Source organism: Mycobacterium sp. NS-7484, assembly GCF_001953975.1.
In the GTDB taxonomy this organism is placed as follows: domain Bacteria; phylum Actinomycetota; class Actinomycetes; order Mycobacteriales; family Mycobacteriaceae; genus Mycobacterium.
In genome coordinates, this window is the sequence record NZ_MBEJ01000099.1 from 111,832 (window position 1) to 167,068 (window position 55,237).

Consider the following 55,237-nt stretch of genomic DNA (forward strand, 5'->3'; position numbering starts at 1 on the left):
TCAAGGGCAGCCAGATCGGCCTGCCCGAGGTCACCCTGGGCCTGCTGCCCGGTGGTGGCGGCGTGGCCCGCACCGTGCGCATGTTCGGCATCCAGAAGGCCTTCATGGAGGTCCTGAGCCAGGGCACCCGGTTCAACCCGGCCAAGGCCAAGGAGACGGGCCTGGTTGACGAATTGGTAAGCAGCGTGGAGGAATTGGTCCCCGCGGCCAAGGCGTGGATCAAGGCCAACCCCGAGGCGCACACCCAGCCGTGGGACGTCAAGGGCTACAAGATCCCCGGCGGCACCCCGTCCACCCCGGCCCTGGCCGCGATCCTGCCGTCCTTCCCGGCACTGCTCAAGAAGCAGCTCAAGGGCGCCCCGATGCCGGCACCGCGGGCCATCCTGGACGCCGCTGTCGAGGGTGCGCAGGTCGACTTCGACACCGCCAGCCGCATCGAGAGCCGTTACTTCGTCTCGCTGGTAACCGGCCAGACCGCCAAGAACATGATTCAGGCGTTCTTCCTGGACCTGCAGGCCATCAACGGTGGCGCCTCGCGTCCGGAGGGCATCGCCAAGCAGGAGATCAAGAAGATCGGTGTGCTGGGCGCGGGCATGATGGGCGCCGGTATCGCCTACGTGTCGGCCAAGGCCGGCTACGACGTCGTCCTCAAGGACGTCAGCATCGAAGCCGCCCAGAAGGGCAAGGCGTACTCGGAGGGTCTGGAGGCCAAGGCGCTCAAGCGTGGCAAGACCACCGAGGAGAAGAGCGCGGCGCTGCTGGCCCGGATCACCCCGACGGCCGATCCGCAGGATCTCAAGGGCGTCGACTTCGTTATCGAGGCCGTGTTCGAGAACCAGGAACTCAAGCACAAGGTGTTCCAGGAGATCGAGGACATCGTCGAGCCCAACGCGCTGCTCGGCTCGAACACCTCCACGCTGCCGATCACCGGTCTGGCGACCGGCGTCAAGCGCCAGGAGGACTTCATCGGCATCCACTTCTTCTCGCCGGTCGACAAGATGCCGCTGGTGGAGATCATCAAGGGCGAGAAGACCTCTGACGAGGCGCTGGCCCGGGTGTTCGACTACACGCTGGCCATCAAGAAGACCCCGATCGTGGTCAACGACAGCCGCGGCTTCTTCACCAGCCGCGTGATCGGCACCTTCGTCAACGAGGCGCTGGCCATGCTGGGCGAGGGCGTGGAGCCCGCGTCGATCGAGCAGGCCGGTTCGCAGGCCGGTTACCCGGCGGCGCCGCTGCAGCTGAGCGACGAGCTCAACCTGGAGCTGATGCACAAGATCGCCGTCGCCACCAAGGAAGGCATCGAGGCCGCGGGTGGCACGCACGTGCCGCACCCGGCCGAGGCCGTCGTGGAGAAGATGATCGAGATCGGTCGCCCGTCGCGCCTGAAGGGCGCCGGGTTCTACGAGTACGTCGACGGCAAGCGGACCCAGCTGTGGCCCGGCCTGCGGGAGACCTTCAACTCGGGTACCTCGCAGATCCCGCTGCAGGACATGATCGACCGCATGCTGTTCGCCGAGGCGCTGGAGACCCAGAAGTGCATCGACGAGGGCGTGCTCACCTCGACCGCTGACGCGAACATCGGCTCGATCATGGGTATCGGCTTCCCGCCGTACACCGGTGGCTCGGCCCAGTTCATCGTTGGCTACCAGGGTGAGCTCGGTGTCGGCAAGGAGGCCTTCGTGGCCCGGGCCAAGGAACTGGCCGCCCGCTACGGCGACCGCTTCCTGCCGCCGGCTTCGCTGGAGAGCTAAGCCGCAGTACGTCAAAAGCCCCCGACGCGAGTCGGGGGCTTTTGCGTGCGCCCACGACTACGGATTTCCAAGGGCGCGGACGCGTCCGGCAGCCATCAGGCTGGATACGACAGGTCGTATCGGGTCCACTCAGAAAGGTGGGTGATTGTGGACGTTTATGAGGCGGTGACGACCCGGCGTGCGGTGCGTGGGTTCACCGACGAGCCCGTTTCGAGGGAGGTGTTGCAGCGCGTGCTGTCGGCAGCAGCCTGGGCTCCGTCGGCATCGAACATCCAGCCCTGGCGCATATTCGTGGTGACCGGCGAACCACTTGCGCGGCTCAAAAAGCTTGCCGTCGAGCGCGTTGCCGCCGGTGACTCGTGGGACGAGCCGCAGTACGTGATGTATCCCGCTGAACTCAAATCGCCCTACGGTGAGCGCCGATCCCGGTTCGGCAAGGAGCGTTACAGCGCGCTCGGTATCGAACGTGCGGATTGGGAGGCCCGGCAGCGGGCCGCCATCGCAAACTGGGACGCCTTCGGAGCGCCCGCCGCGTTGTTCTGCTACGTCGACCGCGACCTCGGCCGTCCCCAGTGGTCGGACCTAGGAATGTATCTCCAGACCGTCATGCTGCTGTTGCGCGCTGAGGGCCTGCACAGTTGCCCGCAGATGTCGTGGGCGAAGGTCTACAAGACCGTCGCGGCGTTCGTGTCGCCCCCGGAGGAACTCATGCTGTTCTGCGGTATGTCGATCGGCTACGAGGACACCTCGGTCAACTACATCCGTACCGGCCGAGCCCCTCTCGACGAGACAGTCACTTTCATCGACGATTAGCGCGACCCTTCTGGGCCTGTCCTCAGCCGGCAGGCCAGTTCGGCAGGGGCATGGTGTCGTAGAGCCGTACCCCTCTGCTGTTGAGCCGGGCCAACGCTTGGGTGACGCCCAGCGGCAGCAACGAGATCACCTGGCCCGCGCCGACGAGTGCGCGGATGCCCCAACCACTCGTGGGCACAATGGCTTTCGCGTTCACGCGGGCCAGCTTTCGGCTGCCTTCGACCGGTCCGCGCATGGTGCGTTCGTACGCGGCGAACGCCGCGGCGTGATCGTCACCGGCACGCACCATTTCGGCGGCCAACACGTATGCGCCGTACACCGCGAGGCTGGTGCTTCCGCCGACCGCGGGACCGGGGCAGTAGCCCGCATCTCCGACGAGGGTGACTCGACCACGGGACCACGACGTCATCTCCAATTGGGTGATCGCATCGAAGTAGAACGTCGGTGTCCGTGGCACCTCGTCGAGCCAGCGATCCACTTCCGTGCTCGTCCCCGCGAAAGCCGCACGGAGGGCCGCCTTGTGGCGTTCGACGTCGCGGTAGTCAAAGTCCAACGGTCGATCCGGGCGGAAGATGAACACCGCGCGGGCGTCGTCGAGGTGGTCGGCGGTGTAGATCCCGGCCATGTGACCGGGTTTGAAGTAGCCGCTCATCTCGCCGTCGCGAGCCATGTTCTTCGGCACGGACACCACCGACAGGTATCCGCCGAGGAAGTTCTCGGAGATGTTGTCGCCGAACGTCAGTCTCCGCACGCCCGAGTGCAGGCCGTCGGCCCCGACCACGACGTCGAAGCGTCGGGACCCGTTGTGCTCGAAGGTGACATCACCGTCGGGGGAGATGGTGGTGATCGTGTCGCCGAAGAGATATTCGACATCGTCGCGGCCGGCTCGGTAGTAGATCTCGCTGAGGTCGTCGCGCATGATCTCGACGTGCCGGTCGGACATGGCGCCGATGAGCTTGAGGTAATCGAGTTCGGCCGGTCGTGAGGCACCCGGCCGGTGGACGACGAGTCGGGTGGTGCCGGTGGCGTGCGACATGATCTCGGGCAGTACGCCCATGCGCTCGGAGATCTCCATGGCGGGGCGGAACAGGTCGACGGCGTGCCCGCCGGTCTTACGCAGTGCGGGTGAGCGTTCGACCACGGTGACGTCGAAACCGTGTCGCGACAGCCAGTACGCGAGTACCGGCCCGGAGATGCTGGCGCCAGAGATGAGTACCTTCACGATGCCCCTTACTTAACGGTCGGTAAGTAATCCTGTCGTGAGCTTACCGATCGTTAAGTAAGTTAGGGTGACTACGTGGCCAAGCCCGCTGTGGATACCCGCCAACGCATCTTGGACGTGGCGCGCGAACTCTTTGCCGAGAAGGGTGTGCTGCGTACCAGCCTGCAGGACATCGCCGATCGTCTCGGCATCACGAAACCGGCGCTCTACTACCACTTCCGGTCACGGGAGGATCTGGTTCGCAACATCGTGCAACCCCTGATCGACGAAGGCGAGGCCTTCATCGACGAGCAGGAGCGCAAGCGCCGCGCGGCCCGGGCCACGGCACGCGAGCTTCTCGAGGGCTACTTCGACTTTCACTACCGGCATCGCGCCGACCTCGTACTGATCGTCTCCGAGCTGACCACGTTGGCCGACCTGGGGCTGATCGACCAACTGCTGGCCTGGCGCGCTCGGCTCGGCGTGCTGGTGTTCGGCCGCCGGCCCACCCTCGAACAGTCCACCCGCGCCGTCATCGCTTTCGGTGGTCTACAGGATTGCTGCCTGCAGTTCCCCGACGTGCCCTATGAGCAGTTGCGCAGGACCACCGTGGACGGCGCGATGGCTGCGTTGGGGTTGTGACTGCGCTTCTTACCCGTCACGGCTGAACAGATAAAACCGCGCCGGATTCTTCCCGTTGTGGTCCATCGCGGGCTCGTCACCGCTCGATACCAGGGACCAACCGTCGCTGAAGCGCCGCTGCACCTCGTCGAAACCGATCCCCGGCACACCCGTCGATGTACCGGGGATGAAGGCCACGATCAACAACCGCGCGCCGGGCGCGGCCACCGCACTGACCTCCCGGACGTAGGCGTCACGATCCGCGCCGCTCATGCCGTGCAGGCAGCCGCTGTCGATGATGAGCTCGAATCCCGCTCCGAGGCCGGATGAACTCAATTGCGTCACATCAGCTTTCGCGAACCTGATGGGCAGCGTTCCGGCTTTGTCCCGCGCCTTCTTCAGCGGCTTGTCCACATAGTCCACCCCGGTGACGTGCCAGCCGTTCCTGGCCAGGTACACCGCGGTGTCCCCGGTGCCGCAGCCCAGGTCGAGCGCGGCACTCGGGGGCAACGAGCCACCTTCGATCAGGCCGGTCAGGCTGTGCGCCAGTGGATGGCCGTCCCAGGGCGTGAAGCCCAGCCGGTAGAGCCAGCGGAACAGGCGTTGCCGCGAACTCATGGCCTCACAGCGACCCCAGATCGGCGGACAGCCAGTGCTCGGGCTTGAGGTAGATGGTGACGCCCTCGCCGTGCTCGCGCCGGGCGAACTCCAGGTAGGGCTCCACCTTCTCCGGCGGCAGGTACCGCCGGACCATCTCGACGAGCTGCTCATCGGTGGACGGTTCGATCCGGCTGACCGCACCGTCGACGGCCACATACCGCACCGACGGCTCCAGGCGCTCGGCCATCAACGAGAAGTGCCCGGCCGCTTCGATCAACCGGTGCTTGCGGGAACCCAACCCCGTCTGCACCCACGGTTCACCGCCGGGGGTGTACTGGTACCAGATGGGGACGGTCAGCGGACCGCGCTTGTCGCCGGCGTACACCGACAACGCGGCGATGTGCGGCTCGGCCAGAAACTGTTCGCGTTCTTCCTTGGAAAGGGCCATGAAAACCAGGCTAGCCCCGTTCCCCGACACGGATCGGCGTCGTAGAGTCGAGATCCATGCGCTTTGGACTCTTCATCCCGCAGGGCTGGCGTCTCGACCTCGTTGACATTCCCGCTGAAGACCACTGGCAGGTGATGAGCGATCTGGCGTCATACGCCGACGCCGGCGCCTGGGATTCGCTGTGGGTCTACGACCACTTCCACACCGTGCCGGTGCCCACCGACGAGGCCACCCACGAGGCCTGGACGCTGATGGCCGCGTATGCGGCGACGACGTCACGGATCAAGCTGGGCCAGATGTGCACCGCGATGAGCTATCGCAATCCGGTGTATCTGGCCAAGGTCGCCGCCACCACCGACATCATCTCCGGTGGCCGGGTGCAGATGGGTATCGGCGGTGGCTGGTACGAGCACGAATGGCGTGCCTACGGCTACGGCTTCCCTTCGGCCGGTGAGCGGTTGGGCCGGCTCGACGAGGGTGTGCAGATCATGCGTGACGCCTGGCGGGACGGGCGGGTCAGCTTCGACGGAAAGCATTATCAGGTGGACGGCGCCATCGTGGCGCCCAAGCCGTTGCAGGACAACGGAATTCCGTTGTGGATCGCCGGCGGCGGGGAGAAGGTGACGCTGCGCATCGCGGCCAAGTACGCGCAGTACACCAACTTCACCTCCGAGCCCGAGGGCTTCGCGCACAAATCCCAGGTGCTCGCCGCGCACTGCAAAGACGTCGGCACCGACTACGACGCCATCGTGCGCTCGGCGAACTTCAACGCCGTCATCGGCGATTCGGAGTCCGACGTCGCCGATCGCGTCGCGCGGTTGCGAGACCGGCAGGTGCCGGTTGCCGGTGAGGGTGCGGTCGACGCAATGCTGGCCAACGCCACCGCGCCGGAATCCGCAAGCGGCACACCGGAACAGGTCGTCGAGAAGCTGCAGCGGATGCGTGATCTCGGTTGCGAATATGCGATCCTGTACTTCCCGGAAGCCGCCTATGACCGGTCGGGAATCGAACTGTTCGAGCAGAAGGTCATTCCGGCACTGAGCTGACCTGATAGTGAGCGATGCGCCACCCTTCGTCAGTGCCCGGCACTTTGGCCACCGTCCACCCGCAGGATCTCGCCGGTGACAAAGCCGGCACGCTCCAGGTACAGCACCGCATCCACGGCGTCGTCGATCTCACCGAGTTGGCCCATCGGGTTCAGCCCGGCCATGAAGTCGTGCGTGGAGGGATCGTGCATCGGGGTGTTGATCGAGCCCAAGGCCACCGCGTTCACCCGGATGCCGCGGCCACCAGGCCGGCGCCGATGCCCTGGGACCCGCCGGTGATGACGGCGACGCGGGTGGCGGTGTTGTCGGTGTCGGTGCTCATGTCAGTCCCTTTCGGTTGTCCGGTCTGCCCGGTTGCACTGCTCAACGCGGCGAGGCGCTGGCTCATGTCCGGCCGGCGGGATCTGTCGGCTCCCTGCTGAGAGGCGCAGCCTATTACGCTGCAACGGTGGAGTTGCGCCAGCTGCGCTATTTCGTCACCGTCGCCGAAGAACTGAACTTCGGCCGGGCGGCCGAGCGTCTGCGGATCGCGGGGCCGTCGCTGTCCCAGCAGATCAAGGCCCTCGAACGTGATCTCAAGGTCACGCTGTTCGACCGGGACCGGCGTTCGGTGGCGCTCACTCAGGCCGGTGGTGCGCTGCTGCCCGAGGCCCGTGCGCTGATCCGGCGGGCCGACGAATTGCGCAGGCGGGCACACGGTTTGGCGGTGTCGGACCCGGTGCGGATCGGCTACGTGAACTGGTGCCCGACCGACTGGGCCGAACGTGCCGCAGGGGTGGCCCAACTACGGGTGGACACCTGGGTGATGCCCTCACACACCCAGGCCGCCCGGGTGGCCGACGGCAGCCTGGATTTGGCCATCTGCTGGGTGCAGAACGCTGATCTGGCGGCCCTGGCGCTGCAGGCTCGGCTGATCGGGGTGGACCGGCTGTACGCGTTGTGTCCCGGCACCGACGAATCACCGGTGACCGCCGGCGACACCACGGTGCTCATCGATTCGGATGCGGCCAGCTGGTCGTCGTGGAATCGCTACGGCGAACAGTTCGCCGCCGCCGTCGGCGCACCGGTGATGCGCACCGATGACGGCGGTGTCACCGGGCCCACCTTCTTCGAACACGTCCGCCGGCTGCGTCGTCCGGTGCTCAACAATCCCAAGGGGCAGACCACCGCACTGCCCACCGGGCTGGTACGCCGCCCGGTGGTGGCTCCCTCACCGTTGTGGACCTGGTCGCTGGTGTGGCGCCGGGACGAGTCCAGCCCGGCCGTACTGGCCGTGGTCGACGAGTTCACCCGCGGCGTCGGCGATTTCGGGCTCGACGACGCGGATGTGTGGCTGCCACCCGATGATCCGCATCACCCCGGCCACCAAAGCGGCGATTGACACCACCAGTGCGCCCACCACCAGGGCCGGACGGAAACCGTGGTGCAGCAGTGGTGTCACCACGATCGGTCCGAGGATCTGCCCGGCCGAATACCCGGCGGTGAGCAGCGCGACGGCCCGCGGATAGCGCAGCAGCCGTCCGGCGGCCAGGGCCAGCGTGCTCACCCCGATGAAGGTCCCGCCGAACAGCACGGCGCCGGTGAGCGCCGCACTCACCCCGCCGGCCAGTCCCGCGACGGCGATCCCGGCGGCCTGCACGCCGAGCGCCGCCATCAGCAGCGCCGGATGCGACCACCGGGTGCTCAGCGCGGCCCACAGCGCCGCGGACGGGACGGTGGCCAACCCCACCACCAGCCAGGCTCCGCCACCCAGCCAGCTCGGCGTGCCGTGCGCTACGGCGGCCACCAGGAAGGTGCCGGCGATGATGTAACCGATGCCTTCCAAGGTGTAGCTGACCAGCAGCAGTGCGAAGGCGCCGTGCGGCGGACGGTTTCGAGCTTCGGTACCGGTTGTCGCGGTATCCGGCGCCGGGTGCATCGACCAGGCGGCGAGGCTGAGCACCGCGGCCACCGCCGCGGCCGCCCACCAGGCCACCTGCCAATCTCCGGCGGCCAGCACCAGCACCGCCGAGAGCGCGATGCCCGCGCCGACCCCGCCGAACCCCCACCCGGCCAGGTGCGCCGGGTGGGCGTGCAGGTGCTCCATCATGGTGTTGACCGCGATGACGAACACCAGCGCGCTGGTGATTCCGGCCAGCGTGCGCAGCGTGATCCAGCCAATGGCGTTGGTGGTCAACGGCATTGCCACCAGGCTGACGATCAGCGCGACCAGGCACAGCCGACACGCGAACATCGATCGGGCCAGGCGCGGCCAGACCGTTCCGGCCAGCGCACCGACCAGATAGCCGACGTAGTTCGCGGTGGCGAGGTCGGCGGCGGTGTGAGCGCTCACCCCGGCCTGCGCGGTCATCAACGGCAGGATGGGGGTGTAGACGAACCGGCCGATCCCCATGGCGGCGGCCAGCACGGCGGCGGTGCGGGCGACGTGTGCATGATGGCGCATCGGTTCATCGTGCGGGGCAATTCGTTCGAAGAGCCATGACCGAATACCTCGCAGCTTCGAGGTATTGCCTTCCACCGGAAGGGATGTTCGCCGTCGGCACAGGTGTTGTCAGTGCCATGACGAACAACATCGCGTGGGCGTTGACCGACGCCCTGCGAACCGAACTGGCGCCCCGCGGGATTCACGTGGCGGCCCTGTACGTCGGCTATATGGACACCGACATGGTCTCCTACATCCCGGACGACCAGAAAACCGACCCAGCGGTGGTCGCGGCCCGGGCCGTCACCGGCCTGCTCGATGGTCAGGCCGAGATCCTCGCCGATGACCTGTCCCGCCGGGTCAAGGCGCAACTCGCTTCGGCCTAGCGTTACCGGTACTGCTCACCATCGCCGGACGAGGGATGGCACGATCGTTGACTATGGAGAAGATCTCGCTCACCGCAGTTGCCCGCCAGCAGTTGGAGACGGCCCGCTCCGCAAGCAACGGGCGCAGTGCCCACACCGTCTACGGCGGTCACGAACACTCGCTGCGTCAGACGCTGATCGCGCTCACCGCGGGCACCGGGCTGGACGAGCATGAGAGCCCCGGAGAGGCCACCCTGCAGGTGATCGAGGGCCGGGTGAAGCTGGCCAATGCCGAGGCCAGCTGGGAAGGGTCGAAGGGCGATCACATCGTGATCCCGCGCACCCGGCACAGCCTGCAGGCGCTGGAAGATTCCGTGGTGCTGTTGACGGTGGTCAAGTCGGTCCGCTGAGCGCTTGCGCTGAAGATTGCGGTCACCTGCTAGCCGCGATCTTCAGCGTTGACCGGCCCTGGTCAGATCGCCGGGCCGAGCAGGTCGTCGGCGTCTTTGATGATGTAGCCGTAGCCCTGCTCGGCCAGGAACCGTTGCCGGTGGGCGGCGTACTCCGCGTCCAGCGAGTCCCGCGAGACCACTGAGTAGAACACCGCGCCGCCACCGTTGGCCTTGGGCCGCAGCAACCGGCCCAGGCGTTGTGCCTCTTCCTGCCGAGACCCGAAGGTGCCCGAAACCTGAACGGCCACAGAGGCTTCCGGTAGGTCGATGGAGAAGTTCGCCACCTTCGAGACCACCAGGGTGGAGATCTCCCCGCGGCGGAACGCGTCGAACAGCGCCTCGCGTTCGGCGTTCTTCGTCGACCCCTGGATCACCGGGGCGCCCAGTTCCTCGCCGAGTTCCTCAAGCTGATCCAGGTAGGCGCCGATCACCAGGGTCGGCTCGCCGGGGTGACGTTCCAGGATCGATCGCACGACGGCGATCTTGGTGTGCACCGTCGAGCACAGCTTGTAGCGCTCCTCGGGTTCGGCGGTGGCGTAGAGCATGCGCTCGTTGTCGGTCATCGTCACCCGCACCTCGATGCATTCCGCCGGTGCGATCCAGCCCTGGGCCTCGATGTCCTTCCACGGGGCGTCGTAGCGCTTCGGCCCGATCAACGAGAACACGTCGCCTTCGCGGCCGTCCTCGCGGATCAGCGTCGCGGTCAGGCCCAGCCGCCGGCGCGACTGCAGGTCGGCCGTCATCCGGAACACCGGTGCGGGCAATAGGTGCACCTCGTCGTAGATGATCAGCCCCCAGTCGCGGGTGTCGAAGATCTCGAGGTTCTTGTACTCACCTTTGCTGCGCCGGGTGATCACCTGGTAGGTCGCAATGGTGACCGGGCGGATCTCCTTCTTCTCGCCCGAGTACTCGCCGATCTCGTCCTCAGTCAGCGAGGTGCGGGCCACCAGTTCACGTTTCCACTGGCGGCCGGCCACGGTGTTGGTGACCAGGATCAGCGTCGTCGCGCCCGCCTTGGCCATCGCGGCCGCGCCCACCAGCGTCTTACCGGCACCGCAGGGCAGCACCACCACACCGGAGCCGCCCGCCCAGAAGGAGTCGGCCGCCATCTCCTGGTAGTCGCGCAGGGCCCAGCCGTCCTGGGCCAGCTCGATGGGGTGGGCCTCGCCGTCGACATAGCCCGCCAGGTCCTCGGCCGGCCAGCCGATCTTGAGCAGCATCTGCTTGACCCGGCCGCGTTCGCTGTTGTGCACGATCACGGTGTCGTCGTCGATGCGCGCGCCCAGCATCGGGGCGATCTTCTTGTTGCGCAGCACCTCTTCCAGCACCGCGCGGTCCAGGCTGACCAGCGTCAATCCGTGTGCCGGATGCTTGATCAGCTGCAGCCGCCCGTAGCGGGCCATGGTGTCGACGATGTCGACGAGCAGCGGTTGCGGCACGGGATACCGCGAGAAGGACACCAGCGCGTCGACCACCTGCTCGGCGTCATGGCCGGCTGCCCGGGCGTTCCACAAGGCCAGCGGCGTGATGCGGTAGGTGTGCACATGCTCGGGCGCGCGCTCGAGCTCGGCGAACGGCGCGATCGCCGCGCGCGCCGCACCAGCCTGCTCGTGGTCGACTTCGAGCAGCACCGTCTTGTCGGACTGCACGATCAGTGGGCCGTCAGTCATCCCGGGCTCCTCGTAGGAAAGTCATCGGCGTCCATTATTCCGAATCGGTGCGACTAGCCGGGGGTCAGCGGTGCGCAGCGCTGCGCCGAGCACAAGGTTGAAGATCGCAGCCACCTGGTGACCGTGATCTTCAGCGTAAGCGCCGCGGAGTCCGGCACCCTCAGTCGTCGGCGGAGACCACCGAGGTCACCCGGTGGATCGCGAACTCGCGTACCCGCCCGGCCGCCGGGTCGAACGCGGTCAGCTGGCCACCGCGCACGTTGATCGGGGAGACCACGCGTTGGGTGGCCACTCCCGCCGGGTCGACGTAGCCGATCACCACGGAGGTCTGGTTGATCGCGGCGTCTTGTAACTGGGTGATGGCCATGGCCGGGTCCAGTCGCACGCTGGAGAACGGGCCGGCGGCCACCTTGCGCAGCACCGCGACGATCGCGCCGAGCGTCTGGGCCGTCGGCGGGGTGGGCGGACGGTAGACGCGACGCCGGGTCGGGGCGACGACGCGCGCCCCGCGCGCCCTGATGTCGACGACGGTGCCGGTGGAGTCTTCGGCCGCGGGGGCGAAACCGGCCTCGCGCAGCACCGTGAGTACATCGGCGATCGGCGCCTGCGACACCGCCACGGTGGGGGCGAGCAATCGCAGTTCGAGGCGGTCGGCTCCCGGCGAGGCGACGGCCTGGGCCAGCAGGGCGGGGTCCTCGCACCGCAGGAACGACGCGGCGACGCCGACGCGCAGCTGGCCGTGGCGGCGTGCGACGTCGTCGATCAGGTAGGTCAAGCCTTGCGGCACCGGGGTTTTCGAATGTTTGTCGAACAGCGCGTGCAGTTCACCGGCCGTCCGCCCGGCGTCGAGCGCGCGTCGGATGGAGGTCTCGCTGATCCGGTAGACCATGGCCGCGCCCGCCGATTCCACGGTGGCGACCTCGGCAAGATGTTCGGCCAGATCCCGTTCCAGCGGGCCGGGCACGATCACGGTGAGATCGGCCTGAAGCAGGAAGTGGTCGAGCGGTTTCGGCAGTGCCTTGGCCATCGCGGCCAGCACGTCCTCGTCGGCGTCGCCGGCCAGCATGCCGCGCGCCGGTGTGCTGATCGCCCCGCGGCCGACCATGCCCAGCGCGTGGGCCTCGGTCAGCAACCCGCCGATCGTGCCGGGCTGCAGCCGCACCGCCCAGCGCGGGCGGCGCCAGATCATCGCGCGGGAGGCCTCGGCAGCGTCGATCCCGGTGCCCGGCGGCAGGTCGGCCAGCACGCTCAACAGTAGGCGGCGGTCCAGGGGAGCGGCCGTCGAGTACAGCGAATCCGACAGTGCGGCAAAGGGTTTGTTGTCCGGCCCGCGGCTGCCGATCAGGGCCGGCCGGGCCGGCAGGTCCAGCCAGGTCGAGGCCAGCAGTTGCCAGCGCGCCGCAGTCGTGGCTTCGACGAAGCGATCGGCGGCCACGGTCGGCGCCCAGTAGGGGCCGGCGCCGTCACCCGGGTCGGGATCCGGCATCCCGGCCGCGATCAGCCCGGCACCGGCCGTGAGCTCCAGGAGCAGTCCCAACCGCGGCTCGTCGATGCCGGTGATCTTGGCCAGCCGTTTGACGTCACGCACGCCCAGTCCGCCGGCGCGTAGCTCGGGAACCGGTGCACTGCCCAGGGTTTCGATGATCAGCTCGATCTCGCGCAGCAGGTCGATGGCGGCGCCGGCGGCCACCGCGTCCACGTCGGCCGGCGGGGTGGTCGACGTCTGCAACACCGGTGCGGTCAACTCCGTCGGGCCGAGCGCCTCCCCGCGCATCGCCTGCCCGACCAACCGGGGCAGGATCACGGTCTCGTCGTCGATCCGGCGCAGCAGCCCGGCCTCCACCAACCGCGGCACCGGCCGGTCGGGCGGCGTGCCCGGTGCCGCGTCGCGGGTACGGCCGACGGGTGAACCCTCAAGAAGGCGGGCCAGCAGATCGTTCTGCGGATCGTCGAGCCCACCGAGCCGCGCGGCGATCTCGTCGGCACTGAGTTCGGACCCCTCAACGGTGGCCTGGCCGACATGCCAGGGCAGCCCCGAGGCCACCTCGGCGGCCACCCGGACCTCGGACTGGCCCCATAGGAGGGCCCGCTCGCGCAGATCGTCCAACGCCGCGGTCAGTTCGTCCGCGCCGACCCGCCCGCCCAGCAGCTCGGTCAGCTGCTTCACTGCGACCGCGTGGGCGTCGGCATGCAGGACCAGCAGCGCATCGAGGACAGCCAGCCGCAGGAAGTCCAACGAGTCGGTGGCAGCCTTGACCGATTGCCGTGAGGTGGCACGTGCGGCCAGGGCGGCGATCGTTCCTGGTGGCGGCTGGCTCAGATCGGGCCGCAGCTCCAGCAGGCGGATGAGACCCGAATCATCGAGGTCGGACAGCCAGGCACCCAACGGGATTCCGGGGGTCTTTGCGGCGGTCATATCCTGACCAGCGTAAAGCTACTTCGGGCGGTGCACCGCGCCGGTATCGCCACCAGATCGGCGGCCTGCCACAATGTGGGGCGTGGCTGACAAGAAGAAGAACCATTACGTCGACAATGGCTGGCCCGTGCTCTCCGACGGTGACGATCATGCCGTCAGCGAGCTCGCCACCGACCGCACCGGCGCGCTGTCCCCGTTCGGTGATGTGACCTTTCCGCTGCCGGCCGAAGAACTGCCCTTCATCCAGTCGGCAACCGTCGTCAACCGGTAACGGTGGAGCTGTCGCATCTCGACTCCTCCGGCGCGGCGCACATGGTCGACGTCACGGCCAAGGACGTCACGAAGCGCACCGCGGTGGCTACCGGGACGCTGCACACCCGGCCGGATGTGGTGGCCCTCATCGCCTCGGGCGGATTGCCCAAAGGTGATGCCCTGGCCACGGCGCGCGTGGCCGGGATCCTGGCCGCCAAGCGGACTCCCGACCTGATCCCGCTGTGCCACCAGTTGGCGCTGACCGGCGTGGACGTGGATTTCGAACCCGGCGAGGGGGCGGTGGCCATCACCGCCACCGTGCGCAGCACTGACCGCACCGGCGTCGAGATGGAAGCGCTGACCGCGGTGAGCGTGGCGGCGCTGACGCTCTACGACATGATCAAGGCAGTCGACCCCGCCGCACGCATCGACGACATCAAAGTGGTGCGCAAAGAAGGCGGTAAAACGGGACTGTGGGAAAGAACGTAGGAAAACACGAAGCAGTGACGCGTTCGGCCCGCGTCATCATCGCCTCCACCCGAGCCGCAGCCGGGATATACGACGACCGGACCGGACCGCTGATCGTCGGTTGGCTGTCCGACCGTGGCTATGACGTCACCGAGCAGATGGTGGTGCCCGACGGGCATGCCGTCGGTGATGCGTTGCGCGCCGCGCTGTCCGAACGCGTCGACGTGATCATCACCTCGGGCGGTACCGGCATCTCACCCACCGACGCCACCCCTGAGGCGACGGTCTCGGTGCTCGACTATCAGATCCCCGGCCTGGCCGATGCCATCCGCCGCGCCGGTGTGCACAAGGTTCCGACCGCGGTGCTCTCCCGAGGTGTCTGCGGTGTCGCCGGACAAACCCTGATCGTCAACCTGCCCGGATCAGCCGGTGGGGTCAAGGACGGCCTTGGCGTGCTCGCCGGCGTGCTGGAGCATGCGTTGGACCAGCTCGGTGGGAAGGACCATGCCAGATGAGCGCGACAGTCGTGCGGGTCGAGCTGACCGAGACACCGATTTCGCTGACCGAATACGAGGCGCTGGTGGCCCATGAGGCGGCCGGGGCGGTGGTCGGTTTCTCCGGGGTGGTGCGTGATCACGACGGCGGCCGTTCGGTCACGCGGCTGGATTACTCCGCGCATCCGAATGCCCTGCAGACCCTGCAGGAGGTGGCCGCGGAGGTCGCCGCGCAGGCCGAGGGGGTGCGGGCGATCGCGGTCAGTCACCGCATCGGAACCCTGCAGATCGGCGACGCCGCCCTGGTGGCCGCTGTGGCAGCAGACCATCGCAGGGCGGCGTTCGAAACCTGCGCCCTACTCGTCGACACCGTCAAAGAGCGGCTACCCGTGTGGAAACACCAGTACTTCTCCGACGGCACCGACGAATGGGTCGGTTCGGCCTGAAACTCAGGCCTGAAACAGCCCTAAAACTCAGCCGCTGATGACGATGTTGCCGTCGAGGCCCTGATTCTCGATGGCCTGCTGGATCTGATCGACGTAGCTGACCGGCTGTGCGGGCGCAGGCGCCGCTTCGGGAGCCGGGGCCTCAGGGGCCGGAGCGGGCGCTTCAGGGGCCGGAGCGGGGGCCTCGGGAGCCGGCGCCTGCAGTGCGGCATCGGTGATCGGGGCGGCCTCGGGTGCCGGAGCCTCGGGAGCCGGCGGCAAGGCTTCAGGAGCCGGCGGCAGGTTCTCGGGTGCCGGCGGCAACGCTTCGGGGGCAGGCGGCAGCGGCGCGTCCATCGGGGCGGCCTCGGGTGCCGGGGGCGGCGCGTCGGGCGGCGGCGGTAGTTCACCGTTCACCTCGGGCGCATCCAGCGGGGCTGCCTCGGGCTCGGCCACGACGTTGCGCGGGGTGGCGCTGGAAAGGCCGCGCCCGCAGGTGGGCCATGCGCCCTTGCCCTGGCTGGCGAGCACGCGCTCGGCCACGGCGATCTGTTCTTCCTTGGTGGCCAGGTAGGCGGTGGGTGCGTATTCGCCGCCGCCGTGGGAGGACCACGTGCTGGGGGAGAACTGCAGACCACCGTGGTAGCCGTTACCGGTGTTGATGGCCCAGTTGCCGCCGGACTCGCAGCGGGCTACCTGGTCCCATTCGCCGTCGGTCGCGGCCATCGCGTGGCCGGCCATCGCCAGGCCGCCGCCACCGAGCACAGCCCCGGTGAAGGCGATTTTGGCGACGCTTTTTGCTGACGACGATGAAGTGGGCTTGCGGTGCCGTCCACTCATAAGCGTGAGGATTCCTCTCGTATGCGCCCACGAGGTCAGCTGTCGGGTTCGGGTGGGAGAGGTCACCCGGCCGGCGTCGTCGAAACGACGGCGGCTTCACCCCAAGGAACCGCACGCGATTCCTGGTCCTGATAAATCGGTGGACCGGTTGGGTCCCCCGCCTCCATCCTGGTGTTCGTCGTAACCCCCGCCCGGTGGATGGAGCTCGGCGCTACCGGGATGGGGTGGGTCAACTGATTAGGGTCGGTTGACTTGGAAATGAACGGTAACTGTTCCCGGCTACCGCGTCACCTTTGACGGCCTCGGGCGTTTTCCCCGCGAGCAAACATTAAAAGTTGTTTAAAGGTCCTGGTTACCGCCGCGTTCTCGCAGGTGAGAGCGGAGCTCCACCCCGCCGTAGCCAGCTCGTGACCATTTCGTTATGTGACGGGAATCACGTTAGCCGCCGGCGAAGGGGGGTAACACATCCAGCGTTTGAAGCGTTGACACTGGCTTGCCCATATCGCGTACGGCGACCCCGTCCGACAGGTATGAGCAGCGCTTTAATACTCGTGCGAGTTCCGCGTCGCGCTCGCTGAGGTGCTCAACGAGCGTGGCGATCGTCGCGTCGCTCGCCAAATCTAACGTTTCCGTATCAACTCCGGCTGCGGCCGCGGCAGCGGCGAAATAACGGATCGTCACGGCAGTTGTCTGGGGTGTCATCTAGCCGCCGATCGCGCTCATCGGCCGGACAGGTTGGACGAAATCGGGGTCGTTGATGCCGTGCCCGGCCGGCTTGGCCCACATTGCCGTCCGCCAGGCGGCCTCGAGCGCGTCGTCGGAGGCTCCGCCCCGCAACAACGCCCGCAGATCGCTCTCCTCGGTCGAGAACAGGCAACTGCGGATCTGGCCATCGGCGGTCAGTCTCGTGCGGTCACAGGCCGAGCAGAAGGCATGCGACACCGAGGCGATCACCCCGACGGTGCCGGCGGGATGGGCCGCAGACGCGGCCACCTGCCACAGCTCGGCGGGGGCCGATCCGCGCGGCGACTCCGAGGGCCGAAGATCGAAGTGGCGGCCCAAGGTCGCCAAGATCGTGTCGGCGTCGATCACCGTGCCGCGCTGCCAGGTGTGTCCGGCGTCCAGCGGCATCTGCTCGATGATCCGCAGCTGGTATCCGTGATCCAGGCAGTAGCCCAGCAGTTTCACCGCGTCGTCCAGGCCGGAGACCGGATCGAGTACGGCGTTGACCTTCACCGGATCCAGCCCGGCCGCCTTGGCCGCGGCCAGCCCGTCGAGCACATCGCTCAGTCGGTCCCGGCGGGTGATCCGGGCGAAGTGGGCGGCGTCGACGCTGTCCAGGGACACGTTGATCCGGTTCAGCCCGGCGTCTTTGAGGCCTGCCGCCCGTCGGGCCAAGCCGATGCCGTTGGTGGTCAGGGTGATCTCGGGTCGGGGTGACAAGGCGGCCGCGGCGGCCACCACGTCCTCGAGATGACGGGTGACCAGTGGCTCACCGCCGGTGAACCGCACGCTGGTGATGCCCAGCCGGGTCACCGCGATGCGCAGTAGCCGGCTCAGCTCGTCGGCGCTGAGCAGCGCTTCGCCGGGCAGCCAGTCGAGGCCCTCGGCGGGCATGCAATAGGTACAGCGCAGATTGCACTTGTCGGTCAGCGAGACCCGCAGGTCGGTGGCCGCCCGGCCGTAGGTGTCGACCAGCGGGCCGCTGGTCGGGGCCGGCTCGAGCGGCTGGCGGGTCACGGTCGGCAGTCCGAGTGAGGTCAGCGTCATGCCGGCACCTTCACCGAGTCGACGGGAACGATCTCCTTGCCCAGCGGCACCAGTGACACGGGGATCATCTTCAGGTCGGCCAGCGCCAGCGGAATCCCGACGATGGTGACGGCCATGGCGGCCGCGCTGACCAGGTGGCCGATGGCGAGCCAGATGCCGAACAGCAGTACCCAGATGATGTTGCCGATCAGGGCGCCGGGCCGGGTCCCCGGTTTGTCGACGATGGTGCGGCCGAACGGCCACAGGGCGTAGGAAGCGATGCGCAGGGACGCGAACCCGAACGGAATCGTGATGATCAGGACAAAACAGATCAACGCGGCCAGCAGATAGCCCAGCGCCAACCACAGGCCGCCGAAGATCAACCAGATGATGTTCAGTATCACTCGCATATGCGGCGTATCTCTCCTTTAGAGGTGCTGCAAGCCTACCGAGTAATCGAGGTGAACCGCCTGGCCGACTCCGAGTAAGATCGCTGCATCGCGTCCCGGCGCCGTCGGGACGCGGTCTTTATGTGTGTAGGTAGTTCTGACAAACGACGAGCGGGTGAGAGCAGTGCCGACCGGCAAGGTTAAGTGGTACGACGCTGAAAAGGGCTTCGGCTTTTTGTCCCAGGAAGAGGGCGAGGACGTCTATGTGCGGTCCTCGGCGTTGCCCGCGGGCGTCGAGACCCTCAAGGCCGGTCAGCGCGTGGAGTTCGGTGTGGCCGCCGGACGGCGCGGCCCGCAGGCGTTGAGCCTCAAGCTCATCGACCCGCCGCCGAGCCTGAGCCGCAGCCGGCGTGAAGCCGAGCGTCCCGAGCACAAGCACACACCCGATGAACTGCACGGCATGGTCTCGGACATGATCACGCTGCTCGAGGACATCGTTCAGCCTGAGCTGCGCAAGGGGCGCTACCCCGACCGCAAGGTGGCCCGGCGAGTGTCCGAGGTGGTCAAGGCCGTCGCGCAGGAGCTCGACGCCTAGCAGCTCGGCGGGAACACTGGGGGCATGGCTCAGGGTTCCTACGTCGCGAGCGGCAGCGGCGAATTCAACCGCGACACCAACTACATCACCACGCGCATCACGCGCAATGGTGCTGACGGCTACCCCGTCGAGGCCGGCCGTTATCGGTTGATCGTGGCGCGAGCCTGTCCGTGGGCCAATCGAACGATCATCGTGCGCCGGTTGTTGGGCTTGGAAGATGCGCTGTCCATCGGCTTTTGCGGCCCGACGCACGACGCGCGCAGCTGGACGTTCGACCTCGACCCCGGTGGGGTCGACCCGGTGCTGAAGATCCCGCGGTTGCGCGACGCGTACCTCAAGCGGTTTGGCGACTACGAGAAGGGCATCACCGTGCCCGCGATCGTCGAGGTGGCCACGGGTGAGGTGGTGACCAACGACTACGCCCAGATGACGCTGGACTTCTCCACCGAGTGGACGGAGTTTCACCGCGACGGTGCCCCGCAGCTGTATCCCGAGCCGTTGCGTGCCGAGATCGACGAGGTGGCCCAACGGATCTACACCGAGGTCAACAACGGTGTGTACCGCTGCGGTTTCGCGGGTTCACAGCAGGCCTACGACAAGGCCTACGACCGGTTGTTCGCCGCGCTGGACTGGCTGAGCGAACGGCTGAGCACGCAGCGGTATCTGGTGGGCGACACCATCACCGAGGCCGACGTCCGGTTGTTCACCACGCTGGCCCGCTTCGATCCGGTGTACCACGGTCATTTCAAGTGCAACCGGTCCAAGCTCAGCGAGCTACCGGTGTTGTGGGCCTATGCCCGTGATCTGTTCCAGACGCCGGGGTTCGGCGACACCATCGACTTCGTCCAGATCAAGCAGCACTACTACATCGTGCATTCCGACATCAACCCGACGCAGATCGTGCCCAAGGGTCCGGATCTGGCCAACTGGCTTACGCCACATGGTCGGGAAGCGCTGGGCGGCAGGCCTTTCGGCGACGGTACCCCGCCGGGGTCGACGCCCGAGGGGGAGCGGGTACCGGCCGGGCACTCAGCGGGCTAGCGCCGGTTTCTCCGGCCAGACGGTGCTCACCGACCACTCGGCGTGCGGCAGCGCGAACTCTTTGCCGTCCTGGTCCTGCACCAGGGTCAACAGTTGGACGGCCAATCCGGTGAGCCGGCCGCGGTTGGGGTCGACGGTCGGGATGGTGACGGCCAGGGTGGTCTTGGGTGCGTAGTAGGAGACCGTGGTGTCGATCGGGTTCTCGTAGACCCGCAGCAGCCGCCACGGTGCCCGCGCGATCGCGCTGGACACCGAGAGCTGTACCGGGTTGTCCTCGGTGACCGGCAGTTCGCCCGTCTGCTGCGGGTCGACGCAGTCGTCGAGGTTGAGCACCTGGCAGTACTGGAACGGGCCGATGCGCACCGAGTGCCCGTGTGAGTAGGCGCTGATCTGCGGCAGTTGATCGCCATGGCCGCGGCTGAGCTTCCAGATTCCGACGCCGGTGCCGGCGATGGCCAGGACCACTACGGCGGCCAGGATCATCACGGTGCGCTTCACCTGCTGCCGCCTTGTCGAGCGGCCAGCACCGGGCGGTTGCCGCCGAGGCCGGGAATCAGCGATTCGCCGCGATAGCTCACGATTGTCTGCGCGAGACCGAGTATCAGCACGGCCGTGATCGTAGTGAACCCGACTGAGAGGTCTGTATAGATCAGCACTCCGGTCGCACCGCCGGCCACCCAGGCCAGCTGCAACACCGATTCGGAGCGGCCGAAGGCCGAGGCCCGGGACGCCTCGGGAAGGTCATCCTGCAGGGAGGCGTCGAGGGAGGCCTTGGCGATGGCGCTGGCGGCGGAGGTGACGAGCGTGGCCCCGGCGGCCACCAGAAGGTTTCCGGTGAGCGCGGCGGCCAGCGCGACGACCGTCACCGCGGTCGCGGCCCGCACCACCAGCTGTGCGGGGTGGCCCAACTTGAGCCGGGCGGCAGCGATGTTGCCGCCGAAGTTGCCGACGCCGGCCGCGGCGCCGATCAGGCCGAGGATGAGCAGCTGTTCCCAGCCGCTGGCGTCGTGCGACTTGGCGACGAACGCGGGATAGAGGAACAGGAAGCCGACCATCACCTTGATGGTGCAGTTGCCCCACAGCGCGGTGATGGTGTTGCGACCCAGGGGTTGTCGCTCGGCCTTGGGCTTGTCGGGGTGACGGCGCAGCTCGCCGGCACCACCGCCCGACTGACCGTGGTAGCTCAGCGTCGTGGGCACCTCACCCTCGGTGACCTCCACCCACTTCGGGATCCGCATCGACAGCACGGCGCCGGCCACCGTGACGGCGACCACCACATACAGCGCGCCGGGCAACTGCGCGACGTTGAACAGATACTCGGCGCCCGCAGCGATGCCGCCGCCCACGACGGTGCCGCCGAGCAGACCGAACGTCGTCAGCCGCGAGTTCACCCGGACCAGGTCGATCGACGGCGGCAACACGCGCGGAGTGACCGCGCTGCGCAGCACCGAGAACGATTTGGACAGCACCATCATGCCGAGCGCGCACGGGTAGAGCACCCAGGACGGATAGCTTCCGGTGGCACCGTCGTAGTTGGCGATCAGCACGACGATCAGCGCGGTGCGCAACGCGAACGACGCGGCCAGCGCCATCCGTCGGCCGTGTTGCAGGCGGTCCAGCGCGGGCCCGATCAGCGGGGCGATCACCGCGAACGGGGCAATCGTGATCAGCAGGTACAGCGCGACCTTGCTCTTGGACTCGCCGCTGGCCGCGGCGAAGAACAGCGTGTTGGCCAGGGCGACGGCCATGGCCGCGTCGACGGCGAAGTTCGCCACCACGGGCCAGGTGAGCGCGGTCAGGCCGGACTTGTCGGCGCCGTCGGCGGTGGCGGCGCGGTGCACGAAACCGTACATCCGCGTGCCCATTTCGCGGCTTCGGGCGGCGGCGGCCCGAGTGACGGTGACCTTCTCGCCGGCCGCCGAGCCGACCCCGCGCGAGCGTGGCGGTTCATCGTGCCCGGAATACGTGGCGGTGTGTTGCTCGTCGAGCGGCGGCAGCCAGCGATTGGAACTGGGCACCGATTGCCGGCGTGGCCGACGCGGCGTCTCATCACTGGGATAGTTGGCCATTCCGGGATGTTCCGCACCGCGATCGGTCGGTGGCCGCGGCGGGTAATAGGTCACGCCCCGATTCTCTCTCATCTGCCGCCGCGGTGGCCGACAGGCAACCGGTGTGGCTCGAGGTTGCCCCGGTCAGGCACTATGGAGGCGATGGAAAGCGTGACCGAACCAGCTGAGCAGTCTGCCCAAACCCCTCCGGCGGCCCCGTCGCCGGAGCAGGAAGCGGTGCTGTTGGGTGCCACCGAGCAGGCCCGCGCGGCGCTGATCGAGTTCAGCGGCCTGGACGCGGTGGGTGAATACCTCGGTGCGAGCATCGAGGACTCTGCCTCGGCCACGCACCGGTTCCTGGCCGATCTGCCTGGTTACCGCGGCTGGCAGTGGGCCGTCGTGGTGGCCGCCTACCCGGGTGCCGACCACGCGACGATCAGTGAGCTGGTGCTGGTGCCGGGCCCGACGGCGTTGCTGGCTCCGCAGTGGGTGCCCTGGCAGGACCGGGTGCGCCCCGGCGATCTCGGCCCGGGCGATCTGCTGGCCCCGGCTCCGAATGATCCGCGGCTGGTGCCCGGGTATGTCGCCACCGGGGATCCGCTGATCGATGACACCGCGCTGGAGCTCGGCCTGGGCCGGCGCCAGTTGCTCAGTGAATGGGGCCGCGCGCAGGCGGCGCAACGCTGGCACGACGGGGATTACGGGCCCGGTTCGGCGATGGCCCGCTCGACGCGCCGGGTCTGCCGTGATTGTGGCTTTTACCTGCCGCTCGGCGGCGCGCTGGGCGTGATGTTCGGAGTCTGCGCCAACGAGCTGTCCGCCGACGGGCACGTGGTGGAGGCCGAGTATGGCTGCGGCGCCCATTCGGACACGCCGCAACCGCCGGGCACCGGGTCGCCGATGTACGAACCGTACGACGACGGTGTGCTTGATCTCGCCGACTGAGGCGGGCTCAGCTCTCGGCGGCGGCCTTGATGCGGGCCAGCGAGGCCTTCATCCCGTCGACGAGCTCGTCCTCGAAGCTGGGCACGCCGCCCATGAGGGCATTCACCAGCGCATTGGACACGGCCGAGGTGCCGTTCTCGGCATGGCGGGACTCCGTCACCCGGGTGCCGTTCGCCGTCGGCTCGAGTTCGTAGGTCCACACGGTGTTGTTGGCCTCCACCAGGAACGCCAGCTTCTGTTTGTCGATCACCTCGGTGAGGCGTGACGTGGTGGGCCAGAACAGGAACTTGCGCCGGTTGAGGTTGAACGTGCGGGTGCCCGGACGCACCGGTCCCAGCGGTTTCATCAGCCGGCACTGCGGGCTCCACTGCGGCATCAGGCGCAGGTCCGAGATCAGTCCCCACACCTTGTCGACGGGCGCGTCGATGTCGATGCTGGCTTGCAGTAGTGGTGCGGCCATGGTGTCTCCTCAGGTCAATCCGCTTTGCGCGCCGCGAGATCCGCGTCGCACGGCACGGCGCTGGATCAGGAATATAGACGTGCCGAGCACACCGATCGCCAGCCCCGCGACGGTGAACGGCCGCCACACGTGCAGCGCGCCCACCGTGAACGACAGGATCGTGGCGATCAGCCAGGCCGTGGCGATCACCAGGATCACCGGCCACGGTTCCAGCAGCGCGGCAGGCAATGCCGGAAGTTGCGGCGCCGGGTCGTTGGTTTCCTCGGTCATCGCCGACCAACGTATCCGATCCGGTGACCATTCATTGGTCTTCGTTTTAGCCCTTTGCGCTCGGGGGCTCAGTACTATTTGCGATGTGAAAGATCCGGAATCGGTGCTCGCGAATGATCTGGCGCTCGCAGTTGTGCGTCTCGCGCGCCAATTGCGCACGCGGCGTGCGGAATCCCCGGTTTCGCTGACCCAGTTCTCGGCGCTGGCCACGTTGGTCAAGGAAGGCGCGATGACCCCGGGCGCGTTGGCAATCCGGGAGCGCGTACGCCCGCCGTCGATGACCCGGGTGATCGCGTCGTTGTCCGAGCAGGGTCTGGTGATCCGGGCCGCCCATCCGGTCGACGGGCGTCAGATCGTGGTCTCGGCATCGTCGGCCGGCAGGAGTCTGGTCGAGGCCGAACGCCGCGCCAGCCAGGAATGGCTGATGACTCATCTGTCCCGGCTGAACGCGGCCGAACGTCAGACCCTGCTCACCGCGACCAACCTGATGTCGGCCATGGTCGTCGAAGGCGCGTGAGTCTGCTGAACGTCGTCGACATCGATGATCCGGCCGATCCCCGGTTGGACGACTTCCGCGATCTCAACAGCGTGGACCGCCGCCCCGATCTGCCCAGCGGCAAAGGCCTGGTGATCGCCGAGGGGGTGCTGGTGGTGCAGCGGATGCTGGCCTCCCGCTTCGTCCCTCGGGCGCTGCTGGGCACCGACCGGCGGCTGACCGAGCTGGCCGCCGACCTCGACGGGGTGGAGGTGCCGTTCTATCGCGCCAGTGCCGAGGTGATGGCCGCCGCGGTCGGGTTTCATCTGAACCGCGGCGTGCTGGCGTCGGCCTCGCGCGCGCCGGAACTGACGGTGGCCGAGGTGATCTCCGAAGCACGCACCGTGGCGGTGCTCGAAGGGGTCAACGATCACGAGAACCTCGGGTCGATCTTCCGCAATGCCGCCGGGCTGGCAATCGATGCCGTGGTGTTCGGCGCCGGATGTGCCGATCCGCTGTACCGCCGTGCGGTGCGGGTGTCGATGGGGCATGCCCTGCTGGTTCCGTTCGCCCGCGCCTGCTCCTGGCCTGATGAGTTGGAACTGTTGCGCGACAATGGTTTTCGGCTGTTGGCCATGACGCCGGACCCGGCCGCGGCGACGCTGTCGGAGGCGATGACGCAGCTCGACGCGCAGCGGGTGGGCATCCTGGTCGGCGCGGAGGGGCCGGGCCTGACCGAGCGGACGATGCGGGCCAGCGATGTGCGCGTGCGGATCCCGATGTCGCGCGGCACCGATTCGCTCAATGTGGCGACCGCCGCGGCGTTGGCGTTCTACGAGCGTGCCCGGCTCGGAGGCCCGATCGCGTTAGATTGACACCGTGACCGACGATTCCACGCCGTGGGGTACCGGCTTGACGGTGGCCGGCTTTGTGGCCGCGGTGCTGGGTGCCGCGATCGTGGTGCTCGGCATGGGGCTGTTGCGGGTGCACCCGCTGCTGGCGATCGGGCTCAACATGGTGGCGGTCGGCGGGCTGGCTCCCACGGTGTGGGGGTGGCGGCGCCGTCCGGTGTGGCGGTGGTTCGTGCTGGGGTCGGCCGTCGGCGTGGCGGGTGGCTGGTTGGTGCTGTTGGCCATCGGGTTGAGCCAAGCCTGAGCGGGTCCTCCTCAGTGCTGAAGATTGGGGTCGCCAGGTAGCCCCGATCTTCAGCGTTGGCAGCTTTCCACGTCAGGCCGCCAGTTCCACGCGGCCGAACTCGCAGTCCGGCCCGCAGGCGTGGCCATTCACCGTGATGCCGTGTCGCCGCATCACCTGGGCGATCTTCGCGGCGGTCCGGCACGGTCTGTCGAAAACCTGACGGTAGGACAGCCGGACGGTTGAGCGGCCATCGACCGCGGCGTCCAGGTCACGCTCGGCATCCCGGCTGCGCGCCGATGCCGTGTTGTGAAACAGGAGACCATCGAGTTCGACCACGAGCCGTTGACCGTATTCGACATCTCGGTAGCTCACTCCCACCGATGAGGTCGAACGCTTCTGACGGGTAGCCCGGGGCAACCCGTGCGCCCGTTCCACGCGATTGAGGTACCCGTGCTCCAGGACTGAGCAGGTGCCCTCGGCGATGTCGACGATCACCGCACGTAGCCAGCGGCGTCTTCGAACCCGCTGACGAGCGTCGAGGGCGTGCAGTAGGCGCCGCGCGGTGGTCCGCCGCGACTGGCACGCGTTGGCCAGCGCCGCGATCGCATCGAACTCGGATTTGGCCAGGCATGCGACGTCAAGGGCGGCTTCTTCGAAACGTAGCCGTGGCGGCCCGACGTGCCAGAGCACCCGCTCTTCCAGGTGGGTCAGATGGTGGATGCGCACTCCTGGGGGCTCAGCCAGCACGCCCCGGTCGCGGGAGACTGCGACATGGATTACCGCACCCTCGTCGGTCAACGCCGATTCCAGGCACAACGCCGCCGGAGCGGCGTAAAGCACTGCGGCCCAAGCTCGTTGCAGCCATGTCGATGGTCCGGTGTGATCGATGTATACGCCGTCGTGGACCCGGGTCCACTCATTGCGCCGGAGCAACCGTCGAATGTCGTGCTGCTGCAGCCCCGCATCCAGGGCTTGTCGACGTGAAATGACGCCCGACTGCTGCCGAAGCACGTCATCGATATCCACGCCGTCGATGCTCGCCGACCAGCCCAGCTGTGACCAGACCCGTTCCGCGCCTCTGTGGATAACTACCAACGCTGAAGATTCGGGCTACCTGGTGACCACAATCTTCAGCACAGGCAGTGAGATCAGAGGATCAGGGTTGCGTGCCCGACGAGCGAACCCCCAGCAGCACGTCCTCCCAGGCTGGAACCGTCGCGCGGGCCTTGCGGCTGCGCTTGGGGGCCGGGGGAGCCGGAGCCTGCACTTCGGGCGCCGCGACCTGCTGGGGCTCGGAAGCGTCCTGGACCTCGTGCGTCTCGTGGTCGTCGAACAGGTGCGGCACCGCGGCCACAGGACGCAGCGGCCGGCCCATCTCGGGGTTGATCAGCTGACGGGCCGCGTCGTCAGAGGCGGTGACGGTGCCCCCGTGGGCGCCCGGGCTGAACCGGAAGTGTGCGACGTTGTCCGACCGCCCCGCCTTCCAGGCCAGCTGCACCGTCCAGCGGCTGTCCTCGTTACGCCAGGCGTCCCAGGAGATGGAGTCGGGATCGAGGCCGCGGGCCACCAGCGCCGTCGTGACCGTTTCCAGCAGGGTGAGCACGGCCGGTCCGTCGGCCAGCACCGGGTGCGCTGCGGTGGCCAGCTCAGCCGCGCGGGCGCGCTCCAGCAACACCGGATGGGCGAACCGCTCGACCCGCTCGATAGGCACCCCGGCGGCGGTGGCCAACTGCTCGACCGATGCCCCGGCGCGGATCTTCGCCTGAATCTCCTTGGGTCGCAGCACGTTCTGCACCTCTACATCGATCTCGGACTGATTCGAGGTGACCGTGTCGCCGCGCATCGCTGCGCGCAGACGGTCGTCGACACGCAAGCTGAACATGTCCTTGGCGGAGTCGTCGGATTCGCAGATGATGCGCCTGCCGTCGACGTTCAATCCAACGACTCTGAGTTCTCGCATACCGACCAAACCTCCTGCGCGAACCCTACTGCGTTATCAGCCCGTGACCGCGCTGACACGCTGGGGAGGTGTCAGAGGTTCTGCACGACCCAGTCGACGCAGCTGGTCAGGGCGCTCACGTCATCGGGATCCACGGCCGGGAACATGCCGATGCGCAGCTGGTTACGGCCCAGCTTGCGGTAGGGCTCGGTGTCCACGATGCCGTTGCTGCGCAACACCTTGGCGACCGCGGCGGCATCGACGGATTCGCTGAAGTCGATCGTGCCGACCACCTGCGAACGCAGCGCCGGATCGGTGACGAACGGTGTGGCGAAGCTCGACGCCTCGGCCCACGAGTACAGCCGCTGCGAGGAATCCGCGGTGCGTTTGACGGCCCAGTCCAGGCCACCGTTGCCGTTGAGCCAGTCCAGCTGTTCGGCCAGCAGGATCAGCGTCGCGATGGCCGGGGTGTTGTAGGTCTGGTTCTTCAGGCTGTTCTCCACCGCGATCGGCAGCGACAGGAAGTCGGGCACCCAGCGGTCCGTCGCGGCGATCGCCTCGATACGCGCCAGCGCGGCCGGGCTCATGATGGCCAACCACAGCCCACCGTCGCCGGCGAAATTCTTCTGCGGCGCAAAGTAATACGCATCGGCGTCGGTGATGGTCACGGGCAGGCCGCCGGCCGCGGAGGTGGCGTCGATCAGCACCAGCGCGTCGCCGGCGGGGCGGGTCACCGGCACCGAGACACCGGTCGAGGTCTCGTTGTGCGCCCAGGCCACGGCGTCCACCGAGGGGTCGGACTGCGGCTCGGGGGCGGTGCCCGGGTCGGTCTTGACGACGATCGGGTCACCGATGAACGGGTTCTTGGCCACGCACGAGGCGAACTTGCTGCTGAACTCGCCGTAGGTCAGGTGCAGGGACTTCTTGTCGATCAAACCGAACGCCGCGGCATCCCAGAATGCGGTCGACCCGCCGTTGCCCAGGATCACCTCATAGCCGTCGGGAACAGAGAACAGCTGACGCAGCCCGTCACGGACCCGGCCCACCAGATTCTTGATCGGGGCCTGCCGATGGGACGTGCCGAACAGATCCCCGGCAGCGGCCAACGCGGTCAGTTGCTCGGGGCGGACCTTGGAGGGGCCACATCCGAAACGGCCGTCGCGGGGCTTGAGTTCGGCAGGGATGATGAGTTCAGCCATACCGACCAGCCTAAAGACGCCCGTTACCGCGTCAAAATTCGGGCACCGCGGGTGGTGACGGCCACAGTGTGCTCACTGTGCGCGGCGCGGGCCCCGGTGGTGCTGCGCAGCGTCCATCCGTCCGGGTCGTGGACGTAGCCGGTGGTTCCGTCGGCGATCAGCATCGGCTCGATCGCGATCACCAGGCCGGGCCGCAACGTCATGCCTTCGCCGCGTCGACCGACGTTGGGGACGTGGGGCGCCTCGTGCATCGTGCGTCCGATGCCGTGTCCGCCGTGGTTGGCCAGCAGTCCGTATCCCGCCTCCCGGGCCACCGCGGCAATCGCGTGGCCGATGTCGCCCAACGCGTTGCCGGGGCGCACCGCGGCGATGCCGGCGGCCAGCGCCGCGTCCGTCGCCTCGATCAGGGCGGTGTCGGCGGGGTCGGGGGTGCCGACGACGAAACTGCGTGCAGCGTCGCCGCACCAGCCGTTCAGCGTTGCGCCGAAGTCCACCGACACCAGGTCACCGTCGGCCAGCACGGTGCCGTCGGGGATGCCGTGGACGATCGCGTCGTTGACGCTGACGCACAGCACCGCGGGGAAGGGTTTGGGGGCCCAGCGGGGGTGGTAGTTCAAGAAGGGCGAGGAGGCGCCATGCGCGGTGAGGATGTCGGCGGCGATGCGGTCCAGATCGGCGGTGGTATCCCCGGCAGCGGCTTTCGCGACGATCGCCTGCAACACTTCGGCGACAACCGCTCCCGCGGCTGCCATCGCCTCGACCTGCGCTTCTGTCTTCAGATCGACCATGGCGTGTTCCTGGTTGGCAAACTTTTCGAATCAGGCATGGACATTTACTCGATACCTGCGGTACCGTTGTACAACAAGTGGGTAGATGTAAACCTCAGACAATGATAGAGAGGTCTGCAACATGGCTCGGACCAAGATGGTCAGGCGTTGGCGCAAGAACATGGACGTCAGCGACGACACCCAGTACGTCGACATGCTCACCACACTGTCCGAGGGGTCGGTGCGGCGCAACTTCAACCCGTACAAGGACATCGAGTGGGACTCGCCGGAATTCGCCGTCGTGCCCAACGACCCGCGCTGGATCCTGCCCGCGACCGATCCGATGGGCGGCCATCCCTGGTACCAGGCGCAGCCCGTCGAGCGGCAGATCGAGATCGGCATGTGGCGTCAGGCCAACGTCGCCAAGGTCGGCCTGCACTTCGAGAACATCCTGATCCGCGGGCTGATGGAGTACTCGTTCTGGGTGCCCAACGGGTCGCCGGAGTACCGGTACTGCCTGCACGAGTCGGTTGAAGAGTGCAACCACACCCTGATGTTCCAGGAGATGGTGAACCGCATCGGCAAGGATGTGCCGGGCATGCCGCGGCTGCTCAAGTGGGTGCAGCCGCTGATCCCGCTGGCCGCCGGCCCGCTGCCGATCCCGTTCTTCTTCGGCGTGCTCGCCGGTGAGGAGCCCATCGACCACACCCAGAAGAACGTGCTGCGCGAGGGCAAGGCCCTGCATCCGATCATGGAGCGCGTCATGGCGATTCACGTCGCCGAGGAGGCCCGGCACATCTCGTTCGCACACCAGTACCTGCACAAGCGGGTGCCGAACCTGCGCCGCCGGCAGCGCTGGATCCTGTCGCTGTTCGTGCCGCTGACCATGCGCATCCTGTGCTCGGCCATCATCGTGCCGCCGCGGGCGTTCTGGAAGGAATTCGACATCCCCCGCTCGGTGCGCAAGGAGCTCTTCTTCAAGGCGCCCGAGTCGCGGAAGATGCTGCGGGACATGTTCGGCGACGTCCGGATGCTGTGCACCGACACCGGGCTGATGAACCCGATCGCCAAGCTGATGTGGAAGATCTGCAAGATCGACGGGCCGCCGAGCCGGTACCGCAGCGAGCCGCAGCGCGAGCACCTGGTCCCCGTGACGGCTGCCTAGTCCTGTCATGCCCCATGTGATCACCCAGTCGTGTTGCAGCGACGGGTCCTGTGTCTACGCGTGCCCGGTGAACTGCATCCATCCCTCACCGGATGAACCGGGCTTCGCCACCGCCGAGATGCTCTACATCGATCCCGACGCATGTGTGGATTGCGGTGCCTGTGTGAGCGCGTGCCCGGTGGGTGCGATTGCGGCCGATACCCGGCTGACCGAGAAGCAGCTGCCGTTCATCGAGCTCAACGCGGCCTTCTACCCGAAGCGGGAAGGCAAGCTGCCGCCGACGTCCAAGCTGGCGCCGGTGATCGCGGCGCCCAAGGTCGAGCGTCGCGACGGACATCTCACGGTGGCCATCGTCGGCTCCGGGCCGGCGGCGATGTATGCCGCCGACGAGCTCTTGACGCAGCGCGGGGTCCGCGTGAACGTGTTCGAGAAGCTGCCGACGCCCTACGGGCTGGTACGGGCCGGTGTGGCACCGGACCATCAGAGCACCAAGCGCGTGACGCGGCTGTTCGACGTCATCGCCCGGCAGCCGGGGTTCAAGTTCTTCCTGAATGTCGAAGTCGGCAAGCATCTTTCGCATGCCGATCTGCTGGAACATCACCACGCCGTGCTGTACGCGGTCGGTGCACCCAACGACCGTCGCCTCGACATCGAGGGCATGGGGCTACCGGGCACCGGCACCGCCACCGAGCTGGTGGCCTGGATCAACGGGCACCCCGAGTTCACCGATCTGCCCGTCGATCTCAGCCACGAGCGGGTCGTCATCGTGGGCAACGGCAACGTCGCCTTCGACGTCGCCCGCATCCTCACCACCGATCCGGATGCGTTGGCCCGCACCGACATTTCCGATCATGCCCTGGCGGCCCTGCGGACCTCGCGCGTGCAGGAGGTGGTCGTCGCGGCCCGCCGCGGCCCGGCGGAGTCGGCCTTCACGCTGCCCGAGCTGATCGGCCTGACCGCCGCCTGCGACGTCGTGCTCGATGAGGCCGACCACCAGTTGGTGCTTGCGGACCTGGCCCGCACCACAGATCCGCTGACCCGCAACAAGCTGGAGATCCTGGCCAAGTTGGGTACCGCCTCGGCGCCGATCACCCGGCCACGGATCCGGTTGGCCTACCGGCTGACCCCGCAGCGGGTGTTGGGTGAGGACAGAGTTGCCGGTATCGAATTCGGGATCACCGGAACCGACGAGATGTGCACGCTGGACGCCGGCCTGGTGCTGACCTCGATCGGATACCGCGGCAAGGCCATTGCCGACCTGCCGTTCGATGACGACGCTTCCGTCGTGCCCAACGATGCCGGACGCGTCGTCGGAACTCGCGGCGCGTACGTGGCCGGGTGGATCAAACGCGGACCCACCGGATTCATCGGCACCAACAAGTCGTGTGCGGCGCAGACGGTGCACCAGTTGGTCGACGATTACAACGCCGGGCTGCTGACCGATCCGGCGCACAAGCCGGCCGCGTTGGACAAGCTGGTGCGGTCCCGTCAACCCGCCGTGGTCGACGCCGCCGGCTGGCAGGCGATCGATGCCGCCGAGATCGCCCGCGGCGGCGAGGACCGGCCGCGCGACAAGTTCACCTCGGTGGCCGACATGCTGGCCGTGGCCGCGAGTGCCCCGAAACCGACGGTGCGACAGCGGGTTCTGGCCGGACTGCGCGGCTAATCGGGCGCGACGACGAGGTCGGCGCATGCCCGGGGCCGGAAGCGGGCGATGAACTCGTCCTCCTGGGCGGCCCACCGGTCCCAGTGCGGTCGGTAGGTGTCACCGTCGCGCTCCAGTGCTCGGCGCTTGCGTTCGGCGTCGTCGGCGTCGACCCAGATGCCCAGGTCGGCCAGTGCTCGGGTGGCGGGGGTGAGCGCGCCGATGCCCTCCACGATCAACCGTTGCCCGGGGCCGACCTCGTGCCACCCGCTGGGTGCTTCGGCGGCCCAATCCCATTGCCGCCAGCGGCCGGTACGCCCGGCCGCCCGGGGTGCGAGCAGTGAGCGACGGACATGCTCAGCGGCCCACAGCAGCCCGTCCCAGCCGGGATAGATGTCATCGAGTCGGACGACGATACTGCCGTGCCACTCGTCGCGCAGCCGGCGCGCCAGCGTCGACTTGCCCGAACCTGAACGGCCGTCGATGAGTACGGTCGTCGCGTCGGCGCCGAGGCGGCGCAGGATGTCATCGAGCACCAATGAAGTTCCACGTCCCAACCGCCATCGACACCCCGACGGCGACCGCGGCAATCACCAATCCGGCTGCGATCAGCGCGAATTCGCGTACTCCGAACGGTGACGGGCGGGCCCACGTCCGGTTCGGGTAGGCACCGAAGCCACGGGCTTCCATCGCGGTGGCCAGTTTCGAGCCGCGCCGCACCGCGAACACCAGCAGCGCGAAGGCCTGCCCGGCCATGCGTCGCAGCCGGGCGTGGTCGGCCACGCCACGGGCCCGACGGGCGTAACCCAGATACCGCCAGTCCTGCCCGAGCAGACCCACGAGCCGCAGACCGGCCAGTGCGCCCAGCACGAACCTGGCCGGTAGCCGCAGCACCTGCCCCAAACCGTCTGCCAATTCTGTGGATTCGACGTCGATGAACAAGATGACCGAAGGTAGCGCGATCGCCAGCACCCGCAGGAAGGTGGCCGCGGCCAGGGCGATGGAGCCGTCGCTGACGGTGATGAGCAGGAAATGCCAGTGGACGGTCCCGGCGGTCTGTCCGTAGAGCAGGATGGTGATGGAGGTCAGGGCGGCCGCGACGAGGACCACCGCGGCGCGCGTCAACGCCGGCCGCAGCTTCACACCGAGCGCGGCGAACAGCACGAGCTCACCGGCGAGCGCGGTGAGCGCCGAGACCCAGTCGACCGACAACACGAGCACGCCGGCGATTACGAGCGCCGTGAGCAGCCGTGCGACCGGGTTCACCGACCGGGTCATGACGCCGCCTCCGCCGGTGGTTCCCAGGCCGGCAGTTCGATCTTGCGGTCGGCCAGCAGTCCGGTGAAGTCGAGGTCATGGGTGGCCGCGACGACAGCCGTGCCGGCATCGGCGATCTCGGCCAGCAGCCGGATCAGCTCCTCCCAGGTGCGGCGGTCCTGTCCGAAGGTGGGCTCGTCGAGAATGATGACCTTCGGTGCGGTGGCGAGCATGGTAGCCACCGAGAGTCGACGTTTCTCGCCGCCGGAGAGCGTGTAGGGGTTCACCGTGGCGAGGTGCGTCAGTCGCAGGCGTTCGAGCAATTCGTCGGTGCGGGAGGCGATCTCGGCGGCAGGGAGCTTGATCGCCTTGGGGCCCAAAGCCAGTTCGTCGCGCACGGTGGCGGTGAGAAACTGATGTTCGGGGTCCTGGAAGACCGTGCCGAGCCGGGTGAGCAGTTCTTTCGAGCGCCAGCTGATGGGCGCGCGGCGCGCCGGTGCCGGAGCGAACGCGGCGGCGGCTTCGAGCCGCCCGGCCGGAACCGGCAGCAGGCCGCCGAGGGTCAGGGCCAGTGTCGATTTTCCCGCGCCGTTGGGGCCGGTGATCACCGTGGTCTGGCCGGCTCGGATCTCGAACTCCAGTCCGACGTGCATCGGTGGATAGCCGGGGTGCGCCAGCGTCAGATCCTCGGCGCGCAGCAGTGACTCGGCGGTTGCGGCGCGCCGGCGGTCGAGCACGGGGAGCGGGGTGTGGGGCACCCATACACCCGAGCTGACCAGGTAGTCATGGTGGTGGCGCAGCGTCTGCTCCGGTGTGCCGTCGGCGATCACCGCGCCGTCGGGGCCGAGCACGATCACCCGGTCGATGATCGGCAGCCACACCTGGGTGCGGTGCTCGATGACGACGAGCGTCGCGCCGGTCTGCTCGGCCGCGTGGGCGACCGCGTCGCGAACCTCGATCACTCCCTGTGGGTCGAGGTTGGCCGTCGGCTCGTCGAGCAGGATGAGACCGGGATTCATGGCGATCACGCCGGCCAATGCCAGCCGCTGCTTCTGGCCGCCGGACAACTCGGAAGTGGGTTGGGACAAGCCGAGATTGAGCCCCATGGCGGACAGGGCGGTTCGGACCCGCGGCCAGATGCGGTCACGTTCGACGCCGAAGTTCTCCATGCCGAAGGCCACGTCGTCGCCCACGCGGGGCAGGATCACCTGCGCATCGGGGTCCTGCAGCACCATGCCGATCCGGTGCCGCTGCCGGTTGGGTGCAGCGTCGTCGACCAGGAGGCTGCCGGTCTGTTGGCCTTCCTCGGCGCCGCCGAGCAATCCGGCGATGCCGTGCAGCAGAGTCGATTTCCCGGCCCCGGACGGCCCGAGCAGCAGTACCCGTTCGCCGGGGTCGATCCGCAGTTCGAGATCGCGCACGGCCCAAGTGTCGCGGCCGGCATGGCGCCAACCCCAGTGGTGCGCCGTGACGGCGGCACCGGTGCCGTGCGGCGGGCTCATCGAGTGGTCGAGCCGATCCGGCCCGAGGCAAACCGGCTCAGCGCACCGGTTTTCGCCAGACCTCTGACGGCGAACCAGGACAGCAGGCCGGCCACCAGGATGCCGGAGACGATCGCCGAGGCGGTGTAGATCGTCGCGAACGTCCTGGCTGACGCCGGATACCACAGGATGAGATCGTTGACGGCCAGTGCCAATCCGGCGACACCGCCGGCGAGCAGGGCGACGGGCAGTCCCCAACGGCGGTAGAGGAACACCGCGAAGACCAGCTCTGCGCCGAGGCCTTGGACCAGACCCGATTCGATGGTGAGGACACCCCACTGGTTACCGACCAACGCCGAGACCGTGGCGGCCACGAGCTCGCCGTACAGCGCCGCGCCCGGCTTACGGATCACCAGGGCGGTGAGCACGCCGGCGAACAACCAGCCGCCGGCGAGCAACGCCTGCAGACCGGGCAGCGCTGCGGTCAACGGGGCACTGATCGGGTTGGACGCGATGTTCCACACCACGAAGACCAGGCCCGCCGCCGTCGCGAGGACGCTGGCGACGACGATGTCCACCACCCGCCAGCGCAGGGCACGGGCAACCGGCGTGGTGTCGGTGGGGTGGGGTTTCATCGGTCTCCTTCGTGCGAGGAGATCAGTATGACGCCCCACCCCGGCGCCGTGAGGGCAGGCTGTCAGCCCTGTTTCATGGCCTGTTCGATCTCTTCCATGCTGACCTCGCGCACCGGCTGCCCGAGTGACCACTGGTGTCCGAACGGGTCACGCACCACGCCGTACCGGTCGCCCCAGAACTGATCTTCCAGGTCAGCGACCACCTCGGCGCCCGCCTCGACCGCGCGGGCGAACTTCTCCTCCACATCGGTCACCGTGAGGTGAATGGTCACCGGCGTGCCGCCCAGGGCCGTGGGTGTGGACGATTTGCCGTCGTTGTAATCGGGGAAGTCGTCGTTGAGCATGACCGTGGACCCGTTGATGGTGAGGGCGGCGTGAACCAGCTTGCCGTCGGGGCCGGGCACCCGGCCCAGCTCGGTGGCGCCGAATGCCTTGACGTAGAAGTCGATCGCCGCTGCGGCGTCGTCGACAACCAGATGGGGAGTGACTGCAGGGGTTACTTCGATCGCCATGTTCTTCTCCTGATGAGTTGAGCGGACTCAATGCAGACCCGCCCGACGGGCAGATCTCATCGGCGGACCACCCCATGCAACCACCACGGTCCGACAAGAACGCGACAGGAGAACACGGCAGGAGAACTCAGTGCGCGATCTTGTCCCAGCCGGCGACCGATTCCACGCTGCGCGGTTCGGGCCCGACGTAGATGGCCGCCGGGCGGACCAGCTTGCCCAGCCGCTTCTGCTCCATGATGTGTGCGCACCAGCCCGCGGTTCGCCCGCAGGTGAACATCGCCGGCATCATCGTGGCCGGCACACCGGCGAAGTCCAGGATCACCGCGGCCCAGAACTCGACGTTGGTCTCGATGGCGCGGTCCGGGCGGCGCTCGCGCAGCTCGGCCAGCGCGGCCTGCTCCAGGGCCTCGGCCACCTCGTAGCGCGGCGCCGCAAGGCGTTTGGCGGTGCCCCGCAGCACCCGGGCCCGCGGATCCTCGGCCCGGTACACCCGGTGCCCGAAGCCCATCAGTTTGTCGCCGCGATCCAGGATGGCCTTCACCACCGCGCGGGCGTCACCGGATTTCTCGACCTCTTCGATCATCGGCAGTACGCGGGCCGGGGCGCCGCCGTGCAGCGGCCCGCTCATCGCGCCCACCGCGCCCGAGAGCGAGGCGGCCACGTCGGCACCGGTGGAGGCGATCACCCGGGCGGTGAACGTCGATGCGTTCATCCCGTGTTCGGCGGCGGTGACCCAGTACGCGTCGATCGCCTCGATGTGCTTGGGGTCTGGATCTCCCTGCCAGCGCGTCATGAAACGTGCTGTCACGGTGGAGCATTCGTCGATCCGACGCTGCGGTACGGCGGGTTGGTAGATGCCCCGGGCGGATTGGGCGACATACGACAGTGCCATCACCGAGGCGCGGGCCAACTGGTCGCGCGCGGTCGTGTCGTCGATGTCCAACAGCGGGGCGTAGCCCCAGATCGGCGCCAGCATCGCCAGCCCGGCCTGGACGTCGACGCGGACGTCACCGCTGTGGATGGGCAGCGGGAACGGTTCGGCCGGGGGCAGGCCGGTGCCGAAGCTGCCGTCGACCAGCAGCCCCCACACGTCGCCGAAGGTGACCCGGTGGTCCACGAGTTCCTCGATGTCCACGCCTCGGTAGCGCAGCGCACCACCGTCCTTGTCCGGCTCGGCGATCTCGGTGGTGAAGGCGACGACGCCTTCCAGGCCGGCAACGAAGTCTTCCGGTACGGCTGGCATGGCCAGATTCTTGCACCAAGCTCAGGCGTAGCGTTAGCGCGGTGGCAAGACCCTCTGGACAAACCCCGGACCACCACGTTCACGACCTGGCTGCCATGCGGGTGGACTATGTGGAGAAGGACGGTTGCGGCGACCTCGATGTGGACTGGCTCGGGGACGATCCGGCCACCGGTTGGCTGACGCTGTTGCGGACCTGGCTGGCCGACGCCTACCGCGCCGGGGTGGCCGAGCCCAATGCCATGGTCGTGGGCACCACCGACGACGAGGGAAGACCGGTCACCCGAACGGTGTTGTGCAAGAGCATGGACGAGACCGGCATCACGTTCTTCACCAACTATGACTCTGCCAAGGGCACGCAGCTGGCGGTCAATCCCTATGCCTCGGCGACGTTTCCGTGGTACCAGCTGGGCCGCCAGGTACATGTGCGCGGTCCGGTCACCCAGGTCAGCCGCGAGGCCACCGAGGACTATTGGGCCAAGCGCCCGCGGGGTTCGCAGCTGGGTGCCTGGGCGTCGCAGCAGTCGAGCCCGATCGCCTCGCGTGAGGCGTTGCTGGACCAGTTGGCCGAGGTGACCGAACGGTTCGCCGATCTCGACGCGGTCCCGGTGCCCCCGAACTGGGGCGGGTACCGGATCGCCCCGGACAGCATCGAGTTCTGGCAGGGCCGGGAAAACCGGGTGCACAACCGGATTCGGGTACGCGAGCACCGCGTCGAGCGGCTCCAGCCGTAACCGGTGAGAAGCCTCTTCGCCGACACCACCCCGCTGCGGACACCGGATTTCCGGCGGTTGTGGCTGGCCGGCATCCCGACCGTCATCGGCGCGAACCTCACGATCTTCGCGGTGCCGGTGCAGCTGTACGTGCTGACCCAGAACTCCGCCTACGTGGGGTTGTCCGGCCTGTTCGCGCTGGTTCCGCTGGTCGTGTTCGGCCTGTGGGGTGGCGCCTGGGCCGACGCCATGGACCGCAGGCTGTTGCTGATCATCGCCTCGATCGGGCTGGCCGCGTCCTCGGTGCTGCTGTGGCTGCAGGCCGCGCTGGCGCTGAACAACGTGTGGGTGGTGCTGTGCCTGCTGGCGCTGCAGCAGGCGTTCTACGCAGTCAACAGCCCCACGCGCTCGGCGGCCATTCCGCGGATGTTGCCCGGCGAGCAGTTGCCCGCGGCGAATTCGCTGAACATGACCGTGATGCAGTTCGGCGCGATCGTCGGCCCGCTGCTGGCCGGGTTCCTGCTGAACTGGGTGGACCTGTCGACGTTGTATCTGATCGACGCGGTGACGTGTCTGGCGCCGATCTGGGCCACCTTCCGGCTCGCCCCGATGCCGCCGTCGAGCATCGAGACCGGCTCGTCGCGCTGGGGTCTGGCCGCGGTGCTGGACGGCTTTCGCTACCTGGCCGGCAACCGCGTGGTGTTGATGTCGTTCGTCGTCGATCTGGTGGCGATGATCTTCGGCATGCCGCGCGCGTTGTTCCCCCAGATGGCGCACGAGAGCTTCGGCGGCCCCGTCGAGGGCGGCACCGCGATGGCACTGTTGGCGGCGGCGATGTCGGTGGGCGCGGTGGCCGGTGGGGTGTTCTCGGGCTGGTTGCCGCGCATCCGCAGACAGGGGCTGGCCGTGGTGGCGGCGATCGTGGTCTGGGGCGTGGCGATGGTCGGGTTCGGCATCGCGGGTGGATCAGCAGGTGGCCAGGCCGGTCTGGTGATGTGGATTGCCTTGGCGTTCTTGGCCATTGGCGGGGCGGCCGACATGGTCTCGGCTGCGTTCCGGTCGACGATCTTGCAGCAGGCGGCCTCCGATGAGCTGCGCGGTCGGTTGCAGGGCGTGTTCACCGTCGTGGTGGCCGGTGGCCCCCGGTTGGCCGATACGTTGCACGGCGCTGCAGCGGCGGCGGTGGGCACCACGGTGGCCGCGGCCGGTGGGGGCGCACTCGTGGTGGTCGGCGTGGTGATCGCAGCGTTGGCGGTGCCCGCGTTCGTGCGTTATCGCGTGTCGACGCCCCGGCCGAGCGCTGCGCAGGAAGAGTCCGAGGCGGACAAAGTATGACGACCGGCATATGGCGCGGGGCGGCACATAGTTGCTCAAACGGCCCGAAACGTCGGTGGTGAGCGATAACATCCGGTCTCGTGGCTGACGTGGTGCCCCAGGCCGAACCGGGTTTGCGTGAGCGCAAGAAGCAACGCACCCGCGCGATGTTGATCGAGGCCGCGATCGAGTTGTGTGACCGCCAGGGCTTCGAGCAGACCACGGTCGAACAGATCGCCGCGGTTGCCGACGTGTCCCCGCGCACGTTCAGCCGCTACTTCGCCACCAAGGATGCCGTCGTCCTGGCGTTCGTCGACGAGGTGATCGAGATGGTCGCACTCGAGCTCGCGGCCCAGCCGCCCGGAATCGGCGATCTCGAGGCGCTGTACCGGGCGCACGTTCAGGCATTCCTGAAGACGAAGACCGCCCCGCCGCCCCAGCTGACCTCCGAACGGCTGCTGGCCTCTGCGCGCATCATCACCTCGTCGCCGACGTTGATGCAGTCGGCCTCGGAGTTCCGGGCGGATGCGGTCAACGTGGTGCTGGCGCGACGGATGGGGGTGCCCGGCGACGATCGCCGGCTCAAACTGACGGCGGTCATCTGGGGGTCGATCATCATGACCGGCATCGCTGAGCTGGGATCTCGTGCCGACTGGGCAAGCGTGACCGTGGATGACATCGTCGACCGGATCAACGCGACGTACGCCGACTTCCTGGAGGTCGCGGCGGGCGTCTGCCAGCCCGGGCAACAGCCGGTTGCACGGTGACGGTGACCGGTTGGTAACCCCCCGCGGGCAGCGCCGATCGATTGCGACTACCTTTTGGTAGAGCAGTTAGTTGGTTCCCAACGACTTCCCAACGAGGATGAAGGGATTCCCGTGGCCGAAAACCCGTCGAGTGGGCAGGAGCTTGCCACCCTCAAGTACCCCGGTGGCGAGCTTGATCTGGAGATCGTCCACGCCACCGAGGGCAGTGACGGCATTGCGCTGGGCCCGTTGCTGGCCAAGACCGGCTACACGACTTTTGATGGTGGCTTCGTCAACACCGCCTCCACCAAGTCGGCGATCACCTATATCGACGGTGATGCCGGCATCCTGCGGTACCGGGGCATCCCGATCGAGCAGCTGGCCGAGAACTCGACGTTCATCGAGGTCAGCTACCTGCTGATCTACGGTGAGCTGCCGACGGCCGAGGAGTTGGAGAAGTTCACCACCCAGATTCAGCGGCACACGTTGCTGCACGAGGATCTGAAGCGTTTCTTCGACGGCTTCCCGCGCAACGCGCATCCCATGCCGGTGCTGTCCAGTGCGGTGAACGCGCTGAGCGCCTACTACCAGGATTCGCTGGATCCGTTGGACACCAAGCAGGTCGAGCTGTCGACGATCCGGTTGTTGGCCAAGCTGCCGACGATCGCGGCGTATGCCTACAAGAAGTCCGAGGGGCAGCCGTTCCTGTACCCGGACAACTCGCTGACCCTGGTGGAGAACTTCCTGCGGATGACGTTCGGCTTCCCGGCCGAGCCGTATGAGGTCGATCCCGAGATCGTCCGCGCGCTGGACATGCTGTTGATCCTGCACGCCGATCACGAGCAGAACTGCTCGACCTCGACGGTGCGGTTGGTGGGCTCCTCGCAGGCCAACCTGTTCACCTCGATCTCCGGGGGCATCAACGCGCTGTGGGGGCCGCTGCACGGCGGTGCCAACCAGGCCGTGCTGGAGATGCTGGAGAAGATCCGCACCGGCGACGACGACGTGAAGACGTTCGTCAAGAAGGTCAAGAACCGCGAAGACGGCGTGAAGCTCATGGGCTTCGGCCACCGGGTGTACAAGAACTACGATCCGCGCGCCCGCATCGTCAAGGAGCAGGCCGACAAGATCCTGGGCAAGCTCGGCGGCGACGACGAGTTGCTCGATATCGCCAAGCAGCTCGAAGAGATCGCGTTGACCGACGACTTCTTCATCGAGCGCAAGCTCTACCCGAACGTCGACTACTACACCGGCGTGATCTACCGGGCGATGGGCTTCCCGACGCGGATGTTCACCGTGCTGTTCGCGCTGGGCCGGTTGCCGGGCTGGATCGCGCACTGGCGGGAGATGCACTCGGAGCCCAACAAGATCGGCCGTCCGCGCCAGATCTACACCGGCTACACCGAGCGTGGTTACGTAGACATCACCAAGCGCTGATTCTTTTCCGCGAACAGACACAAACCTGCGCAAAAACACTGGTTTTGGTGCGGGTTTGCTGGGGGCCCCTCCCGCTTGCGGGGGACTGCTCGCAAGGTAGTCGGCTTGCACCCTTGACAGTTGTAGTTTCACAATAGTTGTGTGAACACAACTGTCGGTTCGCTCAGCGCTCGGCGCAAGGCGATCATCCTCGTCTCGTGCTGCCTGAGCCTGCTGATCGTGTCGATGGACGCCACCATCGTCAACGTCGCGTTGCCCAGCATCCGCGACGATCTGGCGGCCACCCCGTCGCAGCTGCAGTGGATCGTCGATGTCTACACGCTCGTGCTGGCCTCGCTGCTGTTGTTGGCCGGTGCGACGGGCGATCGGTTGGGTCGCCGGCGGACGTTTCAACTCGGCTTGACGGTCTTCGCGGTGGCCTCGCTGTTGTGCAGCCTGGCGCCCAACATCGAGACGCTCATTGCCGCCCGGTTCCTGCAGGCGATCGGCGGTTCGATGCTCAACCCGGTGGCGATGTCGATCATCACCCAGGTGTTCACCGGCCGGGTCGAACGGGCCCGGGCCATCGGCGTGTGGGGCGGTGTGGTCGGGATCTCGATGGCACTCGGCCCGATCGTCGGCGGGGCGCTGATCGAGTACGTCGACTGGCGGTCGGTGTTCTGGATCAACCTGCCGATCTGCGCGTTGGCCGTCGTGCTCACCGCGATCTTCGTGCCGGAATCGAAGTCGACGACGATGCGTGATCTCGATCCGGTCGGTCAGGCCCTCGGGGTGGCGTTCCTGTTCGGCGTCGTCTTCGTACTGATCGAGGGGCCCGGTTACGGCTGGACGGATCCGCGCACGCTGGGCGTCGCCATCGTCGCGCTACTGGCCCTGGTGGCCTTCCTGCGCTACGAATCGCAGCGGCGGGACCCGTTCATCGATCTCCGGTTCTTCCGCAGCGTGCCGTTCGCCTCGGCCACGGTGATCGCGGTCTGCGCGTTCGCCGCCTACGGGGCGTTCCTGTTCATGATGTCGCTGTATCTGCAGACCGAGCGCGGTTACTCCGCGATGCACACCGGTTTGATCTATCTGCCAGTTGCCGTCGGGGCGTTGATCTTCTCGCCGTTGTCGGGCCGGCTGGTCGGGCGGTATGGCAGCCGGCCGTCGCTGTTGGCCGCTGGCGCGACGATCACCGTGGCCACGATCCTGCTGACCCGGCTGACCGCCGACACCCCGGTCTGGCAGCTGTTGGCGATGTTCGCGGTGTTCGGCATCGGCTTCTCGATGGTGAACGCACCGATCACCACGACAGCGGTCAGCGGTATGCCGCTGGACCGAGCCGGTGCGGCCTCGGCGGTGGCCTCCACCAGTCGCCAGGTCGGCGTGAGTATCGGTGTGGCCCTGTGTGGTTCGGTGGCCGGTACGGCGCTGGCGGACGCCGGCGCGGACTTCGCCGCGGCTGCTCGCCCGTTGTGGTTCGTCTGTGCCGCACTCGGTTTGGTGATATTCGCGCTCGGCGTCGCCTCCACCACGCCGTGGGCTCTGCGCTCCGCGCAGCGGTTGGCACCGCTGATCGGAGCGCACCACACCTCGGAGGTGACCCATGTCCGGTGACCGGCGGGCCGAGTTGGCCGATGAGGTGTGGCGCGCCCTGACCGGGTTGGTCTTCGACCATCGCGACCGCTGGCGTCGCGCGGTGATCGAACGGACCGGGCTGCCGTTCAGCCGCGTTCGCATCGTGAAACGACTTGCGCACAAACCGTTGACGGTCAAGCAGCTGGCCTACGCCGCCACCGTCGACGCCCCGGCCGCCACGGTCGCGGTCAACGACCTTGAGGAACGCGGCCTGGTGGTGCGCGAAATCGATCCGGCCAATAGGCGCTGCAAGCTGGTGTCGCTCACCGACGCCGGTCGCGCACTGTTGGCCCGGATCGACGAGATCGAAGACCCGGCGCCCGAGGTGTTCGCGGCGCTCGACCTCGGGGATCTCGAAGCGCTGCAAGTGATCCTGGGCAAGGTCTCCGGGGCGTAGCCGCGGATCAGCTTTCGCCCCACCCGCCCTGCACCATGGTCTGGAACTTCCAGTCGCCACCGCACTTGACGAGTAGGTCGCCGTAGCGCACCTGCTGGCTGAACCCGTCGGCGGTGAAGGTCGCATCGGTGATGACGAACACCAGGTTCTCGTTGATGAAGTGCGGCGTCCGGGTGCACTCCATTGCGAAATCGGTGCTCTGGCTCAACTGGTCGGTCATCTGCGCGACAAATCCGGCCCGGTCGACGGCCTCCGCGCGGCCGTCGGTGACTTCGTTGAGCGGAAACATCGCCTCATCGGCCATGGCGTTGATGTTCTTGTCCAGGGTCAGGGCGTCGTAGCGACTGAACCACGCCAGCACCGAGTCGATGTCGGCCGTGGTGGGGCTGAATGCGCCGGCTTGCGGCAAATTGACCATGCTGCTCCTCAGATTTCTGTACGACGTACACTGTACAACGTACAGAGAGGGTGCGCAGATGAAGAAACGTGCAGGTGGAGACCGCAGCAGTGCCGGAGATCCGGCACGCACGCTCGAGTTGCTCTGGCGTGGGCCAGACCGCAGTGCCCGCACTCGCGGCCCCAAACAACGCACCACGGTGGACGCGGTCGTCGCCGCTGCCATTCGACTCGCGGATGATGATGGCCTCGAGGCGCTCACCATGCGGGCCGTCGCCGCGGAGCTGGGGGTGACGCCGATGGCCACCTACACCTACGTACCGGGCAAGGCCGAACTGCTCGACCTGATGCTCGACACCGTCTATCAGCAGATGCCGCGCCCCGACTTCGGCGGAAAGTCTTGGCGGGAAAGGGTTTCCAGCGTTGCCGCGGACAATCTCGCGATGTTCCAGGCGCATCCGTGGCTGATCCAGCTGGCCACCACCCGGCCGCCGCTCGGTCCGGGCATGATGGCCAAGTATGACCATGAGCTGCGCGCGTTCGAATCACTGGGACTCAGCGACCTGGAAATGGATTCGGCTCTGACGTATGTGCTGGGCTTCGTGAACTCGGTCGCCCGCATCGACATCGATTCGCGGCGGGCTGCGACCGACAGCGGGCAGAGCGATGCGCAGTGGTGGGAACGCGTCGGCCCGCTGCTGGAGCGGGTGCTCGACGGCGACCGATATCCGCTCGCATCGCGGGTGGGCACCGCGGCCGGACAGGCGTTCGATGCGGCCTACAGTGCCACGTACGCCTATGAATTCGGCTTGGCACGGGTGCTGGACGGGCTGGCCGAGCTCATCGACACGGACTGACCCGTCGGTTCAGTTCTCGAGCACCGCCATCGCCGCGTTGTGGCCGCCGATCCCCGAGACCGCGCCGCCCCGTCGGGAACCTGAGCCGCACAACAGGATCCGGTCGTGGCCGGTGTCCACTCCCCAACGTTGCGCCGCCGTCTCGAGCGGTTCGTCATCTTCGGCGAACGGCCAGCGCAGCGCACCGTGGAAGATGTTGCCCGCGGTCATCCCCAGGACCTGTTCCAGGTCGGCGGTGGTCTTCGACTCGATGCACAGCCGCCCGGCGGCATCTTCCATCAGCACATCTTGAATCGGTTCGGCCAGAACCGAATTCAGCGAGTTCAACACGGCCGATGTCAATCGGTCCCGCATCCGGTCAGGGTCGGCCAGAGCCAGTGAGTGCGGTGTGTGCAGACCGAAAACGGTCAGGGTATGGGCGCCTGAGGCGCGCAGATCGTCGGACAGGATGCTGGGGTCGGTCAGTGAGTGGCAGTAGACCTCGCACGGCAGCGGGTCGGGCACCCGCCCGGCGGCCGCGGCCTCGTAAGCGTCGGCGAGCTGGCGGTATGACTCGTTGACATGGAAGGTGCCGCCGAATGCCTGCTCGGGTGTGACGGCTTCGTCGCGCAGCCGGGGCAATCGGCGCAGCATCAGGTTCACCTTGATCTGAGCCCCCGGGGCGGTGTCGGGGGCGGGCTCGCCGAGCAGTTCGGCCAGCACGGCCGGCGTCACGTTGGCCAGCACGTGTCCGGCGCGCACCCGGTGGCCCGTCCCGTCGCGGCGGTAGCGCACCTCACCGCTCGGGTCGATGGCGTAAACGTCTGCGCCGGTGATGATTTCGGCGCCAAATCCGGTGGCGGCGGCAGCCAGGGCTCCGCTCACCGCGCCCATTCCGCCGACGGGGACGTCCCATTCGCCGGTACCGCCACCGATCAGGTGATAGAGGAAACACACGTTCTGGATCAGCGATGGATCGTCGAGTCCGGCGAAGGTCCCGATCAGGGCATCGGTGGCCATCACGCCGCGGACCAGATCGTGCGACACCGCGGCGGTGATCGCCTCACCGATGGGTGTCTCGATCAACGCCTCCCACGCGGCGGCCGCTACGGTGTCCTGTCCGGCCAGCACGTGTGCGCGCAGGTCGCTGCGGGTGCGCAGCGGCTGCAGCAGCGTGGGCCAGATCCGGCCGGTGATCAGCTGGCAGCGGCGGTAGAAGTCGTCGAACCCGGCGGCATCGGCGTCGGCACCGATCGCGTCGAACGTCGCCTCCGGTCCGATCAGCAGGCCGGTGGCCCCGCCGCCGGCCGGATCCGGCGTGTACGACGAATATCGCCGTCGGGACAGCCGGATCCGGGCCCCGAGATCGGTGACGATACGCCGGGGCAGGAGGCTGACGAGATACGAGTAGCGCGACAACCGCGCGTCGACACCGTCGAAGGCGTGGGCGGAAACCGCTGCGCCGCCGACATGGTCGAGCCGCTCGAGCACCTGCACGCGGCGTCCTGCGCGGGCCAGATAGGCGGCAGCAACCAGGCCGTTGTGCCCGCCGCGGACGACGACGGCGTCCACTGCCTGTTCGGTCACCGGCTGGTCAGTTCCGATAGCCTTCGACCTCGTCGGCCGGGCGCTTTTCGGCCAGGTCCGGGTCCTGCCCGGTCTGACGTAGCGCGCGGCGCTGCCGCAACAGGTCCCAGCACTGGTCGAGGGCCACTTCCAGCGACCTCAGGCGGTGGTGTTCTTCGTCTTCGTCTATCTCTTTGCGCTGCAGTTTCGACCGGAGCTCCTGCTCTTCGGCAACGAGCCGGTGAACTTCGGCGAGGATGTCCTGATCTTTGGCCACACGACCAGTCTGCCGGACTACGGTTGATCTGGTGAGCACAAAACCAGAGATCGAGTTTCCGGACGGACCTGCCCCTGCCGAATTGGTGATCACCGACGTCGTGGTCGGTGACGGCGCCGAAGCCGTGCCCGGCGGCACGGTCGAGGTGCATTACGTCGGCGTCGAATATGACTCGGGTGAAGAGTTCGACAGTTCGTGGAATCGCGGAGAATCCATCGAATTTCCCTTGCGCGGCCTGATCCAGGGGTGGCAGGACGGAATTCCCGGTATGCGGGTGGGTGGCCGTCGGCAACTCGTCATCCCGCCGGCGCAGGCCTATGGCCCGGCCGGGTCGGGGCATCGGCTGTCGGGGAAGACGCTGATCTTCGTCATCGATCTGCTCGGGGTCCGCTGAAGTTTTCTTCAGTCGCGCCGCGCGCCGAGTTCGACACCAGGGTCGCTGATTTCACGGCGTCACGACCCTCAGGTAGATCGTGGCGAGGCGGCTGCGTGCTTCTCAGCTCGGCCCGGGCAGGCGTAGCAGCAATCGGGCCCCGCCCAGCGGGCTCGATTCGAGAGCCGCGGTGCCGCCGTGCAATTCGGCTTGTTGGGCCACCAGCGCCAGGCCCAGCCCGGATCCCGAGCGCGATGCCGTCGACCCGCGGGAGAACCGGTCGAACACCATCACGCGTTCTTCCTCGGGCACGCCGACGCCGTCGTCGTCGATCGCGATCTCGACGCCTTCGCGTGAGCTCACCGCCGACAGCTGGACCCGCGTGGCGCCGCCGTGTTTGACGGCGTTGGCGATCGCGTTGTCGACCGCCAGCCGCAGCCCGGTCGGCAGGCCGATGATGATCACCGTCGGTGACGGGGCCAGCGACACCTCGAGGTCGGGGTAGACGCGCATGGCGTCGTGGGCCGCGCGGTCGAGCAGTTCGGTGATGTCGACGGTGACGTGATCGTCGGTGGTGGTCAGCTCACCCTGTGCGAGCCGCTCGAGCGCACCCAGGGTGGCCTCGATCCGTGACTGCGTGCGGATGACGTCGTTGACCACTTCTTTGCGTTGGTCGTCGGGCAGGTCGAGGGTGGCCAGGATCTCCAGATTGGTCCGCATCGCGGTGAGCGGGGTGCGCAGTTCGTGAGCGGAGACCGAGGCGAAGTCGCGGGCCGAGGCCAGCGCGGCCTTGGTGCGGCCCTGTTCGGACCAGATGCGTTGCAGCATGCCGTTTACCGCGTCGGCGATCTCGACGGCTTCGGTGGCGCCGCGAACCTCGACGTCGGGCGCCTCGTCGCCGGCTTCGATCTGGCGGGTCTGCTGGGCCAGCCGTTTGAGTGGGCGAACGGCGAACGCGGCCAGCAGCCAGCCCAGCAGGGTGGCCGCTCCGACGGCGAAGACACAGATGATGAGCACCCGGCGGTGCAGGTTGTTGGTGTCGGCGATGGTGGCGTCGTAGGTGGCACCGACGGCCACCCACATCGGCCCGGGCGCGGGGATCTGCACGGTGCGCACCCGCCAGCGCACGCCGTCGATATACGTGTCGGCGTAGCCGTCGGGCAGCTCCGGCAGGACGACGTTCGAGTTCGAGGCGATGTTGCCGGCCTGACGCACGGTGATCACGGCGTCCTGGTCGCTGGGCGAGCGGGGGATCTCGCCGAGGCCGCGCGGCAGGAACGGGATGGCGAAACCGGCCGCCTCGTCGAGGCGGCGGTCGAGCCGTTCCTTGCGGTCGTTGGTGATGCCGACCCACACGATGGTGCCGACGATGACGACGACGATCGCGGCGCCGATGGCGGTCGCGAACGCCACCCGGGTCCGCAGGGAGGGGGTGCGGCGGAAGATCCGGGTCAGCGGGCTCATGGCGATCGGGCTACTGCGTCCTGAGCACGAATCCGACCCCCCGGACGGTGTGCAGCAGCCGTGGTGCCCCGCCGGCTTCGAGTTTGCGGCGCAGGTAGCCGATGAACACGTCGACGACGTTGGTGTCGGCGGCGAAGTCGTAACCCCAGACCAGTTCCAGCAACTGGGCTCGGGACAGCACGGCGGTCTTGTGCTCGGCCAGCACGGCCAGCAGGTCGAATTCGCGCTTGGTCAGGTCCACGTCGACGCCGTTGACGCGGGCGCGCCGGCCCGGGATGTCGACCTCGAGCGGACCGACCTGGATGGTCTCGGAGGAGAAGGTCGCCGAGGCGCCGCGCCGGCGTAGCAGGGCCTTGACCCGGGCCACGAGTTCTTGCAGCACGAACGGTTTGACCAGGTAGTCGTCGGCACCGGCCTCGAGGCCGGCCACCCGGTCGTCGACGCTGCTGCGGGCCGAGAGCACGCAGACCGGCACGTCGTTGTCCATGGCGCGCAGCGCCGTCACCACGCTCACGCCGTCGAGCACGGGCATGTTGATGTCGAGCACGATCGCGTCGGGACGGGTCTCGGTGGCGCTGCGCCGCGCCTCGGCCCCGTCCACGGCGGTCGACACGGTGAACCCGGACAACCGCAGCCCGCGTTCCAGCGAGGCGAGCACGTCGGGGTCGTCGTCCACGACGAGGACCCGGGTCGAGGCCATGCCACCGGCAGCGCTATCCATACCCGCCATCTTGCCCGATGACCCATGCCGGATCGCGTAGGCGCCCGGGAAGTCCCGGGGAAGTCTTTGACCTCAACAATTGTTCAGGTTCTACGGTGATGTCCATGAGTTTGGAAACAGTGGCCAGGCAGACGCTGTATCGGCAGACGCATGCCCGTGACGGTGACCTGCGCTCGCTGGCCGACCGGCAGCTGTTGTCCCGGATCTGGCGCTTCTCGGCGCGCCATCATCGCCGGCTGGCGGGGTTCGTCGTGATCAGTGTGGTCAGCGCACTGTTGACGGTGACGACGCCGGTGCTGGCCGGCCGGGTGGTCGATGCGATCACCCGCGGCGGCCCGGCCTCGACGGTGGTGACGCTCGCGCTGGTGATCGCCACGGTGGCGCTGGCCGAGGCCGCAGTGGCATTGGTGACCAGGTGGTTGTCGTCGAACATAGGAGAGGGCCTGATCCTGGATCTGCGCACCGCGGTGTTCGACCACGTCCAGCGCATGCCGGTGGCGTTCTTCACCCGCACCCGTACCGGCGCTCTGGTCAGCCGGTTGGGCAACGACGTGATCGGCGCCCAGCGGGCCTTCTCCGACACGCTCTCGGGCATCGTCGCCAACGTGGTGACCCTGTCCCTGACGCTGGTGGTGATGCTGAGCATCTCGTGGCAGATCACGCTGTTGTCGTTGGTGCTGCTGCCGTTGTTCGTGCTGCCCGCGCGGCGCATCGGCGTCCGGATGGCCGGGTTGTCGCGCGAGGCCGCCATTCACAACGCCACGATGAACACCCAGATGACCGAGCGGTTCTCGGCGCCGGGCGCCACGTTGGTCAAACTGTTCGGCAGCCCCGAGCGCGAGTCCGACGAGTTCGCGGTGCGGGCCGGTCGAGTCCGGGACATCGGCGTGCGCACGGCGATGCTGCAGTCGGTGTTCATGAATTCGCTGACGCTGATGTCGGCGCTGGCACTGGCGTTGGTGTACGGGCTGGGCGGTGTGCTGGCGATCGGCGGGCAGCTGCAGGCCGGTGCGGTGGTATCGCTGGCACTGCTGCTCACCCGGCTCTACGCGCCACTGACCGCCCTGGCCAATGCGCGGGTCGAGATCGCCAGCGCCCTGGTGTCGTTCGAGCGGGTCTTCGAGGTGCTGGACCTGGTGCCGCTGATCGCCGAGAAGCCGGGTGCCGTCGACGTGCCCGACGGGAAAGACGGAATCTCGACCTCCGTTGAATTTCAAGACGTCCGCTTCTCCTATCCGGCGGCGAACAAGGTGTCGCTCGCGTCGCTGGAAGAAGTCGCGACCCTCGATGACCGCGGCGGGGACGAGGTGCTGCACGGCATTTCGTTCACGGCCGAGCCCGGCCAGATGGTGGCCCTGGTCGGATCGTCGGGCGCCGGCAAGTCGACGATCGCGTCGCTGATGGCCCGGCTGTATGACGTCGACAGCGGTGCCATCAGGCTCAACGGGGTCGACGTGCGCGACGTGACGTTCGCCTCGCTCAAGGACACCGTGGGCATGGTGACCCAGGACGGGCACCTGTTCCACGAATCAATCCGGTCGAACCTGCTGCTGGCCGCGCCCGAGGCCTCCGACGCCGACCTGTGGGAGGCCCTGCGCCGGGCCCGCCTCGACGATGTGGTCGCCGCGATGCCGGACGGCTTGGACACGGTTGTCGGTGAGCGCGGATACCGTCTGTCCGGAGGACAGCGGCAGCGGTTGACCATCGCGCGCCTGCTGTTGGGACGATCACGGGTGGTGGTGCTCGATGAGGCGACGGCGTCGCTGGACTCGGCCTCGGAGGCCGCCGTGCAGCAGGCGCTGGCCGAAGCCCTCGACGGCCGCACCTCGATCGTCATCGCCCACCGGCTGTCCACGGTCCGCTCGGCCGATCTCATCCTGGTCATCGAGGACGGGCGGATCGTCGAACGCGGCACCCACCGTGACCTCCTGGCGCGCGACGGCCGGTATGCCGAGTTGTACGACACCCAGTTCTCCGAGGAGGTCTCGGCGGCGTGAGGTTAATCGTTTGCCCCTGATGGGAAGGTTGATCCAGTGAAGCGCGCGAGTACGGACCTGTGGCGGCTGCTGCCCTACCTGTTGCCGTACCGGGCCCGCTGGATCGTGATGGTCGTGGTGGCTGTCGCCAGCTTGGGCGCCACCATCGGCATTCCCCTGATGACCAAGGCCGTGATCGACGGCCCGGTGCGCCACCAGGATCCGCACGGTCTGTGGGTCCTGGGTTCGGCCGCGGTGGCGGTCGGGGTGTCCGAGGCCGTGCTGTGGTTCATCCGGCGTTGGCTGGTGGCCCGCGCGACCATGGGCGTCGAGGCCGACATCCGCAAGGATCTCTATGCGCGGCTGCAGATCCTCCCGATGAGTTTCCACAGCCGCTGGCAGTCCGGTCAGCTGCTGTCGCGGGTGATGAACGATCTGTCCACGATCCGGCGGTTCCTGTCGTTCGGGTTGGTGTTCCTGCTTCTCAACACCCTGCAGATCGTCGCGGTGACCTCGATCCTGCTGGCCATGTACTGGCCGCTGGGGGTGGTGGTCCTGGTCTCGATCGTGCCGATCACGTTGACGGTGCTGCACTTCGAACGCGAATACACCCGGCTGTCCCGGCTGGCCCAGGATCAGACCGGCCACGTCGCCACCCATGTCGAGGAAGCCGCGCTGGGGCTGCGCGTGGTCAAGGCATTCGGCCGCGAGGACTATGTGTACGACCGCTTCGACGAGCAGGCCACCCGCCTGCATGACACACAGGTCGCCAGAGTGGCGGTGTCCGCGAAGTTCTGGACCGTGCTGGAGGTCATCCCCAACCTCACGTTGATCGTGGTGCTCGGGTTCGGCGCCTACGCGGCCGGCCACGGCTACGTCACGATGGGCACGCTGGTCGCGTTCATCACGATGATGCTCTCGCTGGTGTGGCCGATCGCCTCGCTGGGTTTCCTGCTGTCGATGATGCAGGAGTCGTTCACCGCGGCCAACCGGATCGCCGAGATCTTCGACGCCCCCATCGACATCGCTGACGGCCCGGTGTCCGAAGCGCCGCGTGGTGGCCGGCTGGAGTTGCGCGATGTGGGCTTCAAATTTTCCGACAGCGAGCACGATTGGGCCCTGCGCCACGTCAACGCGGTAGTGGAGCCGGGGCAGACGCTGGCGCTCGTCGGCGCGACCGGCTCGGGCAAATCGGTTCTGGCTGCGCTCTTCTCGCGCCTGTACGACGTCACCGAAGGACAGATCCTGATCGACGGCCGCGACATCCGCGAGCTGCGCCTGACGGTGTTGCGCCGCACCGTGGCCACCGCATTCGAGGACCCGACGCTGTTCTCGATGTCGGTGGCCGAGAACCTGCGGCTGGGCCGTGCCGATGCCACCGACGAGCAACTGCGCGAGGCCGTCGAGATCGCCGCCGCACAGTTCGTCTACGACCTGCCGTTCGGCCTGGACACCCGAATCGGGGAGCAGGGCATGAGCCTGTCCGGCGGTCAGCGCCAACGGCTTTCGCTGGCCCGCGCCATCCTGGCCGCGCCCAAGATCCTGGTGCTCGACGACACGCTCTCGGCGCTGGACGTGCACACCGAGGCGGTGGTGACGGAGGCGCTGCGGCGGGTGCTGCGTGGAGTGACGGGCATCATCGTGGCGCACCGCGCGTCGACGGTTCTACTGGCCGACAAGGTCGCGTTGTTGCAGGACGGCACCATCACCCACATCGGCACGCATGCCGAATTGCTGGCGCAGGTACCGCAGTACCGCTATCTGCTGGCCGCCGATGACCAACTCGACGACGCCTGCGAGCGCACCTGTGACTGGGAAGACGAGGAGGAGCTGGGCCGGTTGCAGCGTGAGCATGACGAACGCGCAGCCATCGACGAAGTGGGCGAGCCGCCACGTTTCGGTGCGGAGGTGCAACGCCGATGACCACCACTGAGTGGCGCGGGCAGGTTGTGGACGACAACGACGATCAAGCCGGCGCCGTCGAAACGTCCGCCCTGCCGATCGATGAAAGCGTGCCTCGGCGCCGCGAGGCGCGGGCTCTGCTCGGGTCGTTGCTACGCCCGTTCCGGTGGACGGTCGCCGTGCTGGCACTGGTGGTCATCGTGGAAAACGCTGCCCGGCTGTCGGTTCCGATCCTGGTGCAGCGGGGTATCGACCGGGGTATCCCGCCGATCCTGGAGGGTGGCCCGGCTCGGGAGCTGATGCTGATCGTCGGCACGCTGTGCGTGGTGGTGCTCGTGCAGGCGGTCAGCCGGATGTTCTTTCTGCGTCGCTCCGGGCGGATCGGCCAGCAGGTGCTACTTGAGTTGCGCCGCCGGGTGTTCCGGCATTTCGGACGGCTCGACGTCGCCTTCCACGATCGGTATACGTCGGGTCGGGTGGTGAGCCGCTCCACCAATGACGTCGAGGCCATCCAGGACATGCTGGAAACCGGGTTCGACAGCTTGGTCACTGCGGTGCTGACGCTGTTCGGCACGGCCGTCCTGTTGATCGCGCTGGATTGGCGGCTCGGCCTGATGTGCCTGGCGGCGTTCCCGGTGCTGGTGGCGCTGGTGTGGTGGTTCCGCAACGAGTCGGCCAAGACCTACCGGCTGGTGCGGGAGAGCGCCGCGCTGGTGATCGTGCAGTTCGTCGAGACCATGACCGGCATCAAGGCCGTGCAGGCCTACCGGCGCGAGCCGCGCAACCAGGAGATCTTCGACGACGTCGCCGACGAGTACCGGGCGATCAACGAGAAGACTTTCAAGCTGCTGGCGGTCTTCATGCCCGGGGTCAAGCTCGTCGGCAACCTGACCACCGGTGTGGTGCTGCTGTACGGCGGCTATCGGGTGTTGCACGGCGAGATGACGATCGGCACGCTCGCGGCGTTCCTGCTCTACCTGCGGATGTTCTTCGAACCGATGCAGGAGATCTCGCAGTTCTTCAACACCTTCCAGTCGGCGTCCTCGGCACTGGAGAAGCTGGCCGGCGTGCTCGCGCAACGTCCCGCGATCGCCGACCCCGAACAGCCGGTGGAACTACCGGATCCGAAGGGCCGCATCGATTTCCGCGGCGTACAGTTCGAGTACACGCCCGGCCGCCCCGTGCTGCCGGGCCTCGACCTCACCGTTCCGGCCGGGCAGACCGTGGCACTGGTCGGCACCACCGGTGCCGGCAAGACGACCATCGCGAAGTTGATCTCCCGGTTCTACGACCCCACGGCCGGAACGGTGACGTTGGACGGGGTGGACCTGCGCGCGCTGGCGCAGTCCGAGCTGCGCCGCCATGTCGTGATGGTGACCCAGGAGAACTTCATGTTCGCCGGGACGATCGCCGACAACATCCGGTTCGGCCGGCCCGAGGCCACCGATGCGCAGGTGGCCGAGGCCGCGGCGGCGGTCGGCGCGGCCGGGTTCATCGAGGCGTTGCCCGACGGCTACGCCACCGATGTCGCCAAACGCGGCGGACGGCTCTCGGCTGGCCAGCGTCAGTTGGTGGCGTTCGCCCGGGCGTTCCTGGCCGACCCGGCGGTGCTGATCCTGGACGAGGCGACGTCGTCACTGGACATCCCCAGTGAGCGAATGGTGCAGCGCGCGTTGGAAACCGTGCTCGCCGACCGCACCGCCCTGGTGATCGCCCATCGGCTCTCCACCGTTCAGATCGCCGACCGCGTGCTGGTCCTCGAGCATGGCCGCATCATCGAGGACGGGGCGCCGGCCGATCTGATCGGCCGGGCCGGCGGTGCCTACGCCGCACTGCACCGGGCCTGGGTGGATTCCCTGGCCTGAGGGTTGCCACGCAGCGACCTCCACGCCAAACCCCGCATACCCCGCGCCGATTTCCACCCCAGGGCTGCTTTCCGGCGAAAACCACCGCCCGGGTGTAGAAATCGACGCGGGCGGCACCCCGAAATCACCGCACGGTGTCGAAGAACGTTCGCACATCATCGACGAACAAGTCCGGCTGCTCGAACGCGGCGAAGTGCCCACCGCGCGGCATCGTCGTGTAATGGGTGACGTTGTAGCCGGTTTCGCACCAACTGCGCGGGGCCCGCAGGATCTCCATCGGAAACGATGCGATCCCGGTGGGCAGGCTCACGTAGTCACCGCCGCCCCAGGTGTCGTGGCTTTCCCAGTACAGCCGGGCCGAGGACGCCGCCGACGCGGTGACCCAGTAGAGCATCACGTTG

At 67.7% G+C, this 55,237-nt stretch carries 58 protein-coding genes, 3 pseudogenes and 1 riboswitch (2 of these 62 running past the window's edge); of the genes and pseudogenes, 30 read left to right on the plus strand and 31 right to left on the minus strand.

Annotation, left to right across the window (positions count from 1 at the left end; translation table 11 throughout):
* On the plus strand, positions 1-1,754 hold the 3' portion of the coding sequence (locus tag A5733_RS18890) for a 3-hydroxyacyl-CoA dehydrogenase NAD-binding domain-containing protein (RefSeq protein WP_076241224.1). Its footprint begins 394 nt before the window's first position; only the last 1,754 of its 2,148 coding nucleotides appear in the window; its start codon lies beyond the left edge, outside the window; it ends in the stop codon at positions 1,752-1,754.
* A gap of 147 nt (positions 1,755-1,901) precedes the next feature.
* Positions 1,902-2,567 (plus strand): nitroreductase, encoded by a 666-nt coding sequence (locus A5733_RS18895; RefSeq protein WP_076241284.1) that lies wholly within the window; start codon positions 1,902-1,904, stop codon positions 2,565-2,567.
* 22 nt (positions 2,568-2,589) lie between these two features.
* On the opposite strand, the gene A5733_RS18900 is transcribed toward A5733_RS18895, so the two are convergent.
* On the minus strand, positions 2,590-3,789 hold the full coding sequence (locus A5733_RS18900) for an FAD-dependent monooxygenase (RefSeq protein ID WP_076241225.1): 1,200 nt from the start codon (positions 3,787-3,789) through the stop codon (positions 2,590-2,592).
* Positions 3,790-3,864: 75 nt separating this feature from the next.
* On the opposite strand from A5733_RS18900, the gene A5733_RS18905 reads away from it, so the two are divergent.
* Positions 3,865-4,410, plus strand: a complete 546-nt coding sequence (locus tag A5733_RS18905) for a TetR/AcrR family transcriptional regulator (protein ID WP_076241226.1) — start codon at positions 3,865-3,867, stop codon at positions 4,408-4,410.
* 9 nt (positions 4,411-4,419) lie between these two features.
* Here A5733_RS18905 and A5733_RS18910 read toward each other — a convergent pair whose 3' ends face one another.
* Both A5733_RS18910 and A5733_RS18915 read right to left on the minus strand, forming a co-directional pair.
* Positions 4,420-5,007: a bifunctional 2-polyprenyl-6-hydroxyphenol methylase/3-demethylubiquinol 3-O-methyltransferase UbiG gene (locus A5733_RS18910; protein WP_076241227.1), complete on the minus strand. Its 588-nt coding sequence runs from the start codon at positions 5,005-5,007 to the stop codon at positions 4,420-4,422.
* A 4-nt stretch (positions 5,008-5,011) separates the two neighbouring features.
* On the minus strand, positions 5,012-5,437 hold the full coding sequence (locus A5733_RS18915; protein ID WP_067769903.1) for a pyridoxamine 5'-phosphate oxidase family protein: 426 nt from the start codon (positions 5,435-5,437) through the stop codon (positions 5,012-5,014).
* Between the two features lie 56 nt (positions 5,438-5,493).
* Here A5733_RS18915 and A5733_RS18920 point away from each other — a divergent pair, with 56 nt between their 5' ends.
* Positions 5,494-6,483 (plus strand): LLM class F420-dependent oxidoreductase, encoded by a 990-nt coding sequence (locus A5733_RS18920; RefSeq protein ID WP_076241228.1) that lies wholly within the window; start codon positions 5,494-5,496, stop codon positions 6,481-6,483.
* A 29-nt stretch (positions 6,484-6,512) separates the two neighbouring features.
* On the opposite strand, the pseudogene A5733_RS18925 reads toward A5733_RS18920, so the two are convergent.
* Positions 6,513-6,722: pseudogene (locus A5733_RS18925) on the minus strand (SDR family oxidoreductase); the annotation flags it as partial.
* A gap of 209 nt (positions 6,723-6,931) precedes the next feature.
* Between A5733_RS18925 and A5733_RS18930 the strand changes: the two are divergent.
* Positions 6,932-7,864: a LysR family transcriptional regulator gene (locus A5733_RS18930; RefSeq protein WP_076241229.1), complete on the plus strand. Its 933-nt coding sequence runs from the start codon at positions 6,932-6,934 to the stop codon at positions 7,862-7,864.
* Between the two features lie 42 nt (positions 7,865-7,906).
* On the opposite strand, the pseudogene A5733_RS18935 reads toward A5733_RS18930, so the two are convergent.
* Positions 7,907-8,926: pseudogene (locus A5733_RS18935) on the minus strand (YbfB/YjiJ family MFS transporter); the annotation flags it as partial.
* A gap of 131 nt (positions 8,927-9,057) precedes the next feature.
* On the opposite strand from A5733_RS18935, the pseudogene A5733_RS18940 reads away from it, so the two are divergent.
* Both A5733_RS18940 and A5733_RS18945 read left to right on the plus strand, forming a co-directional pair.
* Positions 9,058-9,291: pseudogene (locus A5733_RS18940) on the plus strand (short-chain dehydrogenase); the annotation flags it as partial.
* A 53-nt stretch (positions 9,292-9,344) separates the two neighbouring features.
* Complete coding sequence (locus A5733_RS18945; protein WP_076241231.1) at positions 9,345-9,680, plus strand: cupin domain-containing protein; 336 nt, start codon at positions 9,345-9,347, stop codon at positions 9,678-9,680.
* Between the two features lie 62 nt (positions 9,681-9,742).
* Here the strand turns inward: A5733_RS18945 and A5733_RS18950 are convergent, their stop codons facing one another.
* Together A5733_RS18950 and A5733_RS18955 are read right to left on the minus strand one after the other, a co-directional pair.
* Positions 9,743-11,392 carry a DNA repair helicase XPB gene (locus tag A5733_RS18950; RefSeq protein WP_076241232.1) on the minus strand — a complete coding sequence of 550 codons (1,650 nt, stop codon included), beginning with the start codon at positions 11,390-11,392 and terminating at the stop codon, positions 9,743-9,745.
* Positions 11,393-11,552: 160 nt separating this feature from the next.
* On the minus strand, positions 11,553-13,808 hold the full coding sequence (locus A5733_RS18955; protein WP_076241233.1) for a helicase-associated domain-containing protein: 2,256 nt from the start codon (positions 13,806-13,808) through the stop codon (positions 11,553-11,555).
* A gap of 73 nt (positions 13,809-13,881) precedes the next feature.
* Between A5733_RS18955 and A5733_RS18960 the strand changes: the two genes are divergently transcribed.
* Genes A5733_RS18960 through A5733_RS18975 form a run of 4 tightly spaced genes read left to right on the plus strand, consistent with a single transcriptional unit; the run spans position 13,882 to position 15,468 of the window.
* Positions 13,882-14,079, plus strand: a complete 198-nt coding sequence (locus A5733_RS18960; RefSeq protein WP_067769921.1) for a hypothetical protein — start codon at positions 13,882-13,884, stop codon at positions 14,077-14,079.
* Positions 14,080-14,081: 2 nt separating this feature from the next.
* Complete coding sequence (gene moaC, locus A5733_RS18965) at positions 14,082-14,549, plus strand: cyclic pyranopterin monophosphate synthase MoaC (RefSeq protein WP_076241234.1); 468 nt, start codon at positions 14,082-14,084, stop codon at positions 14,547-14,549.
* A gap of 14 nt (positions 14,550-14,563) precedes the next feature.
* Positions 14,564-15,043 carry a molybdenum cofactor biosynthesis protein B gene (locus A5733_RS18970; RefSeq protein WP_076241235.1) on the plus strand — a complete coding sequence of 160 codons (480 nt, stop codon included), beginning with the start codon at positions 14,564-14,566 and terminating at the stop codon, positions 15,041-15,043.
* A complete protein-coding gene (locus tag A5733_RS18975) occupies positions 15,040-15,468 on the plus strand; it encodes a molybdenum cofactor biosynthesis protein MoaE (protein WP_076241236.1) in 429 nt (142 codons plus the stop codon). The genes A5733_RS18970 and A5733_RS18975 overlap by 4 nt, the downstream gene beginning before the upstream one ends.
* Positions 15,469-15,495: 27 nt before the next feature.
* Here the strand turns inward: A5733_RS18975 and A5733_RS18980 are convergent, their stop codons facing one another.
* The 4 genes from A5733_RS18980 to A5733_RS18995 form a co-directional block, all read right to left on the minus strand.
* Complete coding sequence (locus A5733_RS18980; protein ID WP_076241237.1) at positions 15,496-16,287, minus strand: transglycosylase family protein; 792 nt, start codon at positions 16,285-16,287, stop codon at positions 15,496-15,498.
* 9 nt (positions 16,288-16,296) lie between these two features.
* Positions 16,297-16,508: riboswitch (cyclic di-AMP (ydaO/yuaA leader) on the minus strand.
* 217 nt (positions 16,509-16,725) lie between these two features.
* Positions 16,726-16,989, minus strand: a complete 264-nt coding sequence (locus tag A5733_RS18985) for a MoaD/ThiS family protein (RefSeq protein WP_067769930.1) — start codon at positions 16,987-16,989, stop codon at positions 16,726-16,728.
* A complete protein-coding gene (moaA, locus tag A5733_RS18990) occupies positions 16,990-18,057 on the minus strand; it encodes a GTP 3',8-cyclase MoaA (RefSeq protein WP_076241238.1) in 1,068 nt (355 codons plus the stop codon).
* Entirely contained in the window at positions 18,054-18,446 is a 393-nt protein-coding gene (locus A5733_RS18995) for a YccF domain-containing protein (RefSeq protein WP_076241239.1), read from the minus strand. The genes moaA and A5733_RS18995 overlap by 4 nt, the downstream gene beginning before the upstream one ends.
* Positions 18,447-18,609: 163 nt before the next feature.
* Here A5733_RS18995 and A5733_RS19000 point away from each other — a divergent pair, with 163 nt between their 5' ends.
* Both A5733_RS19000 and A5733_RS19005 read left to right on the plus strand, forming a co-directional pair.
* Positions 18,610-19,020, plus strand: a complete 411-nt coding sequence (locus A5733_RS19000; protein ID WP_067769936.1) for a cold-shock protein — start codon at positions 18,610-18,612, stop codon at positions 19,018-19,020.
* Between the two features lie 24 nt (positions 19,021-19,044).
* Entirely contained in the window at positions 19,045-20,061 is a 1,017-nt protein-coding gene (locus tag A5733_RS19005; protein WP_076241240.1) for a glutathione S-transferase family protein, read from the plus strand.
* Here A5733_RS19005 and A5733_RS19010 read toward each other — a convergent pair.
* Positions 20,050-20,559, minus strand: a complete 510-nt coding sequence (locus tag A5733_RS19010; RefSeq protein ID WP_076241241.1) for a DUF2771 domain-containing protein — start codon at positions 20,557-20,559, stop codon at positions 20,050-20,052. The genes A5733_RS19005 and A5733_RS19010 overlap by 12 nt on opposite strands.
* Positions 20,556-22,130 (minus strand): MFS transporter, encoded by a 1,575-nt coding sequence (locus tag A5733_RS19015; RefSeq protein WP_142254088.1) that lies wholly within the window; start codon positions 22,128-22,130, stop codon positions 20,556-20,558. The genes A5733_RS19010 and A5733_RS19015 overlap by 4 nt, the downstream gene beginning before the upstream one ends.
* A 141-nt stretch (positions 22,131-22,271) precedes the next feature.
* Here A5733_RS19015 and A5733_RS19020 point away from each other — a divergent pair, with 141 nt between their 5' ends.
* Positions 22,272-23,054 carry a DUF3027 domain-containing protein gene (locus A5733_RS19020; RefSeq protein WP_076241285.1) on the plus strand — a complete coding sequence of 261 codons (783 nt, stop codon included), beginning with the start codon at positions 22,272-22,274 and terminating at the stop codon, positions 23,052-23,054.
* Positions 23,055-23,061: 7 nt separating this feature from the next.
* Here A5733_RS19020 and A5733_RS19025 read toward each other — a convergent pair whose 3' ends face one another.
* Positions 23,062-23,514: an SRPBCC family protein gene (locus A5733_RS19025; protein WP_067769945.1), complete on the minus strand. Its 453-nt coding sequence runs from the start codon at positions 23,512-23,514 to the stop codon at positions 23,062-23,064.
* 9 nt (positions 23,515-23,523) lie between these two features.
* Entirely contained in the window at positions 23,524-23,784 is a 261-nt protein-coding gene (locus A5733_RS19030; protein ID WP_076241243.1) for a DUF2530 domain-containing protein, read from the minus strand.
* Between the two features lie 85 nt (positions 23,785-23,869).
* Here A5733_RS19030 and A5733_RS19035 point away from each other — a divergent pair, with 85 nt between their 5' ends.
* Genes A5733_RS19035 through A5733_RS19045 form a run of 3 tightly spaced genes read left to right on the plus strand, consistent with a single transcriptional unit; the run spans position 23,870 to position 25,414 of the window.
* A complete protein-coding gene (locus A5733_RS19035; RefSeq protein WP_067769949.1) occupies positions 23,870-24,301 on the plus strand; it encodes a MarR family winged helix-turn-helix transcriptional regulator in 432 nt (143 codons plus the stop codon).
* Entirely contained in the window at positions 24,298-25,134 is an 837-nt protein-coding gene (locus tag A5733_RS19040; RefSeq protein WP_076241244.1) for an RNA methyltransferase, read from the plus strand. Before A5733_RS19035 ends, A5733_RS19040 begins: the two co-directional genes overlap by 4 nt.
* A gap of 4 nt (positions 25,135-25,138) precedes the next feature.
* A complete protein-coding gene (locus A5733_RS19045; protein WP_067769953.1) occupies positions 25,139-25,414 on the plus strand; it encodes a DUF2537 domain-containing protein in 276 nt (91 codons plus the stop codon).
* A 72-nt stretch (positions 25,415-25,486) separates the two neighbouring features.
* Here A5733_RS19045 and A5733_RS19050 read toward each other — a convergent pair whose 3' ends face one another.
* The 4 genes from A5733_RS19050 to map all read right to left on the minus strand — a co-directional run bounded on the left by A5733_RS19050 (position 25,487) and on the right by map (position 29,322).
* Entirely contained in the window at positions 25,487-26,422 is a 936-nt protein-coding gene (locus tag A5733_RS19050; protein ID WP_076241245.1) for a type IV toxin-antitoxin system AbiEi family antitoxin domain-containing protein, read from the minus strand.
* A 130-nt stretch (positions 26,423-26,552) separates the two neighbouring features.
* Positions 26,553-27,356: a septation protein SepH gene (gene sepH, locus A5733_RS19055; protein WP_076241246.1), complete on the minus strand. Its 804-nt coding sequence runs from the start codon at positions 27,354-27,356 to the stop codon at positions 26,553-26,555.
* Between the two features lie 71 nt (positions 27,357-27,427).
* Positions 27,428-28,534 carry a phosphoserine transaminase gene (serC, locus tag A5733_RS19060; RefSeq protein ID WP_076241247.1) on the minus strand — a complete coding sequence of 369 codons (1,107 nt, stop codon included), beginning with the start codon at positions 28,532-28,534 and terminating at the stop codon, positions 27,428-27,430.
* 23 nt (positions 28,535-28,557) lie between these two features.
* Positions 28,558-29,322, minus strand: a complete 765-nt coding sequence (gene map, locus A5733_RS19065; RefSeq protein ID WP_076241248.1) for a type I methionyl aminopeptidase — start codon at positions 29,320-29,322, stop codon at positions 28,558-28,560.
* A 121-nt stretch (positions 29,323-29,443) separates the two neighbouring features.
* Here map and A5733_RS19070 point away from each other — a divergent pair, with 121 nt between their 5' ends.
* Together A5733_RS19070 and A5733_RS19075 are read left to right on the plus strand one after the other, a co-directional pair.
* Positions 29,444-30,466: a diiron oxygenase gene (locus tag A5733_RS19070; protein ID WP_067769961.1), complete on the plus strand. Its 1,023-nt coding sequence runs from the start codon at positions 29,444-29,446 to the stop codon at positions 30,464-30,466.
* A gap of 7 nt (positions 30,467-30,473) precedes the next feature.
* Positions 30,474-32,132, plus strand: coding sequence for a 4Fe-4S binding protein (locus A5733_RS19075; RefSeq protein ID WP_076241249.1), 1,659 nt, complete (start codon positions 30,474-30,476; stop codon positions 32,130-32,132).
* On the opposite strand, the gene A5733_RS19080 is transcribed toward A5733_RS19075, so the two are convergent.
* The 6 genes from A5733_RS19080 to A5733_RS19105 form a co-directional block, all read right to left on the minus strand.
* Positions 32,129-32,650: an AAA family ATPase gene (locus tag A5733_RS19080; RefSeq protein WP_076241250.1), complete on the minus strand. Its 522-nt coding sequence runs from the start codon at positions 32,648-32,650 to the stop codon at positions 32,129-32,131. The genes A5733_RS19075 and A5733_RS19080 overlap by 4 nt on opposite strands.
* A complete protein-coding gene (locus A5733_RS19085) occupies positions 32,637-33,389 on the minus strand; it encodes an energy-coupling factor transporter transmembrane protein EcfT (RefSeq protein WP_076241251.1) in 753 nt (250 codons plus the stop codon). Before A5733_RS19085 ends, A5733_RS19080 begins: the two co-directional genes overlap by 14 nt.
* Complete coding sequence (locus tag A5733_RS19090) at positions 33,386-34,870, minus strand: ABC transporter ATP-binding protein (RefSeq protein ID WP_076241252.1); 1,485 nt, start codon at positions 34,868-34,870, stop codon at positions 33,386-33,388. Before A5733_RS19090 ends, A5733_RS19085 begins: the two co-directional genes overlap by 4 nt.
* A complete protein-coding gene (locus tag A5733_RS19095) occupies positions 34,867-35,484 on the minus strand; it encodes an ECF transporter S component (protein WP_076241253.1) in 618 nt (205 codons plus the stop codon). The genes A5733_RS19090 and A5733_RS19095 overlap by 4 nt, the downstream gene beginning before the upstream one ends.
* Positions 35,485-35,546: 62 nt before the next feature.
* On the minus strand, positions 35,547-35,996 hold the full coding sequence (locus A5733_RS19100; RefSeq protein ID WP_067769974.1) for a VOC family protein: 450 nt from the start codon (positions 35,994-35,996) through the stop codon (positions 35,547-35,549).
* A gap of 127 nt (positions 35,997-36,123) precedes the next feature.
* Positions 36,124-37,239: a citrate synthase 2 gene (locus tag A5733_RS19105; RefSeq protein ID WP_067769975.1), complete on the minus strand. Its 1,116-nt coding sequence runs from the start codon at positions 37,237-37,239 to the stop codon at positions 36,124-36,126.
* Positions 37,240-37,334: 95 nt separating this feature from the next.
* On the opposite strand from A5733_RS19105, the gene pdxH reads away from it, so the two are divergent.
* From pdxH to A5733_RS19135, 6 genes are all read left to right on the plus strand, one after another.
* Entirely contained in the window at positions 37,335-37,970 is a 636-nt protein-coding gene (gene pdxH, locus A5733_RS19110; RefSeq protein WP_083666303.1) for a pyridoxamine 5'-phosphate oxidase, read from the plus strand.
* 3 nt (positions 37,971-37,973) lie between these two features.
* Positions 37,974-39,284, plus strand: a complete 1,311-nt coding sequence (locus A5733_RS19115; RefSeq protein WP_076241255.1) for an MFS transporter — start codon at positions 37,974-37,976, stop codon at positions 39,282-39,284.
* 80 nt (positions 39,285-39,364) lie between these two features.
* Positions 39,365-40,030: a TetR family transcriptional regulator gene (locus tag A5733_RS19120; protein WP_142254080.1), complete on the plus strand. Its 666-nt coding sequence runs from the start codon at positions 39,365-39,367 to the stop codon at positions 40,028-40,030.
* Between the two features lie 111 nt (positions 40,031-40,141).
* Complete coding sequence (locus tag A5733_RS19125; protein ID WP_067769982.1) at positions 40,142-41,446, plus strand: citrate synthase; 1,305 nt, start codon at positions 40,142-40,144, stop codon at positions 41,444-41,446.
* A 141-nt stretch (positions 41,447-41,587) separates the two neighbouring features.
* The gene (locus A5733_RS19130; RefSeq protein ID WP_067769984.1) at positions 41,588-43,042 is read left to right on the plus strand and encodes an MFS transporter; all 1,455 of its coding nucleotides are present in this window, start codon (positions 41,588-41,590) and stop codon (positions 43,040-43,042) included.
* Positions 43,032-43,460: a MarR family winged helix-turn-helix transcriptional regulator gene (locus A5733_RS19135; protein ID WP_067769987.1), complete on the plus strand. Its 429-nt coding sequence runs from the start codon at positions 43,032-43,034 to the stop codon at positions 43,458-43,460. Before A5733_RS19130 ends, A5733_RS19135 begins: the two co-directional genes overlap by 11 nt.
* Positions 43,461-43,467: 7 nt before the next feature.
* Here A5733_RS19135 and A5733_RS19140 read toward each other — a convergent pair whose 3' ends face one another.
* Positions 43,468-43,878 carry a hypothetical protein gene (locus A5733_RS19140; protein ID WP_076241256.1) on the minus strand — a complete coding sequence of 137 codons (411 nt, stop codon included), beginning with the start codon at positions 43,876-43,878 and terminating at the stop codon, positions 43,468-43,470.
* Positions 43,879-43,936: 58 nt separating this feature from the next.
* Here A5733_RS19140 and A5733_RS19145 point away from each other — a divergent pair, with 58 nt between their 5' ends.
* Positions 43,937-44,713 (plus strand): TetR/AcrR family transcriptional regulator, encoded by a 777-nt coding sequence (locus tag A5733_RS19145; RefSeq protein ID WP_076241257.1) that lies wholly within the window; start codon positions 43,937-43,939, stop codon positions 44,711-44,713.
* 9 nt (positions 44,714-44,722) lie between these two features.
* Here the strand turns inward: A5733_RS19145 and A5733_RS19150 are convergent, their stop codons facing one another.
* Together A5733_RS19150 and A5733_RS19155 are read right to left on the minus strand one after the other, a co-directional pair.
* A complete protein-coding gene (locus A5733_RS19150; RefSeq protein ID WP_076241258.1) occupies positions 44,723-46,279 on the minus strand; it encodes an NAD(P)/FAD-dependent oxidoreductase in 1,557 nt (518 codons plus the stop codon).
* A 7-nt stretch (positions 46,280-46,286) separates the two neighbouring features.
* Positions 46,287-46,535: a DUF2630 family protein gene (locus tag A5733_RS19155; protein WP_067773595.1), complete on the minus strand. Its 249-nt coding sequence runs from the start codon at positions 46,533-46,535 to the stop codon at positions 46,287-46,289.
* A gap of 31 nt (positions 46,536-46,566) precedes the next feature.
* Between A5733_RS19155 and A5733_RS19160 the strand changes: the two genes are divergently transcribed.
* Positions 46,567-46,929: an FKBP-type peptidyl-prolyl cis-trans isomerase gene (locus A5733_RS19160; protein ID WP_067773592.1), complete on the plus strand. Its 363-nt coding sequence runs from the start codon at positions 46,567-46,569 to the stop codon at positions 46,927-46,929.
* A 102-nt stretch (positions 46,930-47,031) separates the two neighbouring features.
* On the opposite strand, the gene A5733_RS19165 is transcribed toward A5733_RS19160, so the two are convergent.
* Complete coding sequence (locus tag A5733_RS19165) at positions 47,032-48,372, minus strand: HAMP domain-containing sensor histidine kinase (protein WP_067773589.1); 1,341 nt, start codon at positions 48,370-48,372, stop codon at positions 47,032-47,034.
* Positions 48,373-48,382: 10 nt separating this feature from the next.
* Positions 48,383-49,102, minus strand: coding sequence for a response regulator transcription factor (locus tag A5733_RS19170; protein WP_076241259.1), 720 nt, complete (start codon positions 49,100-49,102; stop codon positions 48,383-48,385).
* Between the two features lie 95 nt (positions 49,103-49,197).
* Between A5733_RS19170 and A5733_RS19175 the strand changes: the two genes are divergently transcribed.
* From A5733_RS19175 to A5733_RS19185, 3 genes are read left to right on the plus strand one after another with little or no spacing between them, the layout of a single operon-like run.
* Entirely contained in the window at positions 49,198-51,090 is a 1,893-nt protein-coding gene (locus A5733_RS19175; protein ID WP_076241286.1) for an ABC transporter ATP-binding protein, read from the plus strand.
* A gap of 36 nt (positions 51,091-51,126) precedes the next feature.
* Positions 51,127-52,992, plus strand: coding sequence for an ABC transporter ATP-binding protein (locus A5733_RS19180; RefSeq protein WP_076241260.1), 1,866 nt, complete (start codon positions 51,127-51,129; stop codon positions 52,990-52,992).
* Entirely contained in the window at positions 52,989-54,836 is a 1,848-nt protein-coding gene (locus A5733_RS19185) for an ABC transporter ATP-binding protein (protein ID WP_076241261.1), read from the plus strand. The genes A5733_RS19180 and A5733_RS19185 overlap by 4 nt, the downstream gene beginning before the upstream one ends.
* Positions 54,837-54,960: 124 nt before the next feature.
* Here A5733_RS19185 and A5733_RS19190 read toward each other — a convergent pair whose 3' ends face one another.
* On the minus strand, positions 54,961-55,237 hold the 3' end of the coding sequence (locus A5733_RS19190; RefSeq protein ID WP_142254082.1) for an epoxide hydrolase family protein. Its footprint extends 842 nt past the window's final position; 277 of the gene's 1,119 nt are visible here — the last part of the coding sequence; the start codon falls outside the window, past its right edge; the stop codon is at positions 54,961-54,963.

What these genes read in the sequence shown, in the direction of transcription:
- A5733_RS18910 (WP_076241227.1), bottom strand. Translation starts at nt 5,007, where the DNA reads ATGAGTTCGCGGCAACGCCTGTTCCGCTGGCTCTACCGGCTGGGCTTC.
- A5733_RS18915 (WP_067769903.1), bottom strand. Translation starts at nt 5,437, where the DNA reads ATGGCCCTTTCCAAGGAAGAACGCGAACAGTTTCTGGCCGAGCCGCAC.
- A5733_RS18920 (WP_076241228.1), top strand. Translation starts at nt 5,494, where the DNA reads ATGCGCTTTGGACTCTTCATCCCGCAGGGCTGGCGTCTCGACCTCGTT.
- A5733_RS18945 (WP_076241231.1), top strand. Translation starts at nt 9,345, where the DNA reads ATGGAGAAGATCTCGCTCACCGCAGTTGCCCGCCAGCAGTTGGAGACG.
- A5733_RS18950 (WP_076241232.1), bottom strand. Translation starts at nt 11,392, where the DNA reads ATGACTGACGGCCCACTGATCGTGCAGTCCGACAAGACGGTGCTGCTC.
- A5733_RS18955 (WP_076241233.1), bottom strand. Translation starts at nt 13,808, where the DNA reads ATGACCGCCGCAAAGACCCCCGGAATCCCGTTGGGTGCCTGGCTGTCC.
- A5733_RS18960 (WP_067769921.1), top strand. Translation starts at nt 13,882, where the DNA reads ATGTGGGGCGTGGCTGACAAGAAGAAGAACCATTACGTCGACAATGGC.
- A5733_RS18975 (WP_076241236.1), top strand. Translation starts at nt 15,040, where the DNA reads ATGAGCGCGACAGTCGTGCGGGTCGAGCTGACCGAGACACCGATTTCG.
- A5733_RS18980 (WP_076241237.1), bottom strand. Translation starts at nt 16,287, where the DNA reads ATGAGTGGACGGCACCGCAAGCCCACTTCATCGTCGTCAGCAAAAAGC.
- A5733_RS18985 (WP_067769930.1), bottom strand. Translation starts at nt 16,989, where the DNA reads ATGACACCCCAGACAACTGCCGTGACGATCCGTTATTTCGCCGCTGCC.
- moaA (WP_076241238.1), bottom strand. Translation starts at nt 18,057, where the DNA reads ATGACGCTGACCTCACTCGGACTGCCGACCGTGACCCGCCAGCCGCTC.
- A5733_RS18995 (WP_076241239.1), bottom strand. Translation starts at nt 18,446, where the DNA reads ATGCGAGTGATACTGAACATCATCTGGTTGATCTTCGGCGGCCTGTGG.
- A5733_RS19005 (WP_076241240.1), top strand. Translation starts at nt 19,045, where the DNA reads ATGGCTCAGGGTTCCTACGTCGCGAGCGGCAGCGGCGAATTCAACCGC.
- A5733_RS19015 (WP_142254088.1), bottom strand. Translation starts at nt 22,130, where the DNA reads ATGGCCAACTATCCCAGTGATGAGACGCCGCGTCGGCCACGCCGGCAA.
- A5733_RS19020 (WP_076241285.1), top strand. Translation starts at nt 22,272, where the DNA reads ATGGAAAGCGTGACCGAACCAGCTGAGCAGTCTGCCCAAACCCCTCCG.
- A5733_RS19025 (WP_067769945.1), bottom strand. Translation starts at nt 23,514, where the DNA reads ATGGCCGCACCACTACTGCAAGCCAGCATCGACATCGACGCGCCCGTC.
- A5733_RS19030 (WP_076241243.1), bottom strand. Translation starts at nt 23,784, where the DNA reads ATGACCGAGGAAACCAACGACCCGGCGCCGCAACTTCCGGCATTGCCT.
- sepH (WP_076241246.1), bottom strand. Translation starts at nt 27,356, where the DNA reads ATGCGAGAACTCAGAGTCGTTGGATTGAACGTCGACGGCAGGCGCATC.
- serC (WP_076241247.1), bottom strand. Translation starts at nt 28,534, where the DNA reads ATGGCTGAACTCATCATCCCTGCCGAACTCAAGCCCCGCGACGGCCGT.
- map (WP_076241248.1), bottom strand. Translation starts at nt 29,322, where the DNA reads ATGGTCGATCTGAAGACAGAAGCGCAGGTCGAGGCGATGGCAGCCGCG.
- A5733_RS19070 (WP_067769961.1), top strand. Translation starts at nt 29,444, where the DNA reads ATGGCTCGGACCAAGATGGTCAGGCGTTGGCGCAAGAACATGGACGTC.
- A5733_RS19075 (WP_076241249.1), top strand. Translation starts at nt 30,474, where the DNA reads ATGCCCCATGTGATCACCCAGTCGTGTTGCAGCGACGGGTCCTGTGTC.
- A5733_RS19085 (WP_076241251.1), bottom strand. Translation starts at nt 33,389, where the DNA reads ATGACCCGGTCGGTGAACCCGGTCGCACGGCTGCTCACGGCGCTCGTA.
- A5733_RS19090 (WP_076241252.1), bottom strand. Translation starts at nt 34,870, where the DNA reads ATGAGCCCGCCGCACGGCACCGGTGCCGCCGTCACGGCGCACCACTGG.
- A5733_RS19095 (WP_076241253.1), bottom strand. Translation starts at nt 35,484, where the DNA reads ATGAAACCCCACCCCACCGACACCACGCCGGTTGCCCGTGCCCTGCGC.
- A5733_RS19100 (WP_067769974.1), bottom strand. Translation starts at nt 35,996, where the DNA reads ATGGCGATCGAAGTAACCCCTGCAGTCACTCCCCATCTGGTTGTCGAC.
- A5733_RS19105 (WP_067769975.1), bottom strand. Translation starts at nt 37,239, where the DNA reads ATGCCAGCCGTACCGGAAGACTTCGTTGCCGGCCTGGAAGGCGTCGTC.
- pdxH (WP_083666303.1), top strand. Translation starts at nt 37,335, where the DNA reads ATGCGGGTGGACTATGTGGAGAAGGACGGTTGCGGCGACCTCGATGTG.
- A5733_RS19135 (WP_067769987.1), top strand. Translation starts at nt 43,032, where the DNA reads ATGTCCGGTGACCGGCGGGCCGAGTTGGCCGATGAGGTGTGGCGCGCC.
- A5733_RS19140 (WP_076241256.1), bottom strand. Translation starts at nt 43,878, where the DNA reads ATGGTCAATTTGCCGCAAGCCGGCGCATTCAGCCCCACCACGGCCGAC.
- A5733_RS19145 (WP_076241257.1), top strand. Translation starts at nt 43,937, where the DNA reads ATGAAGAAACGTGCAGGTGGAGACCGCAGCAGTGCCGGAGATCCGGCA.
- A5733_RS19165 (WP_067773589.1), bottom strand. Translation starts at nt 48,372, where the DNA reads ATGAGCCCGCTGACCCGGATCTTCCGCCGCACCCCCTCCCTGCGGACC.
- A5733_RS19170 (WP_076241259.1), bottom strand. Translation starts at nt 49,102, where the DNA reads ATGGCGGGTATGGATAGCGCTGCCGGTGGCATGGCCTCGACCCGGGTC.
- A5733_RS19175 (WP_076241286.1), top strand. Translation starts at nt 49,198, where the DNA reads ATGAGTTTGGAAACAGTGGCCAGGCAGACGCTGTATCGGCAGACGCAT.
- A5733_RS19185 (WP_076241261.1), top strand. Translation starts at nt 52,989, where the DNA reads ATGACCACCACTGAGTGGCGCGGGCAGGTTGTGGACGACAACGACGAT.